Source organism: Cryobacterium glucosi (assembly GCF_004402235.1).
Classification (GTDB): Bacteria; Actinomycetota; Actinomycetes; order Actinomycetales; family Microbacteriaceae; genus Cryobacterium; species Cryobacterium glucosi.
Genome location: NZ_SOFS01000005.1, coordinates 170818 through 226605, shown reverse-complemented (window position 1 = coordinate 226605; position 55788 = coordinate 170818). Strand labels below are relative to the sequence as shown.

Here is a 55788-nt window from a genome sequence, read left to right as displayed (position 1 = left end):
AGAGGACCCCTTGGAAGCCGCCGTCACAGATGCGCTGGTGCACCGTTTTGAGCGACACGGGGGCCTCGACGCCGTCGATCCAGCCGACCCCGACCCCGGACGCGAGGTCGGCGGCGTTCACGTGCACCATCACCGTCGGGGCGGATCCGCCCATGCTGGGCGTGTCCTCGTCGCGGGCTGCGTGCTCGAACAGGGCCCGGAGGATGTCGGCGCGTTTCTCCCCGCCGGTGCGGGTGTCCGCCCGGCGCTCCCGGAGCTCCGCCTCGATCACGTCCAGATCCGGGCCCGTGTCGGCGTCGGTACCCGCGGTCTCGGCGCCGGGGATCATCTGCCCCGAATCCATCAGCGCCTGTTCCTCGGCGGTGGGGAACGCCGGGCGGGCGTGGAAGCTGAGGAAGGCGTCGAAGAGGGTGTTCATCACGCCGAACAGTTCCGGCGTCACCCCGCCCTTGACGGGGTACAAGCCGTTCTTCAACTGGCCGAAGCCGATGTTGGATTTCGCCTCGAAAAGGTCCTCCTGGGGCAGTATCCCGTCGGGGTCCAGGGCCGCCTGCCACTGCGCGACCATGCCCCGGATCAGGTCCGTGGTCACCGGCACACCGGCCCCGGCCAAATCCTCGGTCTCCGGGGTGATCAGCCCCGCCGCAGAGGCGACCAGGGCCCGCTCCGCCGTCAACAGGTCATCCGGGGCCACCCGGTGACTGATCACCTGCAAACCCGCCACGATCAACTCCGCCGTCTCCACCCCGATCTCCCCCGCTGCCAGGGCGGCCCCGACCGTCGGGAACAAGGGCGGCAACCAGCTGCTCCCGCCGCACGGCCGCGGCAACACCGCGTCGCCGAGCTTCGTGCGCCGCTTGACCTCCCGGGCCGACACCCGTGTCACCCGGGTGAGGACATCCCACGGGCCCGTGCAGCCCATCTTCCACGCCAGACCCTCCCGGCCGAGCACCCGGGCCCTCCGGTCCACATCCGTCGCCGTGCTCACCCGGGCCGCATCCACCGTCCGCCCGATCGCCTCCACGGTGCTCAGCGCCGTCACAGCTTCTGTGTCACTGAGCAGCCCCACCGGGATCGCCGCCAGGGCATCGGCGAGAACCGCCTGCGCCTCCACGAGCCTTGCGACAGCATCCGCATGCACCGACGGCACCGACGGCACCGACCTGGCCAGCCCTTCAGCGCCCTCGAAACCCTCGGCAACCTCGACCGAATGGGCCGACTCGGCGCCTGCGGTGGGCTGATCACCCGCAGCCCCGGAACCGGGTGTCTGCGGGGTGTGTGACTGGGGATCGGAAGCTCCTGCCATACCCCGATTCTACGCCGAATCGAACACAAAGAAGAGACTTACTCACATAATTGTGGGCTTCTCATTCCGAGTTTCATACCTGAAGACGGTTGATTCTCCTGCCCGTGGTTCCGAATTCAGGAGATCCTCCCGGGCGGGCAACTCCGGTCCGCGGACCAGTGCCGCCGATCCCACCCGACACCAAGAATCTCCTGAATTCGACACCGGGTGCAGACCCGAGGCAGCAGACGCCAACACCGCCGACGAGCGGTGAGACTCCGTTCATCCTGGATGGACTGTGTAACGTCCGTCGCGGCTCGTAGCCCCGACACCCCGCCCGTAGATCGCTCCCGAAGGCGCTACCCGAGCGAGGTGCCGAAGAGCAGGCCGAGCACGTAGGTGACCCCGGCTGCCGCGAAGCCGATCAGCAGCTGGCGGAGCGCACGCCGGAGCGGCGGCCCGCCGGAAAGCAGGCCGACAATCGCGCCCGTCGCAAGGAGGGCGAGCCCGACGAGCACGGACGCGACCACGATCGCCGCAAGCCCCTCGAGGCCGAACAGGTAGGGCAGCACAGGGAGGATGGCGCCGGAGGCAAAGAAGCAGAAGCTCGAGGACGCGGCACCCCAGCCGGTTCCGATCGCCTCGTGCTCGTCCGTCGCGGGGTCGAGAGCCCCGTGCGCGATGTCGGCGCCCTGGACCGGGGCGGCAACCGAAACCGGTCCGGTCGCCATGGTCAGCGTGCGCAGCACCTCGTGCGCCTGCGCCTCGGCCTCGTCCGCCGCCATGCCTTGCGCCCGGTAGACGAGGGTGAGCTCGTTGGCGGCGAGGTCGAGGTGCGAGAGCACCGTGCGCGCGGTCGCCTGGGGGGTGGATGCCTCGAGCAACTCCCGCTGCGACCGCACCGAGACGTACTCACCCGCACCCATCGACAGGGCGCCGGCGAGCAGACCGGCGATGCCCGTGAACAGGATGGTCGCGGCGGGAACGCCGGTCGCGCCGATACCGAGCACGAGGGCGAGGTTGGAGACGAGGCCGTCGTTGATGCCGAACACGGCTGCGCGGAACGACCCGGCGAGGCGCTGGCGTCCGCGGGCGGCCAGCCCCCGCACGACCTCCTCGTGGATGCGTTCGTCGGCCGCCATCGTCTTCGTCGCGTCGACGTCGGAATCGTATGGCGAGCGCGCTTCCGCCCGCTGGGCGAGCGCGAGCACGAAGACGGAACCGAATCGTCTTGCGAGAAACCCGAGGAACCGGGTGCGCACCGCTCCACGTTTCGGCGGGCCGGCCTGGTCACCGAGCAGGTCCCGCCAGTGCGCCTCGTGCCGGGCTTCCGCCTCGGCGAGGGCGAGCAGGATCTCCTTCTCCTCACCGGTCCGGCGGGAGGCGAGGTCGCGGTAGACCGCGGCCTCCGCGCGTTCATCGGCGAGGTACTGGCGCCAGCGTCGAATGTCAGCGGGGGTCGCCGTGGACTCAACGCTCGGGGAATCGGGACGTTCCTGGGCTGCGCTCATCGCGATCACGCTTCCGGGGCCGGTTCGAGGGAGGTCTGGGCAACCCGGGCCGATTCGTGCGGGCCCGAGCCGTCGAGCCCGTAGAACGGTTCGTCGAACTGCACGGTCCAGATCGCCTCCCGACCGGAGACAGGGACGTAGAGGGCTGCGCCGTCGGTGTCCCCCGCCCCGACGATGACGCCGATGGGGTCTTCGACCATCGACTCCGGGTAGCGGCTCCGGTCGAGCCGCACCAGAACCTGCATCCCGACGCCGAAAACGGCTCGACTCGCGGGCCCGTCCGGTGCGGGCTCGCGTCGCTTCCAGAGAGCCATTACTCGGCCGTTCCTGCCCTTTCGAGGACAAGTTCCCGTACCCGTGCGGCATCCGCTTGTCCGCGCATGGCCTTCATGACGGCACCGATCACGGCACCGGCCGCCTGGACCTTGCCATCGCGGATCTTCGCGAGCACGTCGGGCTGGGAAGCGAGAGCGAGGTCGATGGCCTCGATGAGCGGGCCGTCGTCGGAAACGACGGCAAGACCGCGGATCTCCACGACCTCGAGCGGGGTGCCTTCGCCGGCGATGACGCCCTCGAGCACCTGGCGGGCCAGGCGGTCGGTCAGCGTTCCCGCGGTGACCAGTTCGATCAAAGCGGCGAGCTGCACCGGCTCGACGAGGGAGTCAGCGGAGACGCCGGCGACGTTCGCGAGCCTGGCGACCTCGCCGGTCCACCACTTGCGGGAGGACTGGGCGGATGCGCCGGCTGCGACGGTGGCCTCGACAGCGTCGAGCAGGTCGGAGTTGACGACGTCCTGGAACTCGAGGTTGGCGAAGCCCCAGTCGGCCTGGAGGCGCTTGCGGCGTGCCGCGGGCGGCTCCGGCAGGGTCGCGCGGAGTTCTTCGACCCAGGCGCGGGAGGGCGCGACGGGGACGAGGTCGGGCTCCGGGAAGTAGCGGTAGTCGTCGGCGTCGGACTTGGGCCGGCCCGCGGACGTGATGCCGGTGTCCTCATGCCAGTGCCGGGTCTCCTGCGTGATCGTTCCGCCGGCGGCGAGGAGTGCGGCCTGGCGCTGGATCTCGTAACGGACGGCACGTTCGACGCTGCGGAGCGAGTTGACGTTCTTGGTCTCCGTGCGGGTGCCGAGCTTTCCGGAGCCGCGCGGGCGCAGGGACACGTTCGCGTCGCAGCGCACGTTGCCCTCTTCCATCCGCGCGTTGGACACGCCGAGCGCCTTGACGATCTCGCGGATCGCCGCAACGTAGGTGCGCCCGATCTCGGGAGAGTCGGCCTCGCCGCCCTCGATCATCTGCGTGACGATCTCGACGAGGGGCACGCCGCCGCGGTTGTAGTCGACGAGCGAGTAGTCGGCGCCCTGGATCCGGCCGGTCGCGCCGCCGACGTGGGTGAGCTTGCCCGCGTCGTCTTCCATGTGGGCGCGTTCGATGTCGATCGTGACCTGGCGGCCGCTCTCGAGTTCGATCGTGAGCTGCCCGTTGAACGCGATCGGCTCGTCGTACTGGGAGGTCTGGAAGTTCTTCGCGGTGTCGGGGTAGAAGTAGTTCTTGCGGGCGAAGCGCGAGTATTCCGCGATCTCGCAGCCGAGGGCGAGCCCGAGGCGGATGCTCGACTCGATCGCCTTCGCGTTCACCTGCGGGAGCCCGCCGGGGAGTCCGAGGCAGGTCGGGCAGGTGTTCGTGTTCGCACCCTGGCCGAATTCGTTGGCGCAGCCGCAGAACATCTTGGTCTTGGTGTTGAGTTCGACGTGCACCTCGAAGCCGAGCACCGGCTCGAACAGTTCGAGGGCCTTGTCGTAATCCATCAGTTCAGCCTTCTTCATCAGACGGCTCCCCCTTCGCTCGCGAACATTTGTGTGGGTGCCAGTTTCGGCGCAAGGCTGAGCAGGGTGTGTCCCCAGTGCGCTTCGAGCAGCTGCTCGACGGCGGCACCGAAGGTGTACAGACGGGCGTCCTGCTTGGCGGGCGCCATGACCTGCAGCCCGACGGGCAGGCCGTCCTCCGGCGCGAGGCCCATCGGCAGGCTCATTCCCGGGATGCCGGCGAGGTTCGCCGGGATCGTGGTGACGTCGTTGAGGTACATCGCCATCGGGTCGTCCATCTTCTCGCCGAACTTGAACGCCGTGGTCGGCGCGCTCGGGGACAACAACACGTCGACCTTCTCGAATGCGGCGTCGAAGTCGCGCTGGATCAGGGTGCGCACCTTCTGGGCGCTGCCGTAGTACGCGTCGTAGTAGCCGGCGCTCAGAGCGTAGGTGCCGAGGATGATCCGGCGCTTGACCTCGGGTCCGAAACCGGCGTCGCGCGTCGCGGCCATGACCCGTTCGCTCGTGAGCGGTCCCTCTGCCGGGTCCACGCGGATGCCGAAACGCACCGAGTCGAAGCGGGCGAGGTTGCTCGAGGCCTCGGCGGGGAGGATCAGGTAATACGCGGCGACGGCATATTCGAAGCTCGGTGCACTGACCTCTTCGATCTCGGCGCCGGCTGCGACGAGCATCGCGAGGGTTTCGTTGAAGCGCTGCAGGACTCCGGGCTGGAACCCGGGGCCGGACAGCTCCTTGACGACACCGATCCGGACGCCGGTGAGGGCACCGTCAACCCGGCCCGCGATCGCGGCGGCGGCCATCGAAGGCCAGCGGTCGGTCAGCGAGGTGGAGTCGAGCGGGTCGTGGCCGCTGAGAACGTCGTGCAGAAGCGCGGCGTCGTAGACGGTGCGGCTGACCGGTCCGACCTGGTCGAGCGAGGAGGCCAGGGCGATCGCACCGTAGCGGGAGACTCCGCCGTATGTCGGCTTGACTCCGACGGATCCGGTGACGGCTGCGGGCTGGCGGATCGATCCGCCGGTGTCGCTGCCGAGGGCGAGGGGCGCTTCGAACGCGCTCACCGCTGCGGCGGATCCTCCGCCGGAGCCGCCGGGAATCCGGTCGAGGTCCCAGGGGTTGTGGGTCGGGCCGTACGCGGAGAACTCGGTGGACGAGCCCATCGCGAATTCGTCCATGTTGGTCTTGCCGAGCGGGATCAGCCCGGCTTCGCGGACGAGCCGCACGACCGTGGCGTCGTAGGGCGGGATCCAGCCCTCGAGGATCTTCGAGCCGGCGGTCGAGGGCATGTCGCGCGTCGCGAGCACGTCCTTGATGGCGATGGGCACGCCCGCGAGCGGACCGAGCACGGCACCGGCGGCGCGCTGGGCGTCCACGACGGCGGCCGCGGCGAGGGCGTTCGCCCCGGCCACGTGCAGGAACGCGTGTACGTCGGTGTCGACGGCCGCGATGTGGTCAAGGTGGGCCTGCGTCGCCTCGACGGAGCTGACGGCGCCGCTCGTGAGGAGGATGGACAGGTCGGCGGCGGAGAGGCGGGTGAGATCGGTCATGGTTACTCCTCGTCCAGGATCGCGGGCACGCGAAATTTGTCGCCGTCGCGGTCGGTCGATCCGGAAAGTGCTTCTTCGACGGACAGGGACGGCACGACGACGTCGGCGCGGAAAACGTTGGTCAACGGCATCGGGTGGCTCGTCGCGGGAACTTCGGGCGTTGCGACTTCGGCGACCTTCGCCACCGAGTCCACGATCTGGCCGAGTTCGGCGGTGAGGCGGGTGATCTCCTCCGGGCTGAGGTCGATCCGGGCGAGGTTTGCCAAGTGCGCAACCTGCTCGGCCGTGATTTCAGACATGTTGCTCCGATTGTGGTTGAGGTGAATACCCAATTCTATTCGGAGCCGTTGGTGACCAAATCCGCGTTGTCCGTTCCGATCAGCGCCATGTTGTGCAGCGACTCGCTCCCTGGCTCGAAATACGCGTTGTGGCCGAGCGAGGCCGTGAGGCTGGCCCCGGTGATCCGGTCGGTCGAACCGCGGACCCCGAGCGGATGCGCCCCGTACGATTCGGCCCCCGGGTCACTCCCGAAGAAGGCACTGTTGACGGCCGGATCCCAGTCGGCCTTGCCGACCCAGACGTTCTCGCCCGTCACATGCAGGCTGGCCGCGGACTGGATCTGGCTGCCCGGCGATCCGACGAGCACGAGGGCGTCGACATCGAAGGAGCCGCGGGCGAGGGCGGTGAGCGCGACGGTCGAGCCGTAGGAGTGTGCGTAGACGGAGATGAAGGGCTGGTGCCCCCCGCGGTCCGAGCGGATGCCGAGGGAGGACTTCTCGAGGAAGTCGGCTCCGACGATGGCCTTGTCGAGGCCGCCGACGCTGAACAGGTCGGGGACCTCGTAGCCGATCCAGGCGACCGTCGCGATGCTGGCATTCGCCTGGCCCGCGCCCTGGCCTGCGCGTTCGGCGAGCACCTTCTCCTGTTCCATGTACAGGTCGTTCGCCGTGTCCGTCCAGTGCACGATCTCGGCCTCGACGGTGTAGTTCATTCCGGGAACGAGGAAGCCGACGTAGTCGGCGGTGTCGGGATTGCCGAGCGCGATGGCCGCGCGACCGCCGCCCGTGCTGTCGAGCAGGATCAGGGAGCGGCGCGGCCCCGCGTCGGCTTGCCTGAGTGCGGTGCGCACCTGGTCGAGGACGGCGAGCTCGTGGGTGGCGCTCGTGCGGTCGTCGTCGCTCAGCGTGCCCGCGAGGCGCTGCTGGGTCTCGGTGATGCTCTCGTTCAGGTATCGGGCGTTCGCCCGGCCACGCTCCCGGAACGGGATGCCCTCGAGGTTGCCGACGAGGCGGGGTGCCGCGGCGATGAGGGAGGAGCGTTCGGTGCCGCCGAGGGACGTCCACCAGCCGGTGACCTCTGTCGCGGCCGGCGGAACCGCGAGGAGGGAGTCGAGCTGTTCGGGGAAGTCCAGCACGAAGCTCGAGATGTCTGCGACCGAGAGCCGGGCAAGCCCGGCGAGGAGGCTCGACCCGCGCAGGAAGCGGAGGGAGTTGACGTCTCCGTCGATCGACACGACCGGTTCGAGGCCGAGGGGCTGCAGTCCCAGGTCGGTGTCGCTCGACACGACCGCGTATTCGTGCACCTGAAAGGCCTCGCTGGCCCCATTGAATACCAGCGAGGATGCAAGAAGAATTGCCGCGCCTAACAGCAAACCTGGGTACGTCCCCTCACGAACACCGAGCGGTGGATCGGCACGGTATCAAGTGCACACCCTGCACTTTTAGAGTATCGAAGAATGCGCCCGTTGGGGATGAACTTTGTCCCCGGTCCGGGTGCAAATATTCGGGCAGTGAAACCGGGTATTGCGCGCGGGCATATATGCGTGGTCTTATATAGGCATGTCACTGACCATTGCTCTGCTCGGGATGCTCGAGCTCTCGCCCCTCTCCGGGTACGACCTCAATAAGAGGATCGAGGCATCCGTCATTCATTTCTGGTCTGCGGACCAGTCCCAGATCTACCGCACGCTCAGCCGCCTGGTCGCTGACGGACTCGCCGAGGTCACGGTCATCGCCCAGGACGGCAAACCAGATCGGCGCGAACACCGGATCACCCCGGCGGGTCACGCGGCCCTCGACGCCGCGCTCAGGGCGCCGCTGGAACCTGAGACCCCGCACGAGTCCTTCCTGATGCGCATCTTCTTCGCCGGAGCGCTCGGAATCGACGGCGTCCGCGAACTCCTCCGAGCGCGGAGGGAGGAAGCGAGCCGGCTGCTCGCGCGCCTGACCACCATCGAGGCCCGGGATCCCGGGCGACCGGAAACCATCGGCCAGGCCCTGCGCCGGGCCACGCTCCGCAACGGAATCGTCCACGCCGAGGCGGAACTCGCCTGGCTGGACGAAACCGAATCCGTCCTGGTCACGGCTTCACGGTGACCGGGTATCCGCTCGAGCACGGCGTAGACGCCCCTGGCTCGGAGACGATCGTGTTACTGCACGGCGGCACCGTCGCCTCCTGGTCCTGGCAGCCGCAGGTCGAGGGAATGACGGACCGGCACATCCTCACACCGGACCTGCCGGGCTTCGGCTCCCGGTCGGGGGAAGAGTGGCATTCGCTGGATCGCACCGCTGACGACGTTGCCGAGATCATCCGCTCCCAGGCCAGGGGCGGGAGCGCCCACGTGATCGGGCTTTCGCTCGGCGGCCTCGTCGCCGTGCACTTGATGGCCCGGCACCCGGAGCTGATCCAGTCCTGTCTGATCTCGGGCGCACCCGTGACCGGCATCCATGGAGCTGCCCGGTTCCTCAACACCCTCCAGCTGCGACTGTGGGACCGGGCCTGGTACTGGAAGGCGCAGGCGAAGGCGTTCGGATTGCCTGCCGACGCCGTCGACCTGTTCGTCGGCCACGGCCTGGGCATCCGGGCAGACAACGCGGCACGCGTGTTCGCGGACGTCAACCGGGGCGGCTGCCCGGATTCGCTCGGCGATTACCGGGGTCCGCTCCTCGCCGTCGCTGGAGAGAAGGAGTCCCGCCTGGTGCGGCGCAGCTTTCCCGAACTGCGCATCAGGCTCCCGCAGACACTCACCTGGATCGCTCCCGGCATGCACCACGTCTGGAGCATCGAGAACGTCGGACTCTTCAACCGGATGGTCCTCGGCTGGGTCGATCACCGCACGGCTCCCGAACCGGACTGACCGGTGACCGATCCGGCCCCGTCAGTCGGTCGGTGCGGTGACCGTACCGTCTGTCACGTCGGCGCCGGTCACGTCGGCGACGGCGCCATCAGCCACGTCGAGCGCGGCGGGGCCTCCGGTGACGAGGAGCCGGAATTGCGCTGCGTCGAGGATACGCAGCCCGAGGGCCTCCGCCTTGGTGAGCTTGGAACCTGCGCCCGGTCCGGCGGCCACGAAGTCGGTGTTCTTCGACACGCTCGACGCGCTCTTTCCGCCAGCGGAGATGATCGCCTCCTGGGCTTCTTCCCTGGTGTAGCCCTCGATCGACCCCGTCGCGACGACGGTGAGCCCGGCGAGCACTCCCCCGGCGGCCGCGGCAGCGCCCGGTCCCGGGTGGTCCGGCGTCCGGAACTGCACGCCGGCGGCGGTCCACTGGTCCACGATGTCGCGGTGCCAGTCCACCTCGAACCAGTCGATGATGGCGTCTGCGATGATGCCGCCGACGCCGTCGACCTCGGCGAGCTCGTCGCGCGTCGCCGCTCGGATCCCGTCGAGGCTGCCGAAATGGCCTGCGAGGGCGCGCGCGGCGACCGGACCGACGTGACGGATGTTGAGCGACACCAGCAGGCGCCAGAGCGGTTTCGTCTTGGCGAGTTCGATCTCGGCGAGCAGCTTGATCGCACTCGAGGACGGCTGCGGACCGGTGAGGCCCGCCCGCTTCTCGGCAGCCGTCGGGTTCCGCCGGAACGGGGTGCGCAGCCGGTTCGTGCCGTCCGCCTCCTCGCGGGGCAGCCCGGTCTCGGCATCGCGCACGACCACCTCGATCGGGGTCAGGTCGTCGAGGGTGAGGTCGAAGAGGCCGGCTTCCGTGCGCAGCGGCGGCTCGATCGGCACGGTCGGCTGGGTGAGGGCGGCCGCGGCCACCTCGCCGAGCACCTCGATGTCGAGCGCGCCGCGGGAACCGATGTGCTCGACCCGCCCGCGCACCTGGGCCGGGCAGCTGCGCGCGTTCGGGCAGCGCAGGTCGATGTCGCCCTCCTTGGCCGGCGCGAGCGGGGTGCCGCACTCCGGACAGTTCGCCGGCATCACGAACGCGCGTTCGCTGCCGTCGCGCAGTTCGACGACCGGGCCGAGAATCTCGGGGATCACGTCGCCGGCCTTCCGCAGCACGACGGTATCGCCGATCAGCACGCCCTTGGCCTTGACGACGTCCTGGTTGTGCAGGGTGGCCTGCCGCACCTCGGAGCCCGCGACCCGCACCTTCTGCATCACGGCGAAGGGGGTGGCACGGCCGGTGCGGCCGACGCTCACGACGATGTCGAGCAGCTTGGTGTTCACCTGTTCCGGCGGGTACTTGTATGCGATCGCCCAGCGTGGCGCCCGGCTCGTTGCGCCCAGTTCGGCGTGCAGGGCGAGTTCGTCGACCTTGATCACGATGCCGTCGATCTCGTGGGACACACTCGCCCGGTGCTCTCCGTAGTACGCGATGAAGGCGGATGCCCCGCTCGCGTCCGGTTCGACGCGGAAGTAGCTGCTCGTCGGCAGCCCCCAGTCGGCCAGGAGTCCGTAGACCGCGGACTGGGCGTCGGCCTCCGGATCGGCCCAGGCCCCGATACCGTGCACGAGCATCCGCAGCCGGCCGAGCCTCGCGCGCATCAGGCGCAGGGCCTCCGGGCTCTTGCCCTCCGCCTTCTGGCGCAGCGAGCCGGCCGCGGCGTTGCGCGGGTTGGCGAAGGGGCGTTCCCCGGCGGCGACCTGCTGGGCATTGAGGTCCGCGAAGGCGACGACGGGGAAGAAGACCTCGCCGCGTACCTCCATCAGCGGCGGATGCCCGGTGCCTGACAGTCGCTCGGGGATGCCGGGCACCCAGTGGATGTTCTCGGTGACGTCCTCGCCGACGACGCCGTCGCCGCGGGTCGCCGCGGCGACGAGCACGCCGTCCTCGTAGCGGAGGTTGATCGCGAGGCCGTCGATCTTGAGTTCGCACAGGTAGTGGACGGGGCGGCCGGCGTCCCGCTCGACCTTGGCGGCCCACGCCTCGAATTCCTCGACCGAGAAGACGTTGTCGAGGCTCAGCATCCGCTCGGCGTGCTGCACGGGCGCGAACAGGCTCGTCTCGGCGCGGCCTCCGACGGTCTGGGTGGGGCTGTCCTGGCTCGCGAGCTCGGGAAACTCACCCTCGAGAACCGCGAGCCGGCGGACGAGCGCGTCATAGTCGGCGTCGGAGATGACGACCTCGTTGCGCTCGTAGTATGCGTCCCTGGCGTCGATGATGCTCGCGGTGAGGTCGGCGACCTCGGCGGCGGCCCGCTGGAGCTCCGGCGGCGTGGAGTCGTCGGGCGCGGCGCTCGCGGCGTCAGGCACGGGCGGCGGGAACGGCGACCGGGGCTGGTTCAACGGCAGCCGATGGCACGGGTACGGCGCTCACGGTGCGGTCGATCGTGCACTGGCCGAGCACCCGGGTGCCGACGTAGAGCACCGCGGTCTGGCCGGGGGCGACGCCCGTCAGGGGCTCGCGCGGCGTGATCACGAGTTCGATTGCTCCTGCGTCGGTTGCTCCTGCGCCGGCCGAGTCTGCGCCAGCCGGAACCGGGACGCTCACGACCTGCGCGACGGCGGGCACCGGGTCGGCGTGCGCGCGGATCTGCACGTCGCAGTCGAAGGCGATCCCGGGGTGCTCCGGCGCCAGGCCGGTCCAGGTGAACTTCGAGCCGGCGATGAGGCCGATCGCGAGCGCCTCCTTCGGGCCGACGACGACAGTGTTCGTGATCGGGCGCACCTCGAGCACGAATCGCGGCTTGCCGTCTGCGGCCGGCGTGCCGATCTGGAGGCCCTTGCGCTGGCCGACGGTGAACGCGGCGGCACCCTCGTGCCTGCCGAGGGTGTTGCCCTCGCGGTCGAGGATGTCGCCTGCGGATGCAGGGACGCGCTCGGCGAGCCAGCCGCGGGTGTCGCCGTCAGGAATGAAGCAGATGTCGTAGGAGTCCGGCTTGGTCGCGACCGAGAAGCCGCGCTCGGCGGCCTCCGCACGCACCTCGGCCTTGGACGGCGTCTCGCCGAGCGGGAACATCGAGTGCTCGAGCTGCTCGGCGGTCAGCACGCCGAGCACGTAGGACTGGTCTTTCGCCCAGGCGCTCGCGCGGTGCAGTTCGCGGTTCCCCGCGGCATCCGTCTGGATGCTCGCATAGTGGCCGGTGCAGACGGCGTCGAAGCCGAGGTCGATCGCCTTGTCGAGCAGGGCGGCGAACTTGATGCGCTCGTTGCAGCGCATGCAGGGGTTCGGGGTGCGGCCGGCGGCGTATTCGGCGATGAAGTCGTCGACGACGTCGAGCTTGAACCGCTCGGAGAAGTCCCAGACGTAGTACGGGATGCCGATGATGTTCGCGGCCCGCTGGGCGTCCATCGAGTCCTCGATGGTGCAACAGCCGCGGCTGCCGGTGCGCAGGGTTCCGGGCATGCGGCTCAGGGCGAGGTGCACGCCGACGACCTCGTGCCCCGCCTCCACCGCGCGCGCCGCCGCCACCGCGGAGTCGACCCCGCCACTCATTGCTGCCAAAACCTTCACCGGGCAAGTGTAATCGGACGGCCCGGTTTGGCCAATGCGGCTCGGGCACGTCGAGCCCGGGAGGTCAGCGGGTGGGCACGCGGTCGTTCATGCCGGCGCGGCTGGCCTGGGCGTGCGCTGCCGGCAGCGCGGCGAGGAAGGCGTCGACGTCGGCCCCTGTCGAATCGCGGCCGAGGGTGATCCGCAGGGCGCTGCGGGCCTCCGCCTCGCTGCGGCCCATGGCACGCAGCACGTGCGAGGGCTCCGGGATGCCGGCCTGGCACGCCGATCCGGTCGATACGGAGATTCCGGCGGCGTCGAGCAGGAAGAGCAGCGACTCCCCCTCGCAGCCGGGGAAGGTGAAGTGGGCGTTGCCGGGCAGGCGCTGCTCATCCGGCCCGTCGGGTGCCGCACCGTTGAGCACCGCGGTGGGCACGACGGCGAGCACCCCCGCGATCAGCCGGTCGCGGAGCGCCCTCAGGTGCACGTTGCGGGCGGGCACGTCGCCGAGGGCGGATGCCGCGGCCGCGAACGCGACCGCCGCTGCGACGTCCTGGGTACCGCTCCGCACCTGGCGTTGCTGGCCGCCGCCGTGGATCAACGGGACGATACTGGCCCGGCGCGACAGCACGAGTGCTCCGATGCCGACCGGCCCGCCGATCTTGTGGGCGGAGAGGCTGAGGGCGACGATGCCGCCCGCGGAACCTCCGGCGCCGCCGGAGGCACCGGTGCGGCCCGCGCCGCTGAGCGCGCGGAAGTCGATCGGCACCTGGCCGTACGCGGACACGGCGTCGATATGCACCGGGATCCCGTGGACGGCGGCGATCTCGCCGATCTCGGCGACGGGCTGCAGGGTACCGACTTCGTTGTTCGCGGCAAGCAGGCTGAGCAGCGCGACATCCTCTGCGCCGGTCCCGAGGGCATCCGCCACCCGGGCCGGGTCGACCCGGCCTGCCCTGTCGAGCGGAAGCCACCCGGGTTCTGCCCCGTCGTGGTTTTCGAGCCACTCGACGGTGTCCATGGTCGCGTGGTGCTCGCCGCCGGGGACGAGGATGCGCCTGCGCGGGGCGCGCGCCCAGAACAGGCCCTTGAGGGCGAGGTTGATCGCCTCGGTGCCTCCCCCGGTGAACACGACCTCGATCGGATCGCAGCCCACACTCCGTGCCACGGTCTCGCGGGCTTCCTCGAGCATCCGCTTGGCATTCTGGCCCTGGCTGTGGATGGAGGCCGGGTTTCCGACGACGCTCATGGCGTCGACGTATGCCTCGATGGCCGCTGGCAGCATCGGCGTCGTCGCGGCGTGGTCGAGATAAATCGACAAAATACCCTCTTCCGCTCGGTTTTCGGCTGGCTGAGCGTGCGCCGGTGGTCACGGCCAGTCTCCGTACTCATTACTCTAGAACGCATGACTCACGCCGATCCCCTGCACAACCTCGGCGTGCGGCTTTCAGCCGGGGTCGGCGAACTCCGTGTCTGGTCGCAGAACGCCGAGGCCATGGACCTCTGCATCTTCGACGCCACGGACCCGAACTGGATCGTCAAGACCGTGCCGATGACCCGCGACGCGGACAATGTCTGGTCCGGTCGCAGTCGCACCCTGTCCGCGGGCCGCCACTACGGCATCCGCGTCTCGGGGCCTGCCGCATCCACGAATTCGTTCCACCCCGAGAAGACCATGGTCGAGCCCTATTCTCGAGGCCTCGTCAGGGTCGGCCCTGAGCAGTGGCAGTCCTCCGTCGTCGACGACGCCTTCGACTGGGCCGGTTCGGTGAAGCCGAAGATCGCGCTCGACCACACCGTCGTCTATGAGGCGCACGTGCGGGGCATCAGCAAGCTCAACCCGGCCATTCCCGCCGACCTCCGCGGCACCTACGCAGGCCTGGCGCACGAATCGACGATCACCTATCTCAAGGAACTCGGCGTCACCTCGGTCGAGCTCCTCCCCGTGCAGGCGTTCGTTTCCGAACAGCGCCTGCTCAAGCAGGGTCTCACCAACTACTGGGGTTACAACACCTTCAACTTCTTCACCCCGCACGCCGACTATGCGACCATGGCGTCCCAGTCGGCAGGTCCGGAAGCCGTGCTGCGCGAGTTCAAGGGAATGGTCAAGCTCCTGCACGAGGCCGGCCTCGAGGTAATCCTCGACGTCGTCTACAACCACACCGCCGAGGAGGGTCCCGGCGGCCCCGCGAGCAGCCTCCGCGGCATCGACAACGCTACCTACTACCGCCAGAACGATGCGGGCGGCTACATCGACGTGACCGGCTGCGGCAACACCCTCAACGTCTCCAACGAGGTGCCGCGCCGGCTCGTGCTCGACTCTCTCAAGTACTGGGCGAACGACGTGCAGATCGACGGCTTCCGTTTCGACCTCGCCGCGACGCTGAGCCGCGGGGACAACGTGGAGTTCCAGCGCGACCATCCCCTGATCAAATCCATCCAGTCCGATCCGGAACTCGCCGGCGTCAAGCTCGTCGCCGAGCCGTGGGACGTGGGCATGGGCGGCTGGCAGACCGGCAATTTCCCGGACGGCTGGACGGAGTGGAACGACCGTTACCGTGACCGGATGCGCTCGTTCTGGCTCACCGACATCGCGGCGGCCAGGGACGGCCACTCCGGGAGCGGCATCGGCCGCTTCGCGACCCGGCTGGCCGGCTCCGCGAACACCTTCTCCCTCGAACGCGGCCCGCTCGCGTCGCTGAACTTCATCACGGCGCACGACGGCTTCACAATGGCCGACCTGACCGCGTACAACGTCAAGCACAACGTCGGAAACGGCGAGTCCAACCGCGACGGCACCGACAGCAACAACTCCTTCAACCACGGGGCCGAGGGACCCACGCGCGACCGCGGCATCCTCGCGACCCGGCGCAAGGCGATGCGCAACCTCCTCGGCACGCTTCTGCTCTCCGCGGGCGTCCCGATGCTGACGGCCGGCGACGAATTCGGTCGCAGCCAGCGCGGCAACAACAACGCGTATTGCCACGACAGCGAGCTGACCTGGCTGAACTGGGACCTCGACGACTGGCAGATCGACCTGCACCGTGTCACGAAGAAGCTGCTCCAGCTGCGTCGTGACAACCCGGCCCTCCGCCCGGTGTGGTTCGGCCGCTCCGGCGAAACCACCCTGAGCGCGAGCGAGATGGACTGGTACAACATCGAGGGCAAGTCGATGTCGGAGGACAACTGGCACTCCCCGAAGGAGCGCACCCTGCAATACCTCGCGGCGTCGACGCCCGAGTTCGAGGAGTTCAACCGGATCCTCCTCATCGTGCAGGGCCGCGAGCGCGACGTGACGGTGACGCTGCCAGAGCACGCCGGCGTCTCCTCGTATTCGCTGCTCTGGGATTCGAGTCACGACGACCTGAGCGACGCGGTCATCGAGCACATCCCCGGCACCCGGCTGCTCGTGCCGGGTGCGTCGATGCAGTTGTTCCGGGCGAGCTAGTCCGGCTCGGTCGCAGAGGAGTCGCAGTGGTGAAGAAGCACGACGGCGCCGGTGGGACGCCCGCGACCGTCGCGCTCACGCACGCGGGCATCCGGTTCACGCCGCACGCCTACGACCACGACCCGTCGGCGACGGGGTACGGCCTCGAGGCCGCTGCAAAACTCGGGCTCGACCCGGCCAGGGTGTTCAAGACCCTGCTGGCGGATGCCGATGGCACGCTCGTCGTCGCCGTCGTGCCGGTCGCCGGCCAGCTCGACCTCAAAGCCCTGGCGCACGCGGCCGGGACCAAGAAGGCCGTGATGGCCGACCCGAAACTCGCCGAGCGGAAGACCGGCTATGTGCTCGGCGGCATCAGCCCGGTCGGGCAGAAGACCCGCCTGGTGACCGTCGTCGACGAGACCGCCCTGCTGTACGACACCGTGTTCGTGTCCGGCGGCCGCCGCGGGTTCGACATCGAGCTGGCGCCGGCGGACCTCCTCGCCGCCACCGACGCCCTCACCGCCCCTATCGCGCGCTAGCCGGCTACGGCGATCAGGCCCATCTCTGCCGAGCTCACCAGCAGGTCGTTCTTCGGGACGACGCGCACCGTGTACCCGAACGCGCCGCCGCGGTCGAGCGCGACCGTCCCAGTGAAGAGGGTCGCACCGCCCTGCTCTGGCGAGTCGGAACCGTCCGCGGCATCTGGGTCGACGACCGCCTCGAGCGCGAGGGTGTGCACGCCGCTCAGCTCGTCGTTGGCCAGGCTCTTCCCGTAGACGACCTCGACGGTGACATCCGCGGGGTCGAGCCCGTTGAGCTGCACATGGGCACGCAGGTGCAGTTCGTCGCCGACCTTGGGAACGGCGGCGACCCCGCCGGACTCGACGTGGGCGACGGAGACGCCCGGCCACTTGGCGACGATGCGCCCCTTCCACACGGCGAGTTCGCGCGCAGCACGGTAGTTGTTCGCGGACAGGCGTGCCTCGGCGGCCCCGGCCGGGCGGTAGAGCTTCTGCACGTACTGGCGCACCATCCGGCCGGCGTTGAGTTCCGGGGAGAGGGTGGCGAGGGTGTGCCGGATCGAGGCGACCCAGCGTTCGGGAACACCGTCGCCGTTGCGGTCGTAGAAGCGGGGAGCGACATGGTGTTCGATGAGCTCGTAGAGCGCGTCGGCTTCGATGCGGTCCCGCTCGGCGGAGTCGCCTGCGGCATCAGCCGACGGGATCGCCCAGCCGTTCTTTCCGTCGTAGTACTCAGGCCACCAGCCGTCGAGGATCGAGAGGTTCAGCGCTCCGTTGAGTGCCGCCTTCATTCCCGAGGTGCCACAGGCCTCCAGGGGACGCAGCGGATTGTTGAGCCAGACATCCGTGCCGGGGTACATCAGCTGCGCCATGCCGATGTTGTAGTCGGGCAGGAACGCGATGCGGGTGCGCAGCTCCGGGTCGGCCGCGAACTGCACGACCTTCTGGATGAGGCGCTTGCCCTCTTCGTCCGCGGGGTGCGACTTGCCGGCGATCACGATCTGGATCGGGTGCTCCGGGTGCAGCAGCAGGGCACGGAGCCGCTCGGGGTCGTGCAGCATCAGGGTCAGCCGCTTGTACGTCGGGACGCGGCGGGCGAACCCGATCGTGAGCACCGTCGGATCGAAGACCTGGCCGATCCATGCCGGCACGATCCCGCCCGGGTTCTGCACGAGCCAGGCCGCGGCGATGCGCCGGCGGGCGTCCTCGACGAACTGCAGGCGCATCGTGCCGCGCACGGCCCAGAGGTCGTCGTCGGTGATCGCGGGCGAGGCCCAGTCGGCCTCAGAGGTATCGCTCGTGCCGAGGCGGTCCTCGGCGAGGTGAAGCAGCGAGGGGTCCGTCCAGGTCGGGGCGTGCACGCCGTTGGTGATCGAATCGATCGGCACGTCCTCGGCGTCGAAGCCCGGCCAGAGTCCCTTGAACATCCGTCGGCTGACCTCGCCGTGCAGCTTGGAGACGCCGTTGGCGCGCTGGCCGAGCCGCAGGCCCATCAGCGCCATGTTGAAGACGTCGGGAGACCCGCCCGGATAGTTCTCCGCGCCGAGGGCGAGGAGCTCGTCGACGCCGACACCGGGGAGGAGGTCGGTCTCGAAGTACCGCTGCACGAGGCTGCGCTCGAACCGGTCGATTCCCGCGGCGACGGGTGTGTGGGTCGTGAACACCGTTCCCGCCCGCGCGACCTGCAGGGCCTCGGCGAAGCTCAGTCCGTCACCGATCAGGCTCGAGATGCGTTCGAGGCCGAGGAACCCGGCATGGCCCTCGTTGGTGTGGAATACCTCGGGTTCCGGCCGGTTGTTGAGGGCGCTCCAGACCTTCACGGCGCGGGCGCCGCCGATGCCGAGGAGCAATTCCTGCAGCAGCCGGTGCTCGCCGCCGCCGCCGTAGAGCCGGTCCGTGACGAGGCGCAGGTCGTCCGCGTTCTCGGGAATGTCCGTATCGAGCATGAGCAGGCGGATGCGGCCGACGTTCGCCTGCCAGACGCGGGCGTGCAGGGTGCGGTTGTCGGGGAGGGCGAGCGAGACCTGCACGGCGGAGCCGTCGGCACGGCGCAGCACGGACAGGGGCAGTCCGTCGGGATCGAGCAGGGGGTAGCTCTCGATCTGCCAGCCGTCCGGGGAGATCGCCTGGCTGAAGTAGCCTGCCCGGTAGAACAGGCCGACGCCGATGAGAGGGACGCCCAGGTCCGAGGCGCTCTTCAGGTGGTCACCCGCGAGGATCCCGAGGCCGCCGGAGTACTGCGGGAGCGCGGCGGCGATGCCGAACTCCGGGGAGAAGTAGGCGATCGACGCGGGCTTGTCACCCTCGAGGCCCTGGTACCAGCGCGGTTCCTGCAGATAGGAGCGCAGCCCGTCCCTGATCGAGTTGACCCAGGAGACGTATTCGTGGTCTGCGGCGAGCGCCACGAGCCGGGCCGGATCGACGGCGCCGAGCAAGGCAACGGGATCAGTACCGATCTCGCGCCACAACTCTGGTGAGATGTGTTCGAAGAGTTGGCGGGTCGGCTCGTGCCAGGACCAGCGCAGGTTACCGGCAAGCTCATCGAGGGCTGCTAGAGCCTCGGGCACGACGGTGCGGACTGTAAATTTACGGATCGCCTTCACGCGTCCCAGCCTAGAGGCGCTGGCAGGTCTCTGTCCCGTTCCTCCCCCGGAAACCGCACAATTCGCGCTACGGTCATCTTGTGGCAAAGACAGCTAAACGTGCAAATGTTGTTCCCGAATCCGTGGCAGGCGCCGACGCCGGCACGGACCTGGCTCCCCCTGCGGGTCAAGGCAAGCGAGGCAAGGAGGAGCCGACGCGCATCTCACGCATTCCGATCCTCGACCTCGCACCCCAGCTGGCCGACAATCTGTGGCCGGCGAAGGCCTTCGTCGGCGAGGCCGTCCCCTTCGGGGCCACGGCATTCCGTGAGGGTCACGACCTGATCGGGGTCACCCTGCTCCTGACGGATCCCGAGGGGAACCGGTCCGAGCATCCGATGCACCCGGGGGCCCCGGGCACCGACAGGTGGACAGCCCTCGTCACACTTGGAAGGCAGGGCATCTGGCAGTACCGGGTGCGCGCTTGGGCCGATGGGTGGGCCACGTGGCGCCACACCGCCGAGATCAAGGTCCCCGCCGGGATCGACATCGAGCTGACGTTCCTCGAGGGTTCCGTGCTCCTCGCTGCGGCCGGAACGGACAAGCGCCGTCCGGCCGCCGAGCGTCGCGTTTTCGCGCACGCCGCAGCGGACCTCACCAACCCGGGCATCTCGGTCGACGATCGCCTCGCCCTGCTGGACACCCCCTCGCTCAACGCTTTCATCACCGCACGCCCACTCGCAGGACTGTCGTCGACATCGGCACAGCGCGCCGTGCGCGTGGAGCGCACCCGGGCCGGCGTCGGCTCCTGGTACGAGTTCTTCCCCCGCTCAGAGGGCGCCGTGCAGCGCGCGGACCACTCCTGGCAGAGTGGAACGTTCCGCACCGCAGAGGACCGCCTCCCCGGCGTCGCCGCGATGGGCTTCGATGTGCTCTACCTCCCACCGATCCACCCGATCGGCCGTTCGTACCGCAAGGGCCCGAACAACACCCTCAACGCCGGACCGAACGACCCCGGCTCGCCCTGGGCGATCGGATCGGAGGACGGCGGCCACGACGCCATCCACCCGGACCTCGGCACCGTCGACGACTTCCGGCACTTCCTCGCCGCAGCAGCGGAGAACGACCTCGAGGTCGCCCTCGACCTCGCACTGCAGGCCTCGCCGGACCACCCCTGGGTGACCGAGCACCCTGAGTGGTTCACCACCCTCCCGGACGGCAGCATCGCCTACGCCGAGAACCCGCCGAAGAAGTACCAGGACATCTACCCGATCAATTTCGACAACGATCCAGCCGGCATCCGTGCCGAGGTGCTGCGGATCGTGCGCTACTGGATGGGCCTCGGCGTGCGGATCTTCCGCGTCGACAACCCGCACACCAAGCCCCTCGATTTCTGGGAGTGGCTGATCAACCGGGTCACCGAAGAGAACCCCGACGTGATCTTCCTCGCCGAGGCGTTCACGCGCCCTGCGCTCATGCAGGCGCTCGGCAAGGTCGGATTCCAGCAGTCGTACAGCTATTTCACCTGGCGCAACACGAAGACCGAGCTCGAGGAGTTCTTCCACGGCCTCGCGACGACGACGGCGGACTTCTACCGCCCGAACCTCTTCGTGAACACCCCGGACATCCTCTCCGAGTTCCTCCAGGTCGGCGGACACGCCGCCTTCAAGATCCGGGCGGCCCTCGCCGCGACAGCCGCCCCGACCTGGGGCATGTACGCCGGTTTCGAGCTCTTCGAGAGCGTGCCGCGTCCCGGCGCCGAGGAGAACATCGACAACGAGAAGTACGAGTACCGCCCGCGCGATTTTGCGGCGGCGGAAGCGGCAGGCGAGTCCCTCGCGCCGTACGTCTCGTTGCTCAATGCCATCCGCCGCGCCCATCCCGCACTCGGCCAGCTGCGGAACCTCGACCTGCACACGAGTGACGACGGCGCGGTGCTCGTGTACAGCAAGTACCTCGATGCGGCACACACCGGCACAGGGACAAGTGACGCGATCATCGTCGTCGTGAATGTCGACCCGCATTCGGTGCGCGAGACCATGGTGCGCCTCGACGTGACCCGTTTCGGGCTCGAGCCCGGCACGGTCTTCGAGGTCGAGGAACTGATCACCGGTGCCATCTGGACCTGGACAGCAGACAACTTCGTGCGACTGGATGCCGCTGCCGAACCGGTACACATCCTGCACGTCAGAGGAGCAGCACGATGACGCCAAAGACCCCACGCCCCGCCACCGTACCGGTGGTTCCCCCGGGCATCCTGCAGGCGATCGCCGAAGCCCGCTACTACAACCCCCACGAGATCCTCGGGCAGCACCTGATCGGCGGGACGACGATCGCGGACCCGCTCACCGTCATCCGTGCGCTGCGCCCGCTCGCGAGCGAGGTCTTCGCGATCCTCGAGTCCGGCGCCCACATCGAGCTCGTGCACATCGGCTACGGAGTCTGGCAGGGCGTGAGCACCGTCGGCCTCCAGGCATACGAGCTCGAGGCCCGGTATCCGGACGCCCCCACCTGGATCGTCGACGACCCGTACCGCTTCCTGCCGACTCTCGGCGAACTCGACCTGCACCTCATCGGCGAGGGCAGGCACGAGCGACTCTGGGACGTACTCGGAGCCCACTATCATTCCGGCACAACCGTCGCTCCTCTCCCGACCGACGAAACGGCCGGTCTGGTCGCAGGCACGTCCTTCTCGGTGTGGGCTCCGCACGCGCAGGCCGTGCGAGTGATCGGTGATTTCAATTCCTGGAGCGGCATCCTGCATGCCATGCGCAACATGGGCAGCACGGGCGTCTGGGAGCTCTTCGTCCCCGGCCTGCACCCAGGGTCGAACTACAAGTTCGAACTTCTCGCCCAGTCCGGCGAGTGGGTGCGCAAGGCCGACCCGATGGCCAGGTACACCGAGGTGCCCCCGATGACCGCGTCGGTCATCGGCGAGACGCACTACGAGTGGGCGGATGCGGAATGGCTCGCCGAGCGGGCCAGGACCCAGGCCCACAAACGGCCGATGAGTATCTACGAGATGCACGTCGGGTCGTGGCGGCCCGGGCTCGGCTACCGGGACCTCGCCGACCAGCTGATCGACTACCTGCACGAGCTCGCCTATACGCATGTCGAGTTCATGCCGCTCGCCGAGCATCCGTTCGGCGGGTCGTGGGGCTACCAGGTCACCGGCTACTACGCCCCGACCAGCAGGTTCGGCCACCCGGACGACCTGCGCTACCTGATCGACCGGCTGCACCAGTCGGGCATCGGCGTGATCATGGACTGGGTGCCCGGGCACTTCCCCAAGGATGACTTCGCCCTCGCCCGTTTCGACGGCCAGGCGCTCTACGAGCACGCGGATCCCCGCCGCGGTGAGCAGATGGACTGGGGAACCTACGTCTTCGACTTCGGCCAGACCCAGGTCCGGAACTTCCTCGTCGCGAACGCGCTCTACTGGCTCGAGGAGTTCCACATCGACGGTCTCCGCGTGGACGCGGTCGCGTCGATGCTGTACCTCGACTACTCCCGCGAGGACGGCCAGTGGGAGCCGAACATCTACGGCGGAAACGAGAACCTCGAGGCGATCAGCCTCCTGCAGGAGGTCACCGCGACGGCGTACAAGCGCAACCCCGGCACGGTCATGATCGCCGAGGAATCCACCAACTGGGGCGGCGTCACGGCTCCGACCAGTCGCGGCGGACTGGGTTTCGGCTTCAAATGGAACATGGGCTGGATGCACGACTCGCTCGAGTACACGAGCATCGACCCGATGTACCGCTCGTACCACCACAACGAGATCACCTTCTCCTTCGTCTACGCGTTCAGCGAGAACTTCCTCCTGCCGATCAGCCACGACGAGGTCGTGCACGGCAAGGGCTCCCTCGTCGCCCGGATGCCGGGAGACGACTGGCAGAAGCTCGCGAACGTGCGGGTGTACCTGTCCTTCATGTGGGCTCACCCGGGCAAGCAGCTCTTGTTCATGGGCCAGGAATTCGGCCAGCTCCAGGAATGGAGCGAATCGCGTGGCCTCGACTGGTGGCTGCTCGACCAGTCCCCCCATCGCGGACTGTTCACCCTCGTCGGCGAGCTGAACCGGGTCTACCGGGGCAACGCGGCGCTCTGGGAACGCGACACCGACCCTGCCGGGTTCGAGTTGCTCGACGGAGGGGCCGCCGCGCAGAACGTCGTCTCGTTCCTCCGCTGGGACGACTCGGGCACGCCGATCGCGTGTGTGTTCAACTTCGCCGGCCAGCCGCATACCGGATACCGGGTGGGGCTGCCGTTCGCGGGCGTGTGGGACGAGATCCTGAACACGGACGCGCAGAATTTCGGTGGTTCCGGGATGGGGAACCTCGGCCAGGTCACGGCGACAGAGGAACCGTGGACAGGGCGACCGGCATCCGCCCTCGTCACGCTGCCGGCCCTCGCCGGCGTCTGGCTGCGCCTGCGCCGTTAGACGCCGCTGCTTGCTGAACTTCGCGAGAGTACGAAAATGGCCCCCTCCCCGGTCGGGAGGGGGCCATTTTCGTACTCTCGCGGGGCTACGCCGGCTAGTAGAGCAGCATTGTCAGGCGCTTGCGCGTGGGGGCGACCCTGGGGTCGTCCTGGCCGATGACCTCGAACAGGTCGAGGATGCGTTCGCGGATGCGGTTCTTGCCCGCGGCGTCCTGGGCGGGAAAGAGCGTGAGGAGCCGGTCGAAGGCATCCTCGACGTGCCCGCCGGAAAGATCGAGGTCGGCGACGAGGAGCTGCGCCTCGAGATCATCCGGCGCGGCCGCTGCCGCTGCACGGATCTCCGCGAGCGTCTTGCCCTGGAGCCGGGCGAGCAGCCCCACCTGGGCGAGCCCGGCGACGGAGAGGTTGTCCCTGGGATCCCTGGCGAGTGCCGTCTTGTAGATCGCGATCGCGGCGGCGTAGTCGCCCCGTTCGATCGCCTCGTAGGCCTCGACGTGGTGCGGCGGGAGTTCGGGCTCCGGAGGGGCGACCGGGGTCGCCGCATCCGCTCCCTCCGGAGCGACCGCCGTCCCGACGACGCCGTGCTCCGCCGCGAGCTCGAGCACCCGCTCGAGGACCGCACGGACCTGATCCTCCGCGATCACGCCGTTGAAGAGCGCGACGGGCTGGCCGCCGATGACCGCGGCGACGGTCGGGATCGACTGGGCCTGGAATGCCTGGGTCAGCTGCGGGTTCGTGTCCACGTCGACCGTGGCGAGCACGAACCGACCGCCGTACTCGAGGATCAGCCTGGTGAGGACGAGGGTCAGTTCAGCGCTCTGCTCGCTGCGCGCCGACCACAGATCGACGACGACCGGAACGTTCGCCGACAGGTCGAGGATCTCGCCGAAGTTCGCGTCCGTTCCCTGGAACACGAGACTCGGAACCGAAACCGCCCCGGCCTGACCCGCCTGTCCGGCAGCTCCGGTTGAGCCGGCTCCCCCGGCCGCCGGTGCCGGCGGCCGGTTCAGGAGGGAGGACAGATCGACCGCACCGCGCATGCTGGCGGCGGACGGGGGGACAATGCTCATGGAAGCTCCGTAGACGAGATCAGTCCCTGGGCAAAGCCAAGGAGGACAATTTTATCGCTCGAACCGGCGGCGGGAACGTGGAACAGAAGCTGGTCGGCGTAGGTGTTCTTGAAGCCCTTCGCGGTGGCGGTGAGGCCGGAGAGCGCCTTGCTGGCGACCGCGCCCTCACCGGGGCTGACCGTCGCAGCGGCGTCGACGGGTTTGACGGTTTCCGTCTCCTCGATGCTGACCGCGACGATGCTCCCCGAGTCGTTCGTCGCGAGGGCGATCGTGGGCCCTGTGCTCGCCTTGGCACCGAATTCGATCGACGCCGTCGTCGGCAGCTTGGCTTTCTTGTCCGCCTTGTTCGCGTCGATCTGGGTGCGGAAGCTGTCCCCGGTCGCATCGAACAGGGCGAGCGACGGGCTCGCCTCGCCATTGCTGAGGATGTCCGCGTATGCGGCTGCGACCTGATCGGGCGGCAGGAGCATCAGTTTCGAGTCGGGGGCGATGATGGGTGCGCCGATCGTGGCGGGGGCCAGGTCAGGGATCTTCGCTGAGGGCTCGAGCTGCACCGCATATTCGACGAGGTAGCTCGCCCGTGCCGACTCCTGGCGGAGCACGACGACGGTCGGCGCGACATCCGGGGTGTCCTTGTTCTGGACGACGGTCATCACGACCCGGGGCCAGGTCGCAGACTGCTGCGGAAGCGAGAGCGTGAGCGGTCCGGCAGGGAGCGCGGCCAGTGCGGGGAAGTCGGGAGCGATGGCTCGCACCTTGTAGTTGGCGAGGCGCTGGTCGAAGGCGGGACCGGTGAATCGGGTCGCGAGGATGTCTGCGCTCAGGTTCTTGTCACCGTCCGCTGCGACCGCGGAGATCTTGGTCATGATCCGCTCGAGCTGCGGCACCGTCACGGCGGCCGGAGGCACGTCCTTGATCACGACGGCCGCCCCGCTCGCGTCAGGCGTCGGGCTGAGGGAGGCAGCATCGGTCGGGGTGCTGCCCGGCCAGAATTCCGCAGAGCATCCCGTGAGGACGAGTCCGGACACGAGGAACATCGGAACAACGGCGATCAGGGACCGCCCGATCGACCGTCGCCCGGTGATCTCGCTCGCCTTGATGGACTTGGGGCGGGGCGCGCGCGGAAGTCGCGGCATCCGTGGACCCTTGGGCAGGTTGCGGCGAGGGCCGTGCGACCTGCGCAGGTGGAGGAGTGCCCACAGGTACAGGATGAGCCCGACAAGGGCGAGGATGGCGCCCCCCATGATCAGCGGACCGGCCCAGGGGGTCGAGTTGTCGACGGGCCAGGTGATGCTCACCGTCGACGGCGCAGGGTTGGTGCCGTCAGAGGCGACGATCATCGAAATGCCTTCCGGCAGGTTCACGGTCGCCGTGAGTTCCTTCGTGCCGGTGAATTCCTCCAGCCAGAGGTCCGAACCGGCCGGGTTCGTCACGGTCGCTGCGGCGACCGGCGCCGTGCCTGCTGGAACATCGGTGTCTGCGGGGACGGTGTCGCTTCCGAGGCCGGGCCCGTTCTTATCGGTCGAGTGGATGCTGACGTAATCGTGTCCGGCCAGCCACGCCTTCACATCCGCCGTGCGGCCGTATGCCGCGAACAGGGTATCGGATCCGGAGAGGGTGACTGTCTGGGCGCCCGGGTGCTCCGTCAGGGCACTGGAATCGATCACGGCGTACGGAGCGTCGGCGGCGATGGTCGCGCTCAGGCTACTCGTCGCGGGTTCGAGGAAAACCGTCCGCTGGGCAATGCCGAGCACGATCATCACACCCGCTAGGACGAGCGCCACGATGGCAAAAAGGAAACGCACTGATACCCTCCTGTGTCGCCAGCCGCTCCGCACACACGGGTGCTTGAACCCGGAGCGGGTCCGGGAAGCAGCGGACAGGACATTCCACGATACTGTCTCGTCCTTAAAGCTGCCTAATAGACCCCTGTAGACGGGACGCGCGGGCGCCGCGTCAACCCACTAAAATTGTCGTGGCCCCCTTGGCCGGACTAAATGCGGGGTCAGAGTTCCAATACAAGGAGATAGCGTGGCGATCGACGAAGCTGATTTCACCCAGGTTTTCCGTGGTTATGACAAAGAAGAGGTCGACAGGGCAATCCAGGGCCTGCGTCGTGACCTGATCCAGGCAAACAGCCAGGGTACGGAAGCCAACAAGGAAATCAAGCGCCTCACCGCGCACATCGACGATCTGAACGCTGAGATCGAAGAGGTCGGCAGCCCCACCTTCTCCGGACTCGGCACGAAGCTCGAGAACACCCTTCGGGTCGCTGAGGAACAGTCCACCCGCGTGATCGCCCAGGCCGACATCGACGCCGAGCGCCTGCGAGCCTCCGCCGCGAGCGAGGTCGACACCCTGCGCCGCGAAGCAACCGAACGGGCAGAACGCGCCCTCTCCGACGCGAACGTCAAGGCCAGCCGCCTCCTCGACGATGCCCGCGCCGAAGCCGATGACCTGCTCGCACGTGCCCACGACGACTACACCACGGTGACCGGCGACGCCGTGCAGGAGGCAGCCGCAATCCGCGGTGCCGTCGCCACAGAGGCCGCGGAGCTCCGGGCCACGGTCAAGCGCGAGGTCGCCGCCATCCGCTCAGAGGCGGAACGTGAAGCAGCCGAGGTGCGCGTCGTCGCACAACGTGAGGCGACGGATGCCCGTGAAATCGCCGCCGGCCTGACGCGCGAAACCGAACTCACCAGGGCCGAGGTCGCCCTCGAGCTCGACCAGCAGCGCGCGGATCTGGCCAGGGAGACCGAACAGGCCAGGATCGACCTCACCGCGGAGACCGAGCAGGCCCGCTTCAACAGCGCCAGGGAGGCAGAGCAGGCCGCCATCGACCTCGCCCACGAGACCGAGCAGACGCACACGGCTCTCGCTGCGGAGGTCGAACAGGCCCGCACGGACCTCGCCCGCGAGATCGACCAGGCCCGCATCGACCTCGGCATCGAACGTGAGCAGGCCGAGACCGAACTCGCGCTCGACCTCGCCCGCCAGCGCGCAGCCCTCGCCCAGGAGCTCGAGAAGGCTCGCGCCGCCCAGGCCGCGAGGGCCGAGCAGGCCGCCGCCGACCTCGCCAGGGAGAACGAGCAGGTACGCGCGGACTTCACCGCGGACGGCGAGCAGCTCAGGATCGACCTGGACAACCAGCTCACGGCCGAGCGCAAGCGCGGAGAGCACGAACAGGCCCGCCTTCGCCGCGACATCGACCAGACTCGCGCGGACCTCGACGTCGAGCTCAAGGCCCGCCGCGACGAGGCGGAGCAGGGTCACCTGGCCCGGCACCAGGAGGCCGTCGCCCAAACCCAGAAGTTCCTCGACGACGCCTTGAAGCAGCTCGCGGAGACCAACCAGCGCACCCTCGAGTTGCGGGCACTCAACGAGCAGCTGGACTCCGGCGCCCGCGCAGAGGCGAAGACGGCCCGCCTGGCCGCGGAAGCCCATGCCGAGCAGATCGTTCAGGACGCGGAAGCCCGCGCCACCGCGCTCGTCACCGAGGCCGAGAAGCGGACACGCGCACTCGTCGCTGACGCGGAGGAGCGCCTCTCCCAGATTAGGATTGAGCGCGACTCGGTCGCCGGCTACTTCGAGAGCCTGCGAGGCCTCCTCACGCAGGCGGAAAAGGTCACAGCACTGGACGATTGAACGCCACCGCCATCCCGAGGAGATCCGAGTGAAAATCCAGAACGCATTCCGCCTGGGGCTGATCGGAACCCTCGGGGTCGGGGTGGGAATCCTGATCCTCAGCTCGATTGTCAGCCTGTCGACGATCATCACCTACATCGGTGCCGCCCTGTTCATCGCGCTCGGACTGGACCCCTCGGTGTCCTGGCTCGAGAAGAAGGGCTTTCCGCGCTGGGCGGCGATCCTCGCCGTGCTGATCGCGGTCATCGGCGTGCTCACCGGGGTCATCTTCGCCATCGTCCCGATCATCGTCGACCAGATCACGAAACTGTCGCAGGCCATTCCCGAGCTCGTCAGGTCCGTCAACTCGTCGACGTTCCTGTCGGACATCCAGAAACAGTTTCCAGCCCTCCCCGTCTCCGGGATCGTGAAGTCGATCACCGACTACGTGAGCACCAACGTGACGACGATCACCACCGCGATCATCCAGTCCGGGCTCGCCGTGGTCAGCGGATTGTTCGGTGCCCTGATCATCGTGATCCTGTCGCTCTACTTCACTGCGTCGCTGCACAGCCTGAAGACCGCGACCTACCAGCTCGTACCTGCCTCGAAGCGTGCGCGGTTCGCCGACCTCAGCGAGCAGATCACGACGTCCGTCGGTCGCTTCGTCGTGGGGCAGGCCGCGCTCGCCTCATGCAACGGCGTACTGAGCTTCACGTTCCTGTCGATCATCGGCGCCCCCTTCCCCGCCCTGCTCGCCGTGATCGCCTTCCTGGGGTCGCTGATCCCGCTCGTCGGAACGATCAGCGGTTCGGTCATCATCGTGCTCGCGTGCCTGATCCCCGGGATCGGCAGTTCGACCCTCACGGCACTGGTCGCGGCGATCTACTACATCGTGTACATGCAGGTCGAGGCCTATGTCCTCAGCCCCAACATCATGCGACGCGCCGTGTCGGTACCCGGTGCCGTCGTCGTCGTCGCGGCCCTCGCGGGCGGGTCACTCCTCGGCATCCTCGGCGCGCTCATCGCGATTCCGGTCGCCGCGGCGGTGATCATGATCATCAAGCAGGTCGTGATTCCCCGCCAGAACGAGCTCTGACCCGGGCTCGCAGCTCGATCAGCCGAGCCACTCGGTCGGAAGGGGTGCGGCCGCCGGGTTCACGACGGCGACGATCTCGTTGAGGATGCGCTTGGTCTGGGTCTCCCCCACCCACAGGTGCTTGCCTCCGTCGACCGCGATGAACAGGGTCTCCGGGACACTCGTGAATCGTTCCCTGGCGGCCTCCGGTCGCAGGTAGTCGTCGTGCTCGGGGATGATCGCCACGAGCCGGCGCGAGTTGCCCGCCCAGGCCGCCAGTTCCGCATCCGTCGCACGGTGCAGCGGCGGGGACAAGAGGATCGCCCCCAGGATGGGATGTTCGAGGCCGTACTTGATCGCGAGTTCGGTGCCGAAGGACCAGCCGACCAGCCAGGGGTTGGGGAGCTTCCGCTCGGCGACGAACGCCATTGCCGCCGCGACGTCGAGCCGCTCGGCGTTGCCGTGGTCGAAACTTCCGCCGCTCGTACCCCGTGGTGAGGTCGTCCCCCGAGTGTTGAACCGCAGCACGGCGAGGTCGGCGAGGGCAGGCAGGCGCCCTGCCGCCTTGCGCAGGATGTGTGAGTCCATGAATCCGCCGTGAGTCGGCAGCGGATGCAGCGTCACGAGTGTCGCGACCGGCTCGCGGTCGAGCGGAAGGGCCAGTTCCCCCACGAGGGTGAGGCCGTCACTCGTGTGCAACTCGATGTGCTCGCGGCGGGCGGGCAGTTCGATGCCGCCCCGGATCTCGGCCACGGAGGAACTCACGGTGTCTCCCTCGTGCCGGTGTCGCCCGGCATCATCTGATTCTCCAGCAGTGGCTGTGCCAGTGCCGGCGTCCCGCCAGGTCGGCGGCCTCCCCCATGAGCCCGTCCGCGCGCCACGCGACCAGGTGAGGAGTCTTCGGTGCGATCTCGAGATTGCATCCGGGACAGACGTAACTCTTCGTCGCCCGGCTCGCCGTCACCGGCTGAACCGTCCAGAGGCCGTCGCGCCGTTCCTCGGTTCGACGCCAGCCTGCCCGCATGCGGTCGAGGCTGTCGTCCTCGCCGGCATCGTCCGGACCGCGCCTGCGACCCCTCGGATGATTGCTGCGTGGCATTGGGTCAGTCTACGTCGGGTCGGCGGGCGCGGCGAAGCGCGCCGTGCGACAGCAGGACCCCTAGTACCAGCCGGAGTCGACGGAGTGCGCCCAGGCGCCGCAGGGAGTGCCGTAACGGCCCGTGATGTAGCCGAGGCCCCATTCGATCTGGGTGCCCGCGTTCGTGGCCCAGTCGGCGCCTGCAGACGCCATCTTGGAACCGGGCAGTGCCTGCGGAATACCGTATGCACCGCTGGGGTTTTCGGCGTTGACGCGCCAGCCGGATTCCTTGTTCCAGAGGGCGACGAGGCAGCTGTACTGGTCCTCCCCCCAGCCGCGCGCGGCGACGGCCCCGGCAGCGTATGCCTGAGCAGAGCCGGGGTTCGCCACCGCGGCGGTCGGCGCCGAAGCGCTCGAACTCGACTTGCTCGACGACTTGGCCGCGACCACGACGGGGACCGGGGCCGGCTTGGGCTTTTCGGTGACCGTGTATGACTCGCGCACGATCGTGTTGGAATATGAGCCGTTCACCTGGACGACCTGCGTGGCCTGGCCTGCGAAGCGGCCGCCGGCCGACTGGTAGTACGGCGATGCCGTCGCGCCGGAGTACGGATCAACGACGGTCACGAGCACGAAGGCCGCGGCTGCGGTGAAGGCGAAGAGGAACAGGACACGGGCACGAGGTCGGGGTTTCTCGGCCCTCCGAATTGTCGGAGTGGTGGTATTCCCGGACTCAATTACGCTTAGGTGTCTTCCCACGATTTCTCGAGCCTAACCCAGATTTCGGATAACAGCCAGATAACGGTCCGAGATTCACCGAACCGCGAGCATCACGTCGACGACGCTGTCGAGCACGACATCGACCTGGATTTCCCGATACCCGCCGCGTTGCGGTCGGAAAACGGACGAACGCACATCGTCCGCCGTGATCGGAAAGCCGTCTTCGAAGTACTTGGTGAGCTTGTTCGCGAACCGGTCGACATCCGCCCGGTTGTACCCGACGCTCAGGAAGCTGACCCGGCTGAAACGATGCCCCGCCGGCCGTCCGAGTCGGTTCACGAGTTCCTGAGCACGGTCGCGGGCACTCTCGAGCCAGGCCTGCTTGCCGTGGGCTTCCGCCTCGCGTTCGCGGTCGCGCACGGCGAATGCGTCCTCGAGGCGTTCGAGGGCAGCGTCGACGTGTGCGGACGAGTAGCCGCCCTTCTGCATCGAGAACGCGGTGTGGCGGATGCTTTCGGCCGTCAATGGTTCGGAGTCGTCGGTCGCGTCGTACGCACGACGCGCGCTCGCCAGGAACTCGTCGACCTGGGTGACGTTGTAGCCGAGCGTCTTCTTGCCGGCCCGGGGGAATGTGGTGCTCACTGGATCATTCTGCCCCACGGGGAGGCCGCTGTCGAAAGCGTGCCCCCACCGGGGGTGCTTTCCGCTGGTCAGCGGAAGATGAGATACAGCGCGTACGTTGCCGCCGCCGAGGGAAGAATCGAGTCCATCCGGTCGAGGAAGCCACCGTGGCCGGGAAGCCAGGAGCTCATGTCCTTGATACCGAGGTCGCGCTTGATCAGCGACTCCGCGAGGTCGCCGAAGGTGGCGCTCAGCAGGATGACGAGTCCGAAGACCAGGCCGAACCACCAGGGTTCCCCGATCATGAACAGGGACAGCACCACACCGACGATCAGACACGCCAGGCCGGCACCCGCGAAGCCTTCCCAGGTCTTCTTGGGGCTGATCGTCGGCACCATGCGGTGCTTGCCGAAGGACAGCCCGCTCGCATACGCCGCGGTGTCGTTCGAGATCACCAGAAGCAGGAAGGCGAGGGTCCACCATTGCCCGTCCGGCTGCGCGACGAGCAGCACGGCGAAGCTGCCGAGGAACACCACGTAGGTCTGGATGAAGAAACCGGCTCCGATATCACCGAACACCGAGCGGGCAGTCCCCCGGTGGGCGGGGCTGAGCAGCAGGAACACCCGCCAGAGGCCGATGAAGAGGATGCCGGAGAGGGTGACGAGGAACTGGCCGCTCGCTCCCCAGTAGAAGGCCGCAGGGACGACGGAGACCGCTGCGATGACGACCGCGATGCGCGGCACGTTGCGTCCGGACTGCCTGAGGGCCTGCGCGAGTTCGAAGGCCGTGAACCCGACGAATGCGGCGGCGCAGACCATGAAGAGCTCTTTGATGAAGATCAGGCTCACGAGCATGAACAGGCCGAGCGCGAGGCCGATCAGGGTCGCCAGGATCAGGTTCCGACCCGTTCGGGCCGCGATCCGTTCGTTGGTCGCGTCCAGCTGCGCGCGCGTCGCCTGCACCTGGCGTTCGATGTCCGCGCGGGTGGACTGCATCTGCCGTTCGAGGTCGTTGCGGGCAGCGTGGACCTGGGCCCGGAACTCAGAGCTACCGGCCCCATGGGGTCGTTTGGGAGGAACCGGTGCAGTGTCGCCGGTTTCGTCGCGTGGCTCGTGCGTCATGACGCTGGCTCCGCCCTTAAATCTCGAGGAGTTCGGCCTCTTTGTGCTTGAGCGCGGTGTCGATCGCGTCGACGTGGGTCTTCGTGATCTGCTCGAGCTCCTTCTCTGCCCGGGCAACGTCGTCGTCACCGACTTCGCTCTTCAGCGCATCGAGTTCGTCCTTCGCCTTGCGTCGCAGGTTGCGCACGGAGATCTTGGCGTCTTCCGCCTTGGTCCGTACGATCTTGACGTATTCCTTGCGGCGGTCGGCCGTGAGTTCCGGAAGGGTCGCCCGGATGACGTTGCCGTCGTTGCCGAGGTTGGCGTCCAGGTTCGGGGTGTCCCGGATGGCCTGCTCGATGTCGCGCAGGGCACCCTTGTCATAGGGTCCGATCAGGAGCGTGCGTGCCTCGGGGTTCTGCAGGGACGCGAGCTGCTCGAGCGGTGTCTGGGTTCCGTAGTAGTTCACCAGGATCTTTGCGAACATCTGGGGGTTCGCCCGTCCGGTGCGCACGGTCCCGAAATCGTCTTTGGCGGCTTCGAGGGCCTTGTGCATTCGTACGCTTGCATCGGACAGAACATCCGCGATCACGGTAACTCCTTCGTTGAGGCTTCGACCTGGTGATTTCGACCTGGTGACTTCGACCTGAGGCCGTTTCGACCGCAGGTGACATCGACAAGTTTAGTTGGAGACGAGGGTTCCCAGATCGGCTCCGAGGATGGCGGCCGTCACATTGCCCTGCGGCGCCATTCCGAAGACCTGCATCGGCATCCCGTTGTCCATGCAGAGGCTGAAGGCGGTCGAGTCGACGACCTTCAGGCCGCGCTGCAGGGCGTCCTGGTAGGTGAGGTGGCGGATCATTTCCGCGTCCGGGTCGGTGCGCGGGTCGGCCGAGTAAACGCCGTCGACGCCGTTCTTGGCGACGAGGACGATGTCGGCACCGATTTCAAGCGCGCGCTGAGCCGCGACCGTGTCGGTTGAGAAGTACGGCAGTCCAGCCCCGGCCCCGAAGATGACGACGCGTCCCTTTTCGAGGTGACGTTCGGCGCGGCGCGGAATGTACGGCTCGGCGACCTGGGTCATGGCGATCGCGGACTGGACCCGGGTCTCGGCGCCGGCCTGCTCGAGAAAGTCCTGGAGGGCGAGGGCGTTCATCACGGTGCCGAGCATGCCCATGTAGTCAGCCCTGCCCCGGTCCATTCCGCGCTGGGACAGTTCAGCACCACGGAAGAAGTTCCCGCCGCCGACGACGACGGCGACCTCCACGGTCTGTGCGGCCTCCGCGATTTCCCGGGCAAGTGAGCTGATCACATCCGGGTTCACGCCGAGGCTTCCTGCGCCGAACGCTTCGCCGGAGAGTTTGAGAAGGACTCTGCGCTTCTTACCCGAATCTGACATGCCCTGGGGGTCCTTCCGTTGTGCGTGATCTAAAACTACTGCGTGCCGACTCAGGGCGGACACAGCAATGGAGACCGGCCTGCTCGCGCAAGCCGGTCTCCATCATTGGTACTGCGAGCCTATTGCCTAGGCGCCGACCTTGAAGCGGGCGAATCCGGAAACCGTGAGACCGGCATCCTTCAGCACCTGCGCGACGGACTGCTTGTTGTCCTTCGCGTAGTCCTGCTCGAGCAGGGCGACCTGCTTGAAGTAGGCGTGGATGCGGCCTTCGACGATCTTGGGCAGTGCCGCTTCCGGCTTGCCCTCGTTCTTCGAGATCTCGGTGACGATGCGGCGCTCGGCCTCGACGAGGTCAGCGGGGACGTTCTCGCGGTCCAGGTACTCCGGGTTCGCGAAGGAGATGTGCTGGGCGACGCTGCGTGCGGTGTCAGCATCCTCTCCCGAGTAGCCCAGGACGACGCCGACCTGCGGGGGCAGGTCCTTGCTGGTCTTGTGCAGGTAGATCGCGAACTTCTCACCCGTGACGGATGCGACGCGACGCAGCTCGAACTTCTCACCGATGATCGCGGCTTCGCCATCGATCAGTTCGGCGACGGTCTGGCTGCCGGCGGGGGCGGCCAGGCCTTCGGCGACCGAAGTGGCACCGGCAGCGGCAACCGCGTCCAGGACCTTCTCGGCGAGGGCGCCGAACTTGACACCCTTGGCGACGAAGTCGGTCTCGCAGGCGAGCTCGATCAACGTTGCGGTCGTGCCGATCTCCTTGGCGGCGACGAGGCCCTCAGAGGTGGAACGGTCAGCGCGCTTGGCGTTGCCCTTCGCACCCTTGAGACGCAGGATCTCAACGGCCTTCTCCATGTCGCCGTCGGCTTCGACGAGGGCGTTCTTGGTGTCGACCATGCCCGTACCGAGGCGTTCACGGAGGGCTTTGACGTCTTGCAGGCTGATGCTGGCCATACCGGGTTCCTTACTTGGTTTCTTCGGCGGGAGCTTCGACGGCAGCAACGGCTGCCACGTCGGCTGCTTCTTCGACGACCTGCTCGGCGGCGACGGTTGCGTCGGCGACCTCAACGGTCTCGGCGGAGGACTGCTCGGGGGTGGCGTCGGTTGCGGCGACATCCTCGGTCTTCAGCAGTTCTGCTTCCCAGGCGGCGAGGGGCTCGATTTCGGCCTCCGGCTTGGCGTGGCGCTGGATCAGGCCCTCGGCTGCTGCGTCCGCGATGATGCGGGTCAGCAGGCCGACGGAACGGATGGCGTCGTCGTTGCCCGGGATCGGGTACTGCACGTCGTCGGGGTCGCAGTTGGTGTCGAGGATCGCGATGACGGGGATGCCGAGCTTGCGGGCTTCGTCGATGGCGAGGTGCTCCTTGTTGGTGTCGACAACCCAGAGCGCGGACGGCGTCTTCGTGAGGTTGCGGATACCGCCGAGGCTCTTGTGCAGCTTGACGAGCTCGCGCTTCTTGATGAGCATTTCCTTCTTCGTGAACCCGCTCTTGGCGGTGTCCTCGAAGTCGAGCTCTTCGAGCTCTTTCATGCGGGCCAGACGCTTGGAGACGGTCTGGAAGTTGGTGAGGAGGCCACCGAGCCAGCGCTGGTTGACGTACGGCTGGCCAACACGGATGGCCTGCTCGGAGATCGATTCCTGCGCCTGCTTCTTGGTGCCGACGAAGAGGATCGTGCCGCCGTGGGCGACGGTCTCCTTGACGAAGTCATAGGCCTTGTCGACGAAGCCGAGGGACTGCTGCAGGTCGATGATGTAGATGCCCGAGCGCTCCGTGAAGATGAATCGCTTCATCTTCGGGTTCCAGCGGCGGGTCTGGTGTCCAAAGTGCACGCCGCTGTCGAGCAGCTGGCGGATGGTGACGACGGCCATGAGCCGTACTCCTTGTCCGGCGCGCCGCATACGCGGCAAAACGCCAATCGGTTCGTGTCCTGATCGGTCGATCACGACTCCTGGTGCCCGGCGCACCGCCGCCTGGCTTCCGAGGAAGTAAGGACCGAATGGAGGTGTTGGCCGAATGGGCACGCGTAGTCAGCGCACGAAGCGCTGCTGCCATAACTTTAGCACCCGGCGAACCCGGTTCCAGCCAGGTCCGGGGGAACGGATGTCCCCCGCCACCCGTCCTCAACAGCCGGAGTCCCCGTCGACCCCTGCACCACCCCGCGCGAGTGGGCTCATCGGACCTGCCCGACCTCCAGTCTGTGGGCATGTCGATTCACAGCCGCACCGTCAGCGCCCTGGTCGCCGCCATTCTGGTCTGTTCCGCCGTCGCACCCGCGGCGACCGACCAGGGCGGGCCACGCGCGCAGCCGCAACCGATGCCCGAGCGAGGTCCGACGACCGGATCGGAGGCGTGGGAGTGGCCGCTCGCGATTCCGCATGCCGTGGTGCGGGGGTTCCGGGCGCCTCTCACCCAGTACGCCGACGGGCACAGGGGAATCGACCTGGCCGCGCACCCGGGCGAGCCGGTCTATGCCGTTGCCGACGGCACGGTGACCTTCGCCCAGATCGTCGTCGACCGACCCGCGATTTCCCTCAGCCACGCCGGGGGCCTCGTCTCGAGCCTGGAACCGGTCACGGCGCTTGTCGCGTCAGGGGACCCCGTGCGCCGCGGCCAGCTCATCGGCCACGTGGCGACCGGTGGCCACTGCGGCGACGGCTGCCTGCACCTCGGCGCGCGGCTCTCCGGCCGGTACGTGTCGCCGATGCGGTACCTCGGCGGCGTCCCACATGCCGTGCTGCTGCCGACAGAGTCGGCCGCCCTGCTCACGGTGCGAGGGGACTCCCGGCGAAGCGCACGTGCAAACCTGCTCTGGCGAGCGATTCTCCGGAACGCGTGACCTGCTCAGGCCCGCGGGTGAGCGTTCTGGTAGCTCTGCCGCAAACGTTCCGCGGAGACGTGGGTGTAGATCTGGGTCGTGCCGAGGCTCGCGTGACCGAGAAGTTCCTGCACGGCGCGCAGGTCGGCCCCGCCGTCGAGCAGGTGGGTCGCCGCCGTGTGGCGCAGGGCGTGCGGCCCGGCGGGACCGTTGCCGGGGATCTCGGCGAGGAGCCCTGCGACCAGGCGGTATACGGCCCGCACTCCGATGCGGCGTCGGTGGGTCGCGAGGAACAGCGCAGCGGGGCGTCCTGCCGAGCTCGAGACGGAACCCACCGTGGTGCTCCCGGCGGGTTCCTCCGCTGCGGCGAGCAGCACCGGGCGGGCGCGCTCGAGGTAGGCGATGAGTGCACGCTGGGCGGGAACGCCGAAGGGAACGACTCGTTCCTTGGACCCCTTGCCGGTCACGCGCACGGTGAGCTGGGAGAGATCGACATCCGGGACGTCGAGACCGACGAGCTCGGACACGCGCAGCCCGGAAGCATAGAGCAGTTCGACGATGGCCTGGTCGCGCAACTCGTGCGGACCGCCGGCCCTGGCTCGCAGCTCGAGGTGATCGAGAAGGGCCTGCATCTGCGCCCGGTTGATCACCCGGGGCAGGGTTCGACCCGGTTTGGGCGAGCGCAGGCGCACGGCCGGGTCGAGCGGACTCACGCCCGTGCGGGTCAACCAGGCTGTGAAGCTGCGGGCGGAGGCGGACCGACGCGCGATCGTCGCCTTGGAGAGACCCGCCTGGGTCGCCACCCATAGCCAGTCACGCAGCAGGTCCAGGGACAGCCCCTCGGCATCGGCGACCCCACGACCGTCGGCGAAGCCGAGGAGACCGCGGAGATCCGTCCGGTAGGCCCGGACGGTGTTCGGCGAGAAGCCACGCTCCGCCGCCAGGTAGACGGTGAAGTCCTCGAGAAGGGCTGCGAGGGGCATCCGTCCGCCGCCCGCCGGCGCACTCACGCCTGGCGTGAGAAGGCCTCGGTCCGCTCGTCGGGGCTCATCGCCTCGATACGGGCCAGGAACTCGGAGTCGAAACGCGTCGCGGGGTCGAAGTCGCCGAGCACGACATGCGAATGCACGACGCTCTCCGGATAGACCTGCACGAGATTGATCGACTGGCCGCCGCGCACACCCGTGAGTTGCCGGGCAGGCGCACTCGGGTCGATGGTGTAGCAGGTGGCCGCGGCCACCGAGACGGGGATGCCGGCGAAGAGCCCGGTCGTGGCGTAGTGCAGGTGCCCACCGAGGATGCCACGAATGTCACTTCCGGCGATGACCTCGGCCAGGCCGGCCTGGTCTCGGAGTTCGAGAAGGCTCATGAGGGAAACCATGGTCGGGATCGGCGGGTGATGCAGGGCGAGGAGCGTGCCGTGCGGGGCTGGTTCGCGCAGCACCTCGGCGAGCCAGGCCAGTTGCTCGGCGGAGATCGCGCCATGGTGGTAGCCGGGAACGCTCGTGTCGAGAGCGATCAGGCGGAGTCCGTCAAGGTCGTGCACCGCGTCGACGGGTGCGGCAGCGGATGCCCCGTTCCCGGTTTCGCGGAGCAGTTCGCTGCGGAAGGGCGCCCGTTTGTCGTGGTTACCCATCACCCAGATGACGCGGGCCCCGAGCCGGTCGGCCGCGGACTCGACGAGGTCCCGGATGCGCCGGTAGGCATCCGTTTCGCCGGTGTCGGCAATATCACCGGTGAAGATAAGGGCGTCGATCGGCTGCCCCGAACGTTCCAGCTGGGCGAGGGCCTCGTGCAGGGGCGTGTCGGTGTCGACGGTGCCATAGAGGGGTCTACCGGCACCGAGGAAGTGCGTGTCGCTGATGTGCGCGATCACGTGGCTCGCCGGCCCGTACTGGCCCAACTGAACCTGCCCCACTGGAACGCCACTCATGACTCACCCTTCGTCCGCTCCAGACTAGGGCCTGGCGCCGACACTCCCCCGGCGCCCCGGCCGCGTCGATCAGTCCTGCGGGTCTTCTCCGACGCTGCCGTCGGCGCGTTCGCGCAACAGGTCGAGGTGACCCGCGTGCCGTGCGGTCTCCTCGACCAGGTGAATCAGGATCCAGCGCAGGCTGAAACTGCGGCGCACCGAGACGACGTCGAGCGAGTTCGCTGCCGCGATGATCGCGTCGCAGCGGCGCGCCTCCTCCGCATAGTCGGCGAGCAGCTCGGCCATGGTCACTTCGGGCGGCACGTGGAACTCCCCGTCAGGATCCGCGTCGGTCCAGTCGAAGCTCAGACCCTCCTCACCGGCGAAGACATCGCGCAGCCAGGATCGCTCCACGTTCATGAGATGTCGGACGATGCCGTGCGCGGTCATGCCGGTCGGAGTGGCGACGGGCCGGAGAGCCACGTCGGAGGCATCGCCGACCTTCCATGCAACGAGGTCCCGCTGACGCTGCAGGAACCCCGTTATCGTCGTGCGTTCATCGCCGAAGTGCGCGGCTTCGGTGACTCCGACGCGCACGCCGTTGATGCTGCCGGAGCCGTCGGAGGCCGGGTTCGCGTAATCAGGCATACCCCTTTGTATCCTGTTTCGCGAGAGTGCGCTTTCGGCCCTTTAACCCGCGTTTCATGGGCCAAAAGCGCACTCTCGCGGACCAGCGGCGGGCGGCACCTGGCCGCGGGCCCGCGATGCGCGCAGGCACTGGTTGCCGGGGACGGCCCGGACTACCATGGCGCCATGTCAGCTCAGCCCGGCGCATACGACGAAGCACTTGGGCGAGCCAGGGAGCACGCTCTCGCGTGGCTTGGTTCGCTCGGTACCCGCCCGGTCGGTCCGCGCGCCGACGCCGACACCCTCTCCGGGATGTTCGCCGGTCCGCTGCCTGAGTCCCCCACCGCCGCGGCATCCGTGGTCGACGAGCTGGCCGCCCTCGCCGAACCCGGGCTGATGGCCATGCCGTCTGGTCGGTTCTTCGGCTGGGTGATCGGCGGCACCCTCCCGGCAGCGCTGGCGGCAGACTGGCTCGTCAGCGCCTGGGACCAGAATGCCGCCATGCGCTTCGCGACGCCGGCCACTGCCGCGGCCGAGGAGGCCGCCGGAGCGTGGGTGCTCGACCTGCTCGGGCTGCCGTCCGGTTCGGATGTCGGATTCACCACCGGGGCGACGATGGCCAATTTCGTCGGGCTCGCAGCCGGGCGCCAGTCAGTGCTCGAGCGGGTGGGCTGGAATCTCAGCAGGGACGGACTTTCCGGTTCGCCCCGCGTGCGGGTGTTCGTGGGCGAGGAGCGGCACGCGGTGATCGACCTCGCACTCCGGTACCTCGGCCTCGGCGAACCCGTCGCCGTAGCGGCCGATGAGCAGGGCCGACTTGATCCCCGTGCCCTCGCGGCTGCGATGCAGGACGGCGAGGGTCCGGCCATCGTCTGCCTGCAGGCGGGGAACCTGCACTCCGGTGCCTTCGATCCGATGACGACGGCAATCCGGGTGGCGCGGGAACACCACGCCTGGGTGCACGTGGACGGCGCGTTCGGCCTCTGGGCCGCGGCGAGCCCGAAGTACCGCGGGCTCGTGGCAGGCGTCGAGGGAGCCGACTCCTGGGCGACCGACGCGCACAAGACGCTCAATGTGCCCTATGACTGCGGGATCGCGATCGTCGAGAAACCGGCGACTGTCCGGTCCGTGTTCGGCGTGCACACGAGCTATCTACTGAAACCGGCGACGGACGGTCCGGGCGACCCCTTCGAGAAGGTGCCGGAGCTCTCCCGCCGGGCACGGGGCATCCCGGTGTGGGCGGCACTGCGCTCGCTCGGGCGATCCGGCACGATCGACCTCGTCGAGCGCCTGGCCGGTCACGCCCGCTCGCTTGCCGAGGGCCTCGCGCGCATTCCCGGCGCCGAGGTCGTCAACGACGTGGTCTTCACCCAGGTGTGCGTGAGCTTCGGAAGCGATGCCCGCACCCGGCGGGTGACGGAGCTGTTGCTCGGCCAGGGCACCACGTGGATGTCCGGTTCCGTCTGGCGCGGGCGCGAGGTGCTGCGCATCTCGGTCAGCAACTGGTCGACGGATGCCGCCGATGTCGCCGACTCCCTCGCGGCTGTGCGGCGGGCGTGCGAGGCCGCAGGCCACGACGGCGAGGAGACGCCTGGGGGCCTGTACCAGGGCTGACGGTTTCGCGGCAGGCCGAGCCTGGCTCAGGCGTTCCGCACCCAGCCGGTCTCTCGCTCGCGCGCGGCGCCTTCGAGCCCGAGGGCGCCGAGGGCGGCGCGCACGGACATGGTGGAGAGGCCCGCGCGGCGGGCGAGGTCGCCGATCCCACGCGGGGACCGCCCGCTCAGGGCGTCGAAGACCCGCACCTGTTCGCTTGTGCGCCCGGAACCCTCGAGCCCGAGTTCCGATTCGGGGAAGTCCAGTGTCACCTGGACCAGGTGCTCCGCGACGAGTTCCGCCATTTCGGCGGCCGTCGTCACGCAGACGGCGTCGTACTCGCGGATCAGCCGGTGACACCCGGCCGAGGCCGGTGACGTGACCGGGCCGGGTACGGCGCCGAGCGACCGCCCGAGGGTGGCCGCGTGCCCGGCGGTGTTGAGCGATCCGGAGCGCCACCCGGCCTCCAGGACGATGGTGGCCAGGCTGGTCGCCGCAATCAGCCGGTTCCGTTGTAGGAACCGCCACTTGGTGGGCGCGGCCCCGCACGGGAGCTCGGAAATGACGGCCCCCTCCCCGGCGATCCGTTCGAGGAGGTCGACGTGCCCGCTCGGATATGGCCGGTCCACTCCCCCGGCGAGAAACGCCACGGTTCGACCACGGCTCGCGAGTGCCGCTTTGTGCGCCATCCCGTCGATCCCGTACGCCGCGCCGCTGACGATCGCGAATCCGCGGTCGACGAGGCCGGCAGAGGCTTCCATCGCGACATGCTCGCCGTATCGGGTAGCAGCCCGGGCGCCGACGAGGGCGATCGACTGGGCGAACGCGCCGAGGGCATGTGCAGGGCCGCGCCACCAGAGGGCGAGCGGGGCGTGTACCCCGAGGTCCTCAAGCCCGGCCGGCCAGTCGGGGTCACCGGGAATCGCCAGCCGTGCCCCCGATCGGGCTGCCTGCCGCATCGCAATCGTGACGACGATGGGATCGAGCCGCGGACGCCAGCGCTCCAGAGCGCGGTCGAGTCCGGCGGCAGCGATCACACCCTCCGCCACCCCGGCGGTCAGGAGTTCCCCGGCGATATGGTCGTGGGTCCAGGCCTCGATAATCATCCGCAGGGCGCGAACGGCGCCGAGCGCCGCGACAACGAGGCCCGCAGTTCCGTCGCCGGGTTCGCTGATGCACGACCACGCCGCTCGAGCGTGCAGCTCCGCCGCGAGTTCCCGGGTCAGGGTGGCCCCGGGTGCGCGCACGCCGGTCGCGAGGTCGATCATGGTGGTCTCATCGGGTTCGAATGGCATCGTGCGTCGTGTCCTTCCGTCGGTGGATGTCCGGCTTCAGCCGGTGCGCAGGTAGAGCGCCTGTCCGAGCTGCTCGACACCCGGCCGATCGGCGCCCTCGAGGTCGGCGATCGACCAGGCGACGCGGAGCACCCGGTCATAGCCGCGCATAGTGATGCCGCCGCGCTCCAGCGCTCGATCGAGCGCAGCGGTCGTCGCCCGGTCCAGCCGCAGGTGCCTGCTGCGGAGCCAGGACCCTGGGACCGCTGAATTGAGCGACCAGGGTGTGCCGGCGAGGCGCTCCCGTGCGGCGCGCCGGGCCCGGATCACACGTTCCCGCGCAGCCGAGGTCGTCAGGCGCGGTTCTTCGGCGGCGAGCCGCAGCTGGGCCGCCGTGATCCGGTTCACGTGAAGTTGGATGTCGATCCGGTCCAGGAGCGGCCCGGAGATTCGGGCGAGGTACCGCCGGCGCGCGCTCGGCGGGCACGAGCACTCGAGGCCGGCGACGCCGTACTGCCCGCACGGGCACGGATTCGCGGCCATCACGAGCTGGAACCGCGCCGGGAAGTGGGCGACGGCGTTGGCGCGGTGGATGCTGATCATCCCGGATTCGAGCGGCTGCCGGAGGGCGTCGAGCACGGCCGATGCGAACTCGGGAGCCTCGTCGAGGAAGAGCACCCCGTGACAGGCGCGGGCGGCTGCACCCGGCCGGATCTGTCCACTGCCGCCGCCGACCATGGCCGCCGCCGTCGCGGTGTGGTGCGGCGATTCGAGCGGCGGCCGGGTCACGAGGGACCGGCCGAGTCCGCGCCCGGCGAGGGAGCGCAGCGAACTCGCCTCGAGGGAGGCGGCCGGGTCGAGGTCGGGCAGGAGTCCGGGCAGGCGGGCGGCGAGCATGGTCTTGCCGGAGCCTGGCGGGCCGAGCATGAAGAGATGGTGGCCGCCTGCTGCGGCGATCTGCAGGGCCAGGATGGCGTCCTCATTGCCGATGACGTCGGCAAGGTCCATCGAACCGGTTTCGACGACGTCGTTCCCGGCGGGTCCGGCTTCGGTGGGCCACTCGATGGTTTCGACCGGCACGGGCGTCAGCTCCGCCCCGTGCCAGATCGCCGCCTCGCGGAGGGAGGCGACCCCGATCACGGTGATGCCGGGCACGAGTTCCGCCTCCGCGGCGTTTCCGGCCGGAACCATGACGGTTCGGTGGCCGAGACGCGACGCCGCGATCACCGCCGGCAGCATGCCCGGGACTGGTCGAAGGCGCCCGTCGAGGGCGAGCTCGCCGATGTGCACGACCGAGCCGACCGACCCGGCCGCGACCACCCCGTCCGCGGCGAGGCACGCGAGCGCGATCGCGAGGTCGAATCCCGAACCGTGCTTCGGGAGCGCCGCCGGCGACAGGTTGATCGTGAGCTTGTTGTGGGTCAGTGGGCAGCCGGAGTTCTTGGCCGCGGCCCTGACCCGCTCCGTCGCTTCGGAGAGCGCGGCGTCCGGCAGGCCGATCAGCACCATGCCGGGGAGCTGACCCGAGATGTCGGCCTCGACTTCGACGAGCGCGCCCGTCAGCCCGAGCAGGGCGACGGCGTGGGTACGGGCGAGACCCATCAGGCTGCGCCCATCAGACGGCACGCACTAGAACACGCTCACTAGAACACTCCGGGCAGGTGCTCGATCACCGGAACGGCGCCGGGGGCGAGGATCACCGCGATCGCGTCGATCCTGATTCGCTCCGGCCAGGCATCCGCCTGCTCGCACCACGCCGCCGCAAGCCGGCGGAGCCGGGCGAGCTTGACGACGGTGATCGCCTCGAACGGATGCCCGAAGCCGATCCCCGAGCGCGTCTTCACCTCTACGAAGGCGACTTCGCCGTCCTGCTCGACAATCAGGTCGATTTCGCCCTGCTCGCACCGCCAGTTGCGGGCGAGGAGCGTATACCCGGCGTCGGTGAGGTACCGCGCCGCGTGCTCCTCACCGAGCCTGCCCAGATCATCTTTGCGTGCCACGAGTGCCTCCCACGGACAGGATGCCGGGGGTGGGCGAGCATCCGCGGGGGCCGTCGTCGACCGGTGGACAGCGGGCAGACGTCGACGCCTGGTGGGGAGAGTCGGGAATTCGCCTTCGGAAAGTCCGTACACCGTCGAGGGGCGACTCCTAGATGCCGAGGCTCCTGAGTGCCTCGTCCATGCGATCGGCGAGCACCCGATACCCCTCATCGTTCGGGTGCAGGCCGTCGCCGGCCTTCCATTCCGGGTGGCCGTCGAGCCAGTGCGAGGCGCCGGGAATGTAGTCGGCGTCGATCGCCGCAGCGCCCGCGCTCACCCACTCGATGATCTGTTGAACCGAGCCGGGTCGATCGTCGGTGTACCAGAACGGCTCGACCACGATGACGCGTGCGACCGGCAGCGCTTCACTGATCCTGGTGAAGTCGGCCGTGATGGCGGAGCGGATGCGGTCGGCGCGAGCGGGCATCGAGAAGTTGTCGTTGAGACCCATCGTCACGATCACGATGTCGGGGCGGGCGGCGATGACCTGTTCGACGAGGTCCTCTGACACGTCTGCCCGGTGGTTCACGAAACCGAGACCGTTCACGCTCGGGTTCACCTCGGTCCAGCCGTGCTCGATGGAAAGGAGCGTCGACCACCGGCGTTCGGGGCTCGAAGCCCCGGTCCCGAGCGTGTACGAGTCCCCGTAGAACGCCACGACGGGACCGGTACCCGGAGACCCCGCAGGAGTCACCGGAATCGGTTCGGCCGGTACCGCACGTCCAACCGAACCGATCACGGCGACGAGTCCAACGACGACGGCCACGGACCCCACCCAGAGGGCCATGACGGTTCGGGTCATTCGTCGGGGTGCACTCACACCAGTCATTCGGAGCGGGATCCGTTCTGGTTTGCCCGGCAATGCGGGAAAGGACCGGTCACGACACCAGCAGCGGCGTGCCGTTCCCCGCTGCCGCGAACGCGGCATCCGTCGCCCGGAGCACGCGCAGTACGTTCGCCCCGGCGAGGGCGGCGAGCTCGACGGCGGTCCAGCCCCGCGCGGCGAGCTCGGTCAGGAGCGCCGGGTAGCCGTCGACGCCCTCGAGACCGACCGGGAATTCGTCTGTGCCGTCGAAGTCGCCGCCGAGCCCGATGTGCCGAATGCCCGCGACCCGGCGAGCGTGCTCGATGTGGGCGATAACCTCGTCGAGGGTCACCGTCGGCGCAGCGCTGTCCCTGGGCCCGTCGAACCAGGCGGCGAAGTCCGGGGAGAGGAACTGCGGCACGAAGGTGAGCATGAGCACGCCGTCGTTGTCGCGCAGGCGCTCGAGCACGTCGTCCGGTACGTTCCGCGGGTGGTCCGTGACGGCGGCGCACGAACTGTGGCTGAAGATCACCGGCGCCGTCGTCACGGAGAGCGCCGCGTGCGCGGTCGCCGGGGACACGTGGGACAGGTCGACGAGCATGCCGAGCCGGTTCATCTCCCGCACGTACTCGACGCCACGCGCGGACAGGCCGCCGTGCACGGGCTCGTCGGTGCCCGAGTCGGCCCAGGTCGTGTTGTGCACATGGGTGAGGGTGAGGTACCGCACGCCGAGCCGCGCGAACATCCGCAGCACGGCCGGGGAGTCGTTGAGGCTGTGCGCGCCCTCCGCGCCGAGGAGCGACGCGATCCGGCCGTGGGACCTGGCCGACTCGACGTCGGCGGCGCTGCGGGCGATCTGGAAGTCGTCCGGGTAGCGGGCGGCGAGGCGGTAGACCCAGTCGATCTGCTCGAGGGTGCCCTGAACGGCGTCGGCACCGAGGGATTCGTCGCTCACATAGACCGACCAGAACTGTGCGCCCACCCGGCCGGCCCGGAGGCGCTCGATGTCGGTGTCGGTCGTCAGTCCCCGTTCGAGTCCCTCGACCGAGTACGCGCGGTTCTCCCGGCATTCCCAGGCCCAGTCGTTGTGGCCGTCGACGAGGGGTGCGAGTTCGAGGGCGTGGTCGACGACCGCGCCAACAGGGTTCGTTGGGGCGGTCGTGGCGGCATGGTTCTCGGCAGCGGATGCGGGGGGCATGGTCCAACGCTAGTGCCGGGGTTCCCCGCGCGGAACCCGGGTTCCCGTGTGCACCGGCACCGGCACCGGCACCGGCACCGACACCGATGCAGGTTACTAGGCTGGACCCATGGGACTACGCGACAGGTTGGTCGACCTCGGCATGAAGACGATGAGCCTGATGCACCGGGCCGTGCTCAAGGCATCCGGTGGACGTTTGCTCGCCTCGTTCGGGCCGATCCCGGTGGTCGAACTGCACACGATCGGCCGCTCGACGGGCAAGCGCCGCACGACCATGCTCACGGCCCCGATCCACGACCGGAACCGCTTCGTGCTGATCGCCTCGAAGGGCGGCAGCGACCGGAACCCGCAGTGGTACCTCAACCTCGTTGCGAACCCCGACGTCGAACTCACCGTGCACGGCACGACGAAAAAGCTGAGGGCACGCACGGCAGAAGCAGCGGAGAAGGCGGAACTCTGGCCGCAGATCGTCGCCGCATACAAGGGGTACGAGGGCTACCAGCAGAAGACCAGCCGGGACATCCCCGTCGTGGTCTGCGAGCCCCGCTAGAACGACCAGCCGGCTACTCGTCGAGCGCGAGTTCCTTGGGCAGTTCGAATTCCTTCGAGGCGAGTTCCTCGACGTTGACGTCCTTGAACGTCAGCACGCGCACGGACTTCACGAAACGGTCCGACCGGTACACGTCCCAGACCCAGACGTCCTTCATGTTCAGTTCGAAGTAGAAGTCGTGCTCGGTGTCCCGGCGCACGAGTTCGACCTCATTGGCCAGGTAGAAGCGCCGTTCCGTCTCGACGACGTACTGGAACTGCCCGACGACATCCCGATATTCGCGGTACAGGGCCAACTCGACCTCGCGGTCGTAGTCTTCGAACTCTTCTTCTTCCATGGTGAGACAATCCTACGCTGAGATGGTCAGCCACGATTTGCGATGGAGCCCTGTCGGTCCGAGGCGCCCGATCGCAGCCATGTGCTCCGCACTGCCGTAGCCCTTGTTGCCCGCCCACCCGTAGCCGGGCGTGACCGCATCCGCTGCGATCATCAGCCGGTCGCGGTGCACCTTCGCGATCACGGATGCCGCGGACACGGACGCACAGTCCTGGTCGGCCTTGATCCGGGTCAGCACGGAGAGGGGCGTCGCGAGGGCCTTGTTGAGGTAGTCGTCGTTGCCGTCGAGCAGCACGACGCTCCCCCGGACGTCCACGCCGGCGGCGAACAGTTCGGCGAGGGCCCGTTTGCCCGCGAGCCCGAGTGCGGCGATGATGCCGATCTCGTCCACCTCCTTCGCGGAGGCGAGTCCGACCGCGGAGTGCAGCACCCAGGCGACCGCGAGCGGTGCGAGGGCCTCACGGCGCCGCTCGCTGAGCATCTTCGAGTCGCGGAGACCGACCGGCATCGCGCCGTGCGTGCCGTCGATCGCGGCGACGCCGACCCCGACCGGTCCGGCGAGGGCACCACGTCCGACCTCGTCGCAGCCGATCACGCAGCTCGCGCCTTCGGCGAGCAGGCCGAGCTCGACCTCGAGGGTCGGATCGCAGACGGCCATCTACTTCGTCTCCGGGGAAACCCCTCGGAAGACTTCCGGGTAGTCGTCGAGCCAGGTCCAGCGGGACAGCGGCCAGCTGATCACGAGGGCGCGGCCGACGACGTTGTCGATCGGCACGAAGCCCTTGCCAGGGGTGTCCCCGTTGTACCGGGAGTCCTTGGAGTTGTACCGGTTGTCGCCCATCACCCAGAGCGAGTTCTCCGGTACGACGACGTCGAAGTTGTCCTTGGACACGGCGCTCGCCCCGGCAGGGAGGTTCACATACGGCTCAGAGAGGGGCACGTCGTTGACGCTCAGCTGGCCGAGGGCGTTGCAGCAGCTGACGTGGTCGCCGGGCAGTCCGATGACGCGCTTGATCAGGTGGTCGTTGCTGTCCGGCGCGGAGAGGCCGACGACGGAAAGGAGCCAGTCAAGGCCGGCGGCGACGGGGTTCTGCTGCACGGCAGCCTGCGGGAGGAGCCACCCGCCGGGATCGCGGAACACGACGACGTCACCGCGCTGGATGGGCATGAGCTTCGGTTCCAGCTCGTTCACGATGATGCGGTCGTTGACCAGGAGGGTGTTCTCCATCGACCCCGAGGGGATGTAGAACGACCGGACGAGGAAGGTCTTGATCAGGAACGAGATGAGCAGCGCCACCACAAAAATGATCAAGAGGTCGCGAAAGAAGATCGCAACGCCGCGCTTGCCGCGCTGTGGTGCTTCTGATGCCAGGCGATCCGATCGCGTGGGCAGAGAATTGTCTGTCATTAAACCGCCTGAGCTCCTGACCCAGTGTACGGGTCAGGAGCTCAGGGTGAAACGCAGCCGGGGCTGGGAATCGGGTGTGACGAGTCTTAGTCGCGCTTTTCCTTGATCTTGGCCTTCTTGCCACGCAGGTTGCGCAGGTAGTACAGCTTCGCGCGACGCACGTCTCCGCGGGTGACGACCTCAATGTGGTCGATAACCGGGGAGTGCACCGGGAAGGTACGCTCGACGCCGACCTGGAAGCTGACCTTGCGAACGCAGAACGTTTCGCGGACGCCTTCGCCGGAACGGCCGATGACGACACCCTGGAAGACCTGCACGCGCGAGCGTGCGCCTTCAACGATGTTGACGTGAACCTTGACGGTATCGCCGGCGCGGAACGCCGGGATGTCCTTCCGGAGTGATGGGGCATCCACCTGGTCGAGAATATGCATATTTGTTCGCTCTCTGTATCCGCCACAGGACGAAGACGGCTGAGGTCGCCCGCGCACACACGTGCTGGGCGACGACTGATGAGGTTAAGACCGTGCCGAACGGTGCAGCTCCCCTGTGGCAGAGGCATGCTACGGCACAATCGCTGATTATGTCACGATCCGCGCCTCCGGCAAAACCGGGCCGGCTAGGTGTCTTTCGGCTTCTCCCGCACGACGATGACCGACGGGTCCGGGGTGGGTTCGAAGCCGATGGGCGACGGATGCTCCCCCGCGGCCGGTTCGGTCGGGGCCCCACCTCTGGCGGTCTCGTCGATCAGCACGATCATCGCCTGCATCCGGCTCCTGGCACTCGCGAAGAGCTCCCAGATGGCGAACCAGAAGGCTGCGAGCCCGACGAGCACGACCAGGAACGGCAGCCAGCTCGCACCCGCCGTGAAGCCGAAGGCCACGATCAGGGCGTGCCACAGGGTGAGCACGCCGACGTCACGCCAGGACACTGCCCGCTCCAGCCGCACCTCGGTGCGGGCGAAGAAGAGCAGGGCGACGGCCAGCAGGCCGAGGCCGAGCACGATGCCGCCGAAGAAGCTGCCGAGCACGGCCCATCCGCTCGACTTGAAGAGGGACGCGCCGATCAGGAGCCACGCCGGAAGCACGAGCACGGCAAGGAATTGCCAGCGATAGAAGACCCTGCGTAGGAACACGAAGCCAGACTACTCGCGGACGCCTTCGGCTGGCTCTGCGTTCGCTGGAGGCAGAAGGTCGGGCCGGACCCGCATGGTGCGCTCGAGCTGCTGGTCGTGGCGCCACGTAGCGATGGCACCGTGGTTGCCGCTCAGGAGCACCGGGGGTACGTCGAGACCGCGCCAGCTGGACGGCTTGGTGTAGCTCGGGTATTCGAGGAGTCCGTCCTCGTGGGACTCCTCGACGAGGCTCTCGGGGTTGCCGACCATGCCGGGGATGAGCCGGCCGACGGCCTCGATCATGGCCATCACCGCGACCTCTCCCCCGTTGAGCACATAGTCGCCGAGGCTGACCAGCCTGACGCGCCCGCGGGAGGCGAAGTGGTCGAAGACGCGTTGGTCGATGCCTTCGTATCGCCCGCAGCCGAAGACGAGGTGCGGTTCGGCGGCCAGTTCGCGGGCCATCTTCTGGGTGAAGAGGTCGCCGGCCGGGGACGGGAAGATCAGGAGCGGCCCTGCGTCGTTCGCCGTGGCATCCGCTGCCGCGTCGCCGCCAGCTTCAGTGGGCGCGTCGGTGGTCTCGTCGAGGATCGCGTCGAGAGCCTCGCCCCAGGGTTCCGGCTTCATCACCATGCCGGCGCCGCCGCCGTACGGGGTGTCGTCGACGGTGTTGTGCCGGTCGTGGGTGTGGTCGCGCAGGTTGTGCACGAGCACCTCGATGAGTCCGGACTGCCTGGCCTTGCCGAGCAGGGAGACGTCGAGGACAGAGAAGAACTCCGGGAAGATGGTGAGGATATCGATGCGCACGAAGAAAGCCTAGGCGTGGACGGGAACGGACTCGTCCGCGGTTTCGGCGTCGGTCGCGGTCGTAGCGCTCGCTTCCAGGTGGGCGGCACGGTTGACCCGGGTGCGGTGCGAGAAGTACACCGGCAGGGCGGTGAAAAGGATCGCACCGAGCAGGTTGCCGACGAGAACGGGAATCTGGTTCCAGAGCAGCCACTGGCCGATGCTGATCGGGGCGCCGAGCATCATGCCGGCGGGGATGACGAACATGTTCACGATCGCGTGCTCGAGTCCGAGGCTGAAGAAGATCGTGACCGGAAGCCACATCGCGAGGATCTTTCCTGCGGTGGACTTCGACGTGTAGAACATGATCGTGCCGATCGCGACCATCCAGTTACAGAGCATCGCCTTGATGATCGCGACGACGATTCCGCCAGGGCCGACCGCTTCATACGGCAGAACCTTGTGCTCGGCTAGATGCACGATGGCCTGGACCATCGGGTCTGTGGTCACGGTGCCCATGTAGGTGATCGAGACGACGTAGAGGAAGCCGAAGAGCACGGCGCCGAACAGGTGGGCGGCGATGACGACACCGAAATTGGTGAGGCCCTTTTTAATGGTCGTTCGTCCCTCGAGGATCGCGAGCGGGATCAGCGCGAAGCTTCCCGTGACGAGCTCGAGTCCGAGCAGCAGGATAATGGCGAATCCGACCGGGAACAGCACGGCGCCCACGATGGGAAGCCCGGTCTGGGCGGCCGCGGTCAGGGACACCGCCGTTGCCGCGCCCAGGATCGCCCCGGACAGGGTTCCGCGGATGATCATCTGCTTAATGGTCAGGTTCGATTTAACGACACCCGAATGAATGATGTCATCGATGAGTTTGTCGGGCTGGACGTACGACACAGGCGGTTCTCCTTGCAAGGGCTGCCGCGTCGTGGGGAGTGGAGGAGCCAGCGGGCGCGGCGCGCCTTCCCCCGGGTTGATCCCGGTCGCGCCTATGCGCCGTTCTGGTCTGGTGTGTGCTCGGCGTCCGGCTCGGCACCGGCGTCGGGTTCGTGGGTTGCGGCATCCGCTTCGAGCGGGGTTTCGGGCTCGTCGTCCGGCTCCTCGGGGAGCTCTTCGAGCAGTCCGGGCGGAGGGGTGATCGTGACGATACCCGTCGCGATGTCGACGGAGGGAACGATTGCCTTCACGAAGGGCACCATGACGTCACCGGTCGCGGTCTTGACGATCAGGAGGTCCTGGGCCGGAAGGTGTTCGAGACGGCCGATGGTACCGATCTGCACCCCGTCACGCACGACCTTGAGGCCGACGAGCTGGTGGTCGTACCAGGCGTCTTCTTCGTCGGATTCTTCGTCGTCGTCCTGGTCGATCCACAGGATGGCCTTGGCGAGTGCCTCAGCCGCTTCCCGGTCGGGGACATCCTTGAAGAAGCCGACGGCGTGCTGGTTGTACCAGCGGAGCTCGACGAGCTCGATCTTCTTACCGTGCCACGGGGACCCGGTGGGAACCTGAAGCGTGAACACGGCGCCCGGGACGAAACGTCGCCCCGGGTCATCCGTGAACAGTTCGAGCTTGATGGCGCCCTTGAGGCCATGGGCCTTGGTCAGGCGACCAACCCGCAGCTGGGCTCGGGGCGACTGGGCTCTGGGTACCAGAGTGTCGTTCACGAGGCTCACCGCCGGCTCAGAAATCGGTGTCGACGACGTCGACCCGCACGCGCTTGCCATCGGCCAGGGCAGCCACAAGGGTGCGCAGGGCCTTTGCGGTCCGTCCGGAACGACCGATGACGCGGCCGAGGTCCTCGGGGTTCACGCGAACCTCGAGCACCTCGCCACGCGGTGAGTTCTGGGCAGCAACGTGCACATCGTCCGGGTGGTCAACGATTCCCTTGACGAGGTGCTCAAGCGCGGGTGCGAGCAAAATTACGCCTTGTCCTCTTCTGTTGCGTCAGCGGCTTCGGCGACGGGCGCCTCTTCCTTGACAACGGGCTTCTCAGCCTTGGGCTTGAGAACCGGCTTCTTCTTCTCGTCGGCGACGAAAGCGACCTTGGCCTCTTTGATCTTGACGGTGCTGACGGCGTTCTTGTCACCCTTGAACTTGCCCCAGTCGCCGGTCAGCTTGAGGAGAGCCTCAACCTGCTCGGTGGGCAGGGCGCCAACGCCGAGCCAGTACAGTGCACGCTCGGACTTGATCTCGATGACCGAGGGCTCCTGCGTGGGGTGGTAGATGCCGATTTCTTCAATGACGCGACCGTCGCGCTTGGTGCGCGAGTCGGCCACAACGATGCGGTAGTACGGCGCACGAATCTTGCCCATGCGCTTCAGACGGATTTTGACAGCCACAATTCTCCTGTGTATTTGATTTTTGGCGAACTGAGGGCCGTGAGCGTGGGGGCACACTCGGCACAAGCTCAAGATGGTTTTTTCCTGCGTCAGAGTAGAGGGTCGGGCGCAGGAGAACTCGACTAATCATTCTGTCAGATGTCGGCCCCAATGTGATAATCGACCGGGCACCGGGTGTCCGCCGAAAGCGGATTCCGCGTTCGTGCGGGAGGCCGCCTGCAATCGGTGTCAGGATTGTGACCAGCACCCAGCCGGGTGCCACGCGACCAAAGGACCGCACGTGGGAATCGAATTCGCCCGATCAGCGCGATCGACGATCGGCATCGAATGGGAGATCGCGCTCGTCGACCGGTCGACCGGTGACCTCGTCTGCATCGCCGACGAGGTGCTCGATGCCCTGCGCGGCCCCGACGGGTCGCCGCACCCGCACATCACCGGAGAGCTGCTGCTCAACACCGTCGAGCTCGTCTCCGGTGTTCACACGACCGTGGCGGGCGCCGTTGCGGATGTCTACGGCCAGGTCGACGAGGTCAGGGCGATCACGGACCCACGGGGCGTCGACCTCATCTGCAGCGGCTCGCATCCGTTCGGCCAGTGGTTCGACCAGGAGGTCACGGACAAGGAGCGGTACCACAAGCTCATCGACCGCACCCAGTGGTGGGGCCGGAACATGATGATCTGGGGCATCCACGTGCACGTCGGCATCGAGGACCGCGACAAGGTCATCCCGATCCTGAACGGCCTGCTCGGCTATCTCCCGCACCTGCAGGCGCTCTCGGCGTCCAGTCCGTTCTGGGCGGGCGTCGAGACCGGTTATGCGTCGAATCGCGCGCAGATGTTCCAGCAGCTGCCGACGGCGGGGCTGCCCTGGATCCTCGAGGACTGGGCGAGCTGGGAACGGTATGTCGAGGACATGACCCGAACCGGGATCATCGACGACATGACCGAGGTGCGCTGGGACATCCGCCCCTCTGCCCGCTGGGGCACCATCGAGATTCGCGCCTGCGACGGCGTGTCGACGGCCACCGAACTCGGGGCGATCGCCGCGCTCATCCAGTGCCTCGTCGAGTGGATGTCCACCGAGCTCGACGCAGGACGCCCGGTCCCGAGCATGCAGCCGTGGTTCGTGCGCGAGAACAAGTGGCGTGCGTCGCGATATGGGCTCGATGCGGAGATCATCCTCGACTCGAGCGGCGCCGAACGACTCGTGACCGACGACGTGCGCCGGCTGATCGGCGTGCTCTCCCCCACCGCGGAACGCCTCGGTTGCCTCACCGAACTGCTGCAGCTGAACGGCATCCTGGATGCCGGCGCAAGCTACCAGCGCCAGCTGCGCGTCGCCGCGGCGAACGGCGGCAGCCTGCCCGCCGTCGTGGCCGCGCTCAGCGCGGAACTCCGCGGCGGCACCTTGCCCGTTTAGGCGGCGTTCTTGGCGTCGCGCCAGGCCAGCCAGTCCGTCAGCGGGGCGAGGTCATACGCCGGCCCGGAGAGCCCGATCGTGAATAGGCGGGCCCCGAGCGCATAGAGCTCGTCTGCCTCGTCGACCGTGCGGCCGCGCAGCTCCGTGGACACCTCGATCTCGGCCGGGTCGCGCCCGACCGTCGCGCACCAGTCTGCGAGGACGCCGAGCTTGTGCTCGAGTACCTCGGGGCTCGAGAAGGAATGCCAGATGTCGGCGTGCTTGGCGACGATGCGCAGGGTCTTCTTCTCCCCACCTCCGCCGATCAGCACCGGGATCTTCCGGGTGGGCGGCGGGTTGAGCTTGCCCCAGCGCGCCTCGATGCGTGGGAGGTTCTCCGCGAGGGCGTCGAGCCGGCTGCCGACGGTGCCGAACTCGTAGCCGTACTCGTCGTAGTCGCGCTCGAACCAGCCGGAGCCGGTGCCGAAGATGAAGCGGCCGCCGCTGATGTGGTCGATCGTGCGGGCCATGTCGGCCTGCAGGTCGGGGTTGCGGTAGCTGTTGCAGTTGACGAGGGCGCCGATCTCGATCCGGGAGGTCTGCTCAGCCCACGCGGCGAGGATCGTCCAGGATTCGAAGTGCAGCCCGTCCGGGTCACCGGAAAGCGGGAAGAAGTGGTCCCAGTTGAAGGCGACGTCGGTGCCGAGTGCTTCGACCTCTGCGACGGTGTCGCGGATCTTCGTGTACTCGGCATGCTGGGGCGCCACCTGCGCGCCGATGCGGACGGGACCGGGCTTCGTGAGTGTCATGCGCCCAGCCTAAACGCCCGAGGCATACCTGTCCGGTCGAGAGTTACCCGCTGAGCGGTCACTCTCGACCGGAAAGGTACAGGGAGCGGTACGGTTAGCGGCCGAGCATCTTCTGCAGGGCGGCCATCTCCTCGTCGGTGGGACCGCCGGGCTTGCCGGCGACTGCCGGCTTGCGGCCGCCGAGGCCGAAACCGGTGCCGCCGCCGGTCGGTGCCTCAGCGCCGGCGCCCGCCGGCTTCTCACCGGACGCGATCGCGAGGTTCTCCGCGGCACGCTTGGCCGGGTTGCCCGACTTCGAGCC

54 protein-coding genes (1 of these 54 only partly in view) are annotated in these 55788 nt (G+C 68.2%); 12 read left to right on the top strand and 42 right to left on the bottom strand.

All coding sequences use genetic code 11. The features are described from left to right. From E3O46_RS01415 to E3O46_RS01385, 7 genes are all read right to left on the bottom strand, one after another. Nucleotides 1-1306 (bottom strand): DUF222 domain-containing protein (locus E3O46_RS01415; protein WP_134560961.1); only part of this gene is annotated, 1306 nt, incomplete at its 3' end. 338 nt (nucleotides 1307-1644) lie between these two features. Beyond that, on the bottom strand, nucleotides 1645-2796 hold the full coding sequence (locus E3O46_RS01410; protein WP_134560960.1) for a VIT1/CCC1 transporter family protein: 1152 nt from the start codon (nucleotides 2794-2796) through the stop codon (nucleotides 1645-1647). Between the two features lie 5 nt (nucleotides 2797-2801). Further along, nucleotides 2802-3110, bottom strand: coding sequence for a hypothetical protein (locus tag E3O46_RS01405; RefSeq protein WP_134560959.1), 309 nt, complete (start codon nucleotides 3108-3110; stop codon nucleotides 2802-2804). Continuing rightward, nucleotides 3110-4615 carry an Asp-tRNA(Asn)/Glu-tRNA(Gln) amidotransferase subunit GatB gene (gene gatB, locus E3O46_RS01400; RefSeq protein ID WP_134447666.1) on the bottom strand — a complete coding sequence of 502 codons (1506 nt, stop codon included), beginning with the start codon at nucleotides 4613-4615 and terminating at the stop codon, nucleotides 3110-3112. The genes E3O46_RS01405 and gatB overlap by 1 nt, the downstream gene beginning before the upstream one ends. Beyond that, entirely contained in the window at nucleotides 4615-6162 is a 1548-nt protein-coding gene (gene gatA / locus E3O46_RS01395; protein WP_134447664.1) for an Asp-tRNA(Asn)/Glu-tRNA(Gln) amidotransferase subunit GatA, read from the bottom strand. The genes gatB and gatA overlap by 1 nt, the downstream gene beginning before the upstream one ends. Nucleotides 6163-6164: 2 nt before the next feature. After that, complete coding sequence (gene gatC / locus E3O46_RS01390; RefSeq protein ID WP_134447662.1) at nucleotides 6165-6461, bottom strand: Asp-tRNA(Asn)/Glu-tRNA(Gln) amidotransferase subunit GatC; 297 nt, start codon at nucleotides 6459-6461, stop codon at nucleotides 6165-6167. A gap of 35 nt (nucleotides 6462-6496) precedes the next feature. Next, nucleotides 6497-7744, bottom strand: coding sequence for an alpha/beta hydrolase (locus tag E3O46_RS01385; protein WP_166787315.1), 1248 nt, complete (start codon nucleotides 7742-7744; stop codon nucleotides 6497-6499). A 256-nt stretch (nucleotides 7745-8000) separates the two neighbouring features. On the opposite strand from E3O46_RS01385, the gene E3O46_RS01380 reads away from it, so the two are divergent. Then, nucleotides 8001-8537 (top strand): PadR family transcriptional regulator, encoded by a 537-nt coding sequence (locus tag E3O46_RS01380; RefSeq protein ID WP_134560742.1) that lies wholly within the window; start codon nucleotides 8001-8003, stop codon nucleotides 8535-8537. Continuing rightward, nucleotides 8534-9298: an alpha/beta fold hydrolase gene (locus E3O46_RS01375; RefSeq protein ID WP_134560958.1), complete on the top strand. Its 765-nt coding sequence runs from the start codon at nucleotides 8534-8536 to the stop codon at nucleotides 9296-9298. The genes E3O46_RS01380 and E3O46_RS01375 overlap by 4 nt, the downstream gene beginning before the upstream one ends. A 21-nt stretch (nucleotides 9299-9319) precedes the next feature. Here E3O46_RS01375 and ligA read toward each other — a convergent pair whose 3' ends face one another. From ligA to E3O46_RS01360, 3 genes are all read right to left on the bottom strand, one after another. Continuing rightward, the gene (gene ligA, locus E3O46_RS01370) at nucleotides 9320-11674 is read right to left on the bottom strand and encodes an NAD-dependent DNA ligase LigA (RefSeq protein ID WP_420897713.1); all 2355 of its coding nucleotides are present in this window, start codon (nucleotides 11672-11674) and stop codon (nucleotides 9320-9322) included. After that, a complete protein-coding gene (gene mnmA, locus E3O46_RS01365; RefSeq protein ID WP_194088515.1) occupies nucleotides 11634-12842 on the bottom strand; it encodes a tRNA 2-thiouridine(34) synthase MnmA in 1209 nt (402 codons plus the stop codon). Before mnmA ends, ligA begins: the two co-directional genes overlap by 41 nt. Before the next feature lie 64 nt (nucleotides 12843-12906). After that, complete coding sequence (locus E3O46_RS01360; RefSeq protein WP_134560957.1) at nucleotides 12907-14142, bottom strand: cysteine desulfurase family protein; 1236 nt, start codon at nucleotides 14140-14142, stop codon at nucleotides 12907-12909. A gap of 84 nt (nucleotides 14143-14226) precedes the next feature. Between E3O46_RS01360 and glgX the strand changes: the two genes are divergently transcribed. Beyond that, a complete protein-coding gene (gene glgX / locus E3O46_RS01355) occupies nucleotides 14227-16269 on the top strand; it encodes a glycogen debranching protein GlgX (RefSeq protein WP_134447650.1) in 2043 nt (680 codons plus the stop codon). Nucleotides 16270-16298: 29 nt separating this feature from the next. Further along, on the top strand, nucleotides 16299-16787 hold the full coding sequence (gene ybaK / locus E3O46_RS01350; RefSeq protein WP_370294844.1) for a Cys-tRNA(Pro) deacylase: 489 nt from the start codon (nucleotides 16299-16301) through the stop codon (nucleotides 16785-16787). Here ybaK and glgP read toward each other — a convergent pair. Then, nucleotides 16784-19372 (bottom strand): alpha-glucan family phosphorylase, encoded by a 2589-nt coding sequence (gene glgP / locus E3O46_RS01345; RefSeq protein WP_134447646.1) that lies wholly within the window; start codon nucleotides 19370-19372, stop codon nucleotides 16784-16786. The two genes, ybaK and glgP, sit on opposite strands and share 4 nt — an antisense overlap. Nucleotides 19373-19452: 80 nt before the next feature. Between glgP and E3O46_RS01340 the strand changes: the two genes are divergently transcribed. Together E3O46_RS01340 and glgB are read left to right on the top strand one after the other, a co-directional pair. Then, nucleotides 19453-21558, top strand: a complete 2106-nt coding sequence (locus E3O46_RS01340) for an alpha-1,4-glucan--maltose-1-phosphate maltosyltransferase (protein ID WP_420897712.1) — start codon at nucleotides 19453-19455, stop codon at nucleotides 21556-21558. After that, nucleotides 21555-23792 (top strand): 1,4-alpha-glucan branching protein GlgB, encoded by a 2238-nt coding sequence (gene glgB, locus E3O46_RS01335; protein ID WP_134447644.1) that lies wholly within the window; start codon nucleotides 21555-21557, stop codon nucleotides 23790-23792. The genes E3O46_RS01340 and glgB overlap by 4 nt, the downstream gene beginning before the upstream one ends. A gap of 94 nt (nucleotides 23793-23886) precedes the next feature. Here the strand turns inward: glgB and E3O46_RS01330 are convergent, their stop codons facing one another. Further along, nucleotides 23887-24861 carry a tetratricopeptide repeat protein gene (locus E3O46_RS01330; protein WP_134560956.1) on the bottom strand — a complete coding sequence of 325 codons (975 nt, stop codon included), beginning with the start codon at nucleotides 24859-24861 and terminating at the stop codon, nucleotides 23887-23889. Continuing rightward, nucleotides 24858-26666: a DUF8094 domain-containing protein gene (locus E3O46_RS01325; RefSeq protein WP_134560955.1), complete on the bottom strand. Its 1809-nt coding sequence runs from the start codon at nucleotides 26664-26666 to the stop codon at nucleotides 24858-24860. The genes E3O46_RS01330 and E3O46_RS01325 overlap by 4 nt, the downstream gene beginning before the upstream one ends. Nucleotides 26667-26892: 226 nt before the next feature. Between E3O46_RS01325 and E3O46_RS01320 the strand changes: the two genes are divergently transcribed. Next, nucleotides 26893-28506: a DivIVA domain-containing protein gene (locus tag E3O46_RS01320; protein ID WP_134560748.1), complete on the top strand. Its 1614-nt coding sequence runs from the start codon at nucleotides 26893-26895 to the stop codon at nucleotides 28504-28506. A 28-nt stretch (nucleotides 28507-28534) separates the two neighbouring features. Further along, nucleotides 28535-29584, top strand: a complete 1050-nt coding sequence (locus E3O46_RS01315) for an AI-2E family transporter (RefSeq protein WP_134447637.1) — start codon at nucleotides 28535-28537, stop codon at nucleotides 29582-29584. 18 nt (nucleotides 29585-29602) lie between these two features. On the opposite strand, the gene E3O46_RS01310 is transcribed toward E3O46_RS01315, so the two are convergent. The 9 genes from E3O46_RS01310 to rpsB form a co-directional block, all read right to left on the bottom strand. Beyond that, a complete protein-coding gene (locus E3O46_RS01310) occupies nucleotides 29603-30328 on the bottom strand; it encodes an alpha/beta hydrolase (protein WP_134560954.1) in 726 nt (241 codons plus the stop codon). A gap of 31 nt (nucleotides 30329-30359) precedes the next feature. Continuing rightward, the gene (locus tag E3O46_RS01305; RefSeq protein ID WP_134447633.1) at nucleotides 30360-30662 is read right to left on the bottom strand and encodes a hypothetical protein; all 303 of its coding nucleotides are present in this window, start codon (nucleotides 30660-30662) and stop codon (nucleotides 30360-30362) included. A gap of 60 nt (nucleotides 30663-30722) precedes the next feature. Further along, on the bottom strand, nucleotides 30723-31400 hold the full coding sequence (locus E3O46_RS01300) for an aggregation-promoting factor C-terminal-like domain-containing protein (RefSeq protein WP_241985041.1): 678 nt from the start codon (nucleotides 31398-31400) through the stop codon (nucleotides 30723-30725). Nucleotides 31401-31454: 54 nt separating this feature from the next. Continuing rightward, the gene (locus tag E3O46_RS01295; RefSeq protein ID WP_134560750.1) at nucleotides 31455-32003 is read right to left on the bottom strand and encodes a DivIVA domain-containing protein; all 549 of its coding nucleotides are present in this window, start codon (nucleotides 32001-32003) and stop codon (nucleotides 31455-31457) included. 68 nt (nucleotides 32004-32071) lie between these two features. Then, complete coding sequence (locus E3O46_RS01290) at nucleotides 32072-33103, bottom strand: phosphatidate cytidylyltransferase (protein WP_241975525.1); 1032 nt, start codon at nucleotides 33101-33103, stop codon at nucleotides 32072-32074. 16 nt (nucleotides 33104-33119) lie between these two features. Continuing rightward, nucleotides 33120-33674 (bottom strand): ribosome recycling factor, encoded by a 555-nt coding sequence (gene frr / locus E3O46_RS01285; protein ID WP_134447629.1) that lies wholly within the window; start codon nucleotides 33672-33674, stop codon nucleotides 33120-33122. A gap of 90 nt (nucleotides 33675-33764) precedes the next feature. Further along, entirely contained in the window at nucleotides 33765-34481 is a 717-nt protein-coding gene (pyrH, locus tag E3O46_RS01280) for a UMP kinase (RefSeq protein WP_134447628.1), read from the bottom strand. A 126-nt stretch (nucleotides 34482-34607) separates the two neighbouring features. Further along, a complete protein-coding gene (gene tsf / locus E3O46_RS01275; protein WP_134447626.1) occupies nucleotides 34608-35435 on the bottom strand; it encodes a translation elongation factor Ts in 828 nt (275 codons plus the stop codon). Between the two features lie 10 nt (nucleotides 35436-35445). Continuing rightward, nucleotides 35446-36351, bottom strand: a complete 906-nt coding sequence (gene rpsB, locus E3O46_RS01270; RefSeq protein WP_134447624.1) for a 30S ribosomal protein S2 — start codon at nucleotides 36349-36351, stop codon at nucleotides 35446-35448. 335 nt (nucleotides 36352-36686) lie between these two features. Here rpsB and E3O46_RS01265 point away from each other — a divergent pair, with 335 nt between their 5' ends. Further along, on the top strand, nucleotides 36687-37319 hold the full coding sequence (locus E3O46_RS01265) for a M23 family metallopeptidase (RefSeq protein WP_166791003.1): 633 nt from the start codon (nucleotides 36687-36689) through the stop codon (nucleotides 37317-37319). A gap of 5 nt (nucleotides 37320-37324) precedes the next feature. Here E3O46_RS01265 and E3O46_RS01260 read toward each other — a convergent pair whose 3' ends face one another. The 3 genes from E3O46_RS01260 to E3O46_RS01250 all read right to left on the bottom strand — a co-directional run bounded on the left by E3O46_RS01260 (nucleotide 37325) and on the right by E3O46_RS01250 (nucleotide 39858). Further along, nucleotides 37325-38281 (bottom strand): tyrosine recombinase XerC, encoded by a 957-nt coding sequence (locus E3O46_RS01260; RefSeq protein WP_134560752.1) that lies wholly within the window; start codon nucleotides 38279-38281, stop codon nucleotides 37325-37327. 23 nt (nucleotides 38282-38304) lie between these two features. Continuing rightward, nucleotides 38305-39231, bottom strand: a complete 927-nt coding sequence (locus tag E3O46_RS01255) for a phosphodiesterase (RefSeq protein WP_134560753.1) — start codon at nucleotides 39229-39231, stop codon at nucleotides 38305-38307. Between the two features lie 69 nt (nucleotides 39232-39300). Then, nucleotides 39301-39858: a DinB family protein gene (locus tag E3O46_RS01250; RefSeq protein WP_134560952.1), complete on the bottom strand. Its 558-nt coding sequence runs from the start codon at nucleotides 39856-39858 to the stop codon at nucleotides 39301-39303. A gap of 165 nt (nucleotides 39859-40023) precedes the next feature. Here E3O46_RS01250 and E3O46_RS01245 point away from each other — a divergent pair, with 165 nt between their 5' ends. Beyond that, entirely contained in the window at nucleotides 40024-41451 is a 1428-nt protein-coding gene (locus tag E3O46_RS01245; protein ID WP_134447615.1) for a pyridoxal phosphate-dependent decarboxylase family protein, read from the top strand. Nucleotides 41452-41477: 26 nt separating this feature from the next. On the opposite strand, the gene dprA is transcribed toward E3O46_RS01245, so the two are convergent. The 5 genes from dprA to E3O46_RS01220 all read right to left on the bottom strand — a co-directional run bounded on the left by dprA (nucleotide 41478) and on the right by E3O46_RS01220 (nucleotide 46746). Further along, the gene (dprA, locus tag E3O46_RS01240; RefSeq protein ID WP_241987312.1) at nucleotides 41478-42725 is read right to left on the bottom strand and encodes a DNA-processing protein DprA; all 1248 of its coding nucleotides are present in this window, start codon (nucleotides 42723-42725) and stop codon (nucleotides 41478-41480) included. Between the two features lie 36 nt (nucleotides 42726-42761). After that, a complete protein-coding gene (locus E3O46_RS01235; protein WP_134560755.1) occupies nucleotides 42762-44306 on the bottom strand; it encodes a YifB family Mg chelatase-like AAA ATPase in 1545 nt (514 codons plus the stop codon). A 41-nt stretch (nucleotides 44307-44347) separates the two neighbouring features. Next, entirely contained in the window at nucleotides 44348-44704 is a 357-nt protein-coding gene (locus tag E3O46_RS01230; protein WP_134560951.1) for a YraN family protein, read from the bottom strand. A gap of 148 nt (nucleotides 44705-44852) precedes the next feature. Continuing rightward, entirely contained in the window at nucleotides 44853-45545 is a 693-nt protein-coding gene (locus E3O46_RS01225; RefSeq protein WP_134560950.1) for an SGNH/GDSL hydrolase family protein, read from the bottom strand. Between the two features lie 76 nt (nucleotides 45546-45621). Continuing rightward, complete coding sequence (locus tag E3O46_RS01220) at nucleotides 45622-46746, bottom strand: dipeptidase (RefSeq protein WP_134560758.1); 1125 nt, start codon at nucleotides 46744-46746, stop codon at nucleotides 45622-45624. Nucleotides 46747-46855: 109 nt separating this feature from the next. Between E3O46_RS01220 and E3O46_RS01215 the strand changes: the two genes are divergently transcribed. Beyond that, the gene (locus E3O46_RS01215) at nucleotides 46856-47296 is read left to right on the top strand and encodes a nitroreductase family deazaflavin-dependent oxidoreductase (protein ID WP_134447607.1); all 441 of its coding nucleotides are present in this window, start codon (nucleotides 46856-46858) and stop codon (nucleotides 47294-47296) included. A 13-nt stretch (nucleotides 47297-47309) separates the two neighbouring features. On the opposite strand, the gene E3O46_RS01210 is transcribed toward E3O46_RS01215, so the two are convergent. From E3O46_RS01210 to rpsP, 10 genes are all read right to left on the bottom strand, one after another. Further along, complete coding sequence (locus E3O46_RS01210) at nucleotides 47310-47633, bottom strand: DUF2469 family protein (RefSeq protein ID WP_134447605.1); 324 nt, start codon at nucleotides 47631-47633, stop codon at nucleotides 47310-47312. Nucleotides 47634-47645: 12 nt separating this feature from the next. Further along, on the bottom strand, nucleotides 47646-48290 hold the full coding sequence (locus E3O46_RS01205) for a ribonuclease HII (protein WP_134560949.1): 645 nt from the start codon (nucleotides 48288-48290) through the stop codon (nucleotides 47646-47648). Beyond that, nucleotides 48291-49040 carry a signal peptidase I gene (gene lepB / locus E3O46_RS01200; RefSeq protein ID WP_134447601.1) on the bottom strand — a complete coding sequence of 250 codons (750 nt, stop codon included), beginning with the start codon at nucleotides 49038-49040 and terminating at the stop codon, nucleotides 48291-48293. It lies immediately after the preceding gene. 86 nt (nucleotides 49041-49126) lie between these two features. Then, entirely contained in the window at nucleotides 49127-49471 is a 345-nt protein-coding gene (rplS, locus tag E3O46_RS01195) for a 50S ribosomal protein L19 (protein ID WP_134447599.1), read from the bottom strand. A gap of 185 nt (nucleotides 49472-49656) precedes the next feature. Then, nucleotides 49657-50172 (bottom strand): MFS transporter, encoded by a 516-nt coding sequence (locus E3O46_RS01190; RefSeq protein ID WP_134560948.1) that lies wholly within the window; start codon nucleotides 50170-50172, stop codon nucleotides 49657-49659. 9 nt (nucleotides 50173-50181) lie between these two features. After that, a complete protein-coding gene (trmD, locus tag E3O46_RS01185; protein WP_134560947.1) occupies nucleotides 50182-50958 on the bottom strand; it encodes a tRNA (guanosine(37)-N1)-methyltransferase TrmD in 777 nt (258 codons plus the stop codon). A gap of 9 nt (nucleotides 50959-50967) precedes the next feature. Next, nucleotides 50968-51837 (bottom strand): formate/nitrite transporter family protein, encoded by an 870-nt coding sequence (locus E3O46_RS01180; protein WP_134447593.1) that lies wholly within the window; start codon nucleotides 51835-51837, stop codon nucleotides 50968-50970. A 92-nt stretch (nucleotides 51838-51929) separates the two neighbouring features. Continuing rightward, nucleotides 51930-52604, bottom strand: coding sequence for a ribosome maturation factor RimM (gene rimM, locus E3O46_RS01175; RefSeq protein ID WP_241987311.1), 675 nt, complete (start codon nucleotides 52602-52604; stop codon nucleotides 51930-51932). A gap of 16 nt (nucleotides 52605-52620) precedes the next feature. Further along, the gene (locus tag E3O46_RS01170) at nucleotides 52621-52857 is read right to left on the bottom strand and encodes an RNA-binding protein (RefSeq protein ID WP_134447589.1); all 237 of its coding nucleotides are present in this window, start codon (nucleotides 52855-52857) and stop codon (nucleotides 52621-52623) included. Nucleotides 52858-52859: 2 nt separating this feature from the next. Next, nucleotides 52860-53279, bottom strand: coding sequence for a 30S ribosomal protein S16 (rpsP, locus tag E3O46_RS01165; protein WP_134447587.1), 420 nt, complete (start codon nucleotides 53277-53279; stop codon nucleotides 52860-52862). A 280-nt stretch (nucleotides 53280-53559) separates the two neighbouring features. Between rpsP and E3O46_RS01160 the strand changes: the two genes are divergently transcribed. Beyond that, entirely contained in the window at nucleotides 53560-54699 is a 1140-nt protein-coding gene (locus E3O46_RS01160) for a glutamate--cysteine ligase (RefSeq protein WP_134447585.1), read from the top strand. On the opposite strand, the gene E3O46_RS01155 is transcribed toward E3O46_RS01160, so the two are convergent. Next, nucleotides 54696-55487: an LLM class F420-dependent oxidoreductase gene (locus E3O46_RS01155; protein ID WP_134560945.1), complete on the bottom strand. Its 792-nt coding sequence runs from the start codon at nucleotides 55485-55487 to the stop codon at nucleotides 54696-54698. The two genes, E3O46_RS01160 and E3O46_RS01155, sit on opposite strands and share 4 nt — an antisense overlap. Nucleotides 55488-55581: 94 nt before the next feature. Beyond that, nucleotides 55582-55788: the 3' end of a signal recognition particle protein gene (gene ffh, locus E3O46_RS01150; RefSeq protein WP_134447582.1), read on the bottom strand. Its footprint extends 1386 nt past the window's final position; only the last 207 of its 1593 coding nucleotides appear in the window; the start codon falls outside the window, past its right edge; its stop codon occupies nucleotides 55582-55584.

Coding starts and splice junctions, on each gene's coding strand:
- E3O46_RS01410 (WP_134560960.1), bottom strand. CDS start 2,796: ATGAGCGCAGCCCAGGAACGTCCCGATTCCCCGAGCGTTGAGTCCACG.
- E3O46_RS01405 (WP_134560959.1), bottom strand. CDS start 3,110: ATGGCTCTCTGGAAGCGACGCGAGCCCGCACCGGACGGGCCCGCGAGT.
- gatB (WP_134447666.1), bottom strand. CDS start 4,615: ATGAAGAAGGCTGAACTGATGGATTACGACAAGGCCCTCGAACTGTTC.
- gatA (WP_134447664.1), bottom strand. CDS start 6,162: ATGACCGATCTCACCCGCCTCTCCGCCGCCGACCTGTCCATCCTCCTC.
- gatC (WP_134447662.1), bottom strand. CDS start 6,461: ATGTCTGAAATCACGGCCGAGCAGGTTGCGCACTTGGCAAACCTCGCC.
- E3O46_RS01380 (WP_134560742.1), top strand. CDS start 8,001: ATGTCACTGACCATTGCTCTGCTCGGGATGCTCGAGCTCTCGCCCCTC.
- glgX (WP_134447650.1), top strand. CDS start 14,227: ATGACTCACGCCGATCCCCTGCACAACCTCGGCGTGCGGCTTTCAGCC.
- glgB (WP_134447644.1), top strand. CDS start 21,555: ATGACGCCAAAGACCCCACGCCCCGCCACCGTACCGGTGGTTCCCCCG.
- E3O46_RS01330 (WP_134560956.1), bottom strand. CDS start 24,861: ATGAGCATTGTCCCCCCGTCCGCCGCCAGCATGCGCGGTGCGGTCGAT.
- E3O46_RS01305 (WP_134447633.1), bottom strand. CDS start 30,662: ATGCCACGCAGCAATCATCCGAGGGGTCGCAGGCGCGGTCCGGACGAT.
- E3O46_RS01290 (WP_241975525.1), bottom strand. CDS start 33,103: ATGACGCACGAGCCACGCGACGAAACCGGCGACACTGCACCGGTTCCT.
- pyrH (WP_134447628.1), bottom strand. CDS start 34,481: ATGTCAGATTCGGGTAAGAAGCGCAGAGTCCTTCTCAAACTCTCCGGC.
- tsf (WP_134447626.1), bottom strand. CDS start 35,435: ATGGCCAGCATCAGCCTGCAAGACGTCAAAGCCCTCCGTGAACGCCTC.
- rpsB (WP_134447624.1), bottom strand. CDS start 36,351: ATGGCCGTCGTCACCATCCGCCAGCTGCTCGACAGCGGCGTGCACTTT.
- E3O46_RS01265 (WP_166791003.1), top strand. CDS start 36,687: ATGTCGATTCACAGCCGCACCGTCAGCGCCCTGGTCGCCGCCATTCTG.
- E3O46_RS01260 (WP_134560752.1), bottom strand. CDS start 38,281: ATGCCCCTCGCAGCCCTTCTCGAGGACTTCACCGTCTACCTGGCGGCG.
- E3O46_RS01255 (WP_134560753.1), bottom strand. CDS start 39,231: ATGAGTGGCGTTCCAGTGGGGCAGGTTCAGTTGGGCCAGTACGGGCCG.
- E3O46_RS01250 (WP_134560952.1), bottom strand. CDS start 39,858: ATGCCTGATTACGCGAACCCGGCCTCCGACGGCTCCGGCAGCATCAAC.
- E3O46_RS01245 (WP_134447615.1), top strand. CDS start 40,024: ATGTCAGCTCAGCCCGGCGCATACGACGAAGCACTTGGGCGAGCCAGG.
- dprA (WP_241987312.1), bottom strand. CDS start 42,725: ATGCCATTCGAACCCGATGAGACCACCATGATCGACCTCGCGACCGGC.
- E3O46_RS01235 (WP_134560755.1), bottom strand. CDS start 44,306: ATGGGTCTCGCCCGTACCCACGCCGTCGCCCTGCTCGGGCTGACGGGC.
- E3O46_RS01225 (WP_134560950.1), bottom strand. CDS start 45,545: ATGACCCGAACCGTCATGGCCCTCTGGGTGGGGTCCGTGGCCGTCGTC.
- E3O46_RS01220 (WP_134560758.1), bottom strand. CDS start 46,746: ATGCCCCCCGCATCCGCTGCCGAGAACCATGCCGCCACGACCGCCCCA.
- E3O46_RS01215 (WP_134447607.1), top strand. CDS start 46,856: ATGGGACTACGCGACAGGTTGGTCGACCTCGGCATGAAGACGATGAGC.
- E3O46_RS01210 (WP_134447605.1), bottom strand. CDS start 47,633: ATGGAAGAAGAAGAGTTCGAAGACTACGACCGCGAGGTCGAGTTGGCC.
- E3O46_RS01205 (WP_134560949.1), bottom strand. CDS start 48,290: ATGGCCGTCTGCGATCCGACCCTCGAGGTCGAGCTCGGCCTGCTCGCC.
- lepB (WP_134447601.1), bottom strand. CDS start 49,040: ATGACAGACAATTCTCTGCCCACGCGATCGGATCGCCTGGCATCAGAA.
- rplS (WP_134447599.1), bottom strand. CDS start 49,471: ATGCATATTCTCGACCAGGTGGATGCCCCATCACTCCGGAAGGACATC.
- E3O46_RS01155 (WP_134560945.1), bottom strand. CDS start 55,487: ATGACACTCACGAAGCCCGGTCCCGTCCGCATCGGCGCGCAGGTGGCG.